Source organism: Shewanella sp. MBTL60-112-B2 (assembly GCF_019655055.1).
In the GTDB taxonomy this organism is placed as follows: Bacteria; Pseudomonadota; Gammaproteobacteria; order Enterobacterales; family Shewanellaceae; genus Shewanella.
Map to the genome: position 1 here is coordinate 1 of NZ_BPFA01000030.1, position 57671 is coordinate 57671.

At 43.5% G+C, this 57671-nt stretch carries 50 protein-coding genes and 1 tRNA gene (1 of these 51 running past the window's edge); 18 read left to right on the plus strand and 33 right to left on the minus strand.

Annotation, left to right across the window (positions count from 1 at the left end):
- Nucleotides 1–50: 50 nt before the first annotated feature.
- From K5Q73_RS16700 to K5Q73_RS16745, 10 genes are all read right to left on the minus strand, one after another.
- A tRNA-Lys gene (locus K5Q73_RS16700) sits at nucleotides 51–126 on the minus strand.
- A gap of 194 nt (nucleotides 127–320) precedes the next feature.
- Nucleotides 321–1046 (minus strand): tol-pal system protein YbgF, encoded by a 726-nt coding sequence (gene ybgF / locus K5Q73_RS16705; protein ID WP_220765432.1) that lies wholly within the window; start codon nucleotides 1044–1046, stop codon nucleotides 321–323.
- Nucleotides 1047–1070: 24 nt separating this feature from the next.
- The gene (gene pal / locus K5Q73_RS16710) at nucleotides 1071–1610 is read right to left on the minus strand and encodes a peptidoglycan-associated lipoprotein Pal (protein ID WP_220765433.1); all 540 of its coding nucleotides are present in this window, start codon (nucleotides 1608–1610) and stop codon (nucleotides 1071–1073) included.
- Nucleotides 1611–1634: 24 nt separating this feature from the next.
- Nucleotides 1635–2963, minus strand: a complete 1329-nt coding sequence (gene tolB, locus K5Q73_RS16715) for a Tol-Pal system beta propeller repeat protein TolB (protein WP_220765434.1) — start codon at nucleotides 2961–2963, stop codon at nucleotides 1635–1637.
- 9 nt (nucleotides 2964–2972) lie between these two features.
- Nucleotides 2973–3908 (minus strand): cell envelope integrity protein TolA, encoded by a 936-nt coding sequence (gene tolA, locus K5Q73_RS16720; RefSeq protein WP_220765435.1) that lies wholly within the window; start codon nucleotides 3906–3908, stop codon nucleotides 2973–2975.
- The gene (gene tolR / locus K5Q73_RS16725) at nucleotides 3909–4346 is read right to left on the minus strand and encodes a protein TolR (protein ID WP_220765436.1); all 438 of its coding nucleotides are present in this window, start codon (nucleotides 4344–4346) and stop codon (nucleotides 3909–3911) included.
- Nucleotides 4346–5035, minus strand: a complete 690-nt coding sequence (gene tolQ / locus K5Q73_RS16730) for a protein TolQ (RefSeq protein WP_220765437.1) — start codon at nucleotides 5033–5035, stop codon at nucleotides 4346–4348. The genes tolR and tolQ overlap by 1 nt, the downstream gene beginning before the upstream one ends.
- Nucleotides 5025–5423 (minus strand): tol-pal system-associated acyl-CoA thioesterase, encoded by a 399-nt coding sequence (gene ybgC / locus K5Q73_RS16735; RefSeq protein ID WP_220765438.1) that lies wholly within the window; start codon nucleotides 5421–5423, stop codon nucleotides 5025–5027. The genes tolQ and ybgC overlap by 11 nt, the downstream gene beginning before the upstream one ends.
- A 239-nt stretch (nucleotides 5424–5662) precedes the next feature.
- Nucleotides 5663–7819, minus strand: coding sequence for a prolyl oligopeptidase family protein (locus K5Q73_RS16740; RefSeq protein WP_220765439.1), 2157 nt, complete (start codon nucleotides 7817–7819; stop codon nucleotides 5663–5665).
- Between the two features lie 652 nt (nucleotides 7820–8471).
- Nucleotides 8472–9341, minus strand: a complete 870-nt coding sequence (locus K5Q73_RS16745; RefSeq protein ID WP_220765440.1) for an OmpA family protein — start codon at nucleotides 9339–9341, stop codon at nucleotides 8472–8474.
- A 140-nt stretch (nucleotides 9342–9481) separates the two neighbouring features.
- Between K5Q73_RS16745 and rnt the strand changes: the two genes are divergently transcribed.
- On the plus strand, nucleotides 9482–10168 hold the full coding sequence (gene rnt, locus K5Q73_RS16750) for a ribonuclease T (RefSeq protein ID WP_220765441.1): 687 nt from the start codon (nucleotides 9482–9484) through the stop codon (nucleotides 10166–10168).
- 201 nt (nucleotides 10169–10369) lie between these two features.
- Here rnt and K5Q73_RS16755 read toward each other — a convergent pair whose 3' ends face one another.
- Entirely contained in the window at nucleotides 10370–10975 is a 606-nt protein-coding gene (locus K5Q73_RS16755; protein ID WP_220765442.1) for a peroxiredoxin, read from the minus strand.
- Between the two features lie 316 nt (nucleotides 10976–11291).
- Between K5Q73_RS16755 and K5Q73_RS16760 the strand changes: the two genes are divergently transcribed.
- A complete protein-coding gene (locus tag K5Q73_RS16760; RefSeq protein WP_220765443.1) occupies nucleotides 11292–12611 on the plus strand; it encodes a Na+/H+ antiporter family protein in 1320 nt (439 codons plus the stop codon).
- 141 nt (nucleotides 12612–12752) lie between these two features.
- On the opposite strand, the gene upp is transcribed toward K5Q73_RS16760, so the two are convergent.
- Complete coding sequence (gene upp, locus K5Q73_RS16765) at nucleotides 12753–13379, minus strand: uracil phosphoribosyltransferase (protein WP_220765444.1); 627 nt, start codon at nucleotides 13377–13379, stop codon at nucleotides 12753–12755.
- 220 nt (nucleotides 13380–13599) lie between these two features.
- Here upp and purM point away from each other — a divergent pair, with 220 nt between their 5' ends.
- Nucleotides 13600–14640, plus strand: coding sequence for a phosphoribosylformylglycinamidine cyclo-ligase (gene purM / locus K5Q73_RS16770; RefSeq protein WP_220765445.1), 1041 nt, complete (start codon nucleotides 13600–13602; stop codon nucleotides 14638–14640).
- Nucleotides 14640–15284: a phosphoribosylglycinamide formyltransferase gene (gene purN, locus K5Q73_RS16775; RefSeq protein ID WP_220765446.1), complete on the plus strand. Its 645-nt coding sequence runs from the start codon at nucleotides 14640–14642 to the stop codon at nucleotides 15282–15284. The genes purM and purN overlap by 1 nt, the downstream gene beginning before the upstream one ends.
- Nucleotides 15285–15361: 77 nt before the next feature.
- Here purN and K5Q73_RS16780 read toward each other — a convergent pair whose 3' ends face one another.
- Together K5Q73_RS16780 and K5Q73_RS16785 are read right to left on the minus strand one after the other, a co-directional pair.
- On the minus strand, nucleotides 15362–16900 hold the full coding sequence (locus tag K5Q73_RS16780; RefSeq protein WP_259650836.1) for a DUF1254 domain-containing protein: 1539 nt from the start codon (nucleotides 16898–16900) through the stop codon (nucleotides 15362–15364).
- Nucleotides 16901–17154: 254 nt separating this feature from the next.
- Nucleotides 17155–19101: a tetratricopeptide repeat-containing diguanylate cyclase gene (locus tag K5Q73_RS16785; protein ID WP_220765447.1), complete on the minus strand. Its 1947-nt coding sequence runs from the start codon at nucleotides 19099–19101 to the stop codon at nucleotides 17155–17157.
- A gap of 462 nt (nucleotides 19102–19563) precedes the next feature.
- On the opposite strand from K5Q73_RS16785, the gene K5Q73_RS16790 reads away from it, so the two are divergent.
- The 3 genes from K5Q73_RS16790 (at nucleotide 19564) to asnB (ending at nucleotide 24347) form a co-directional block, all read left to right on the plus strand.
- Nucleotides 19564–20310, plus strand: coding sequence for an HAD-IIA family hydrolase (locus tag K5Q73_RS16790; RefSeq protein ID WP_220765448.1), 747 nt, complete (start codon nucleotides 19564–19566; stop codon nucleotides 20308–20310).
- A 266-nt stretch (nucleotides 20311–20576) separates the two neighbouring features.
- Nucleotides 20577–22235: a M28 family metallopeptidase gene (locus K5Q73_RS16795; protein ID WP_220765449.1), complete on the plus strand. Its 1659-nt coding sequence runs from the start codon at nucleotides 20577–20579 to the stop codon at nucleotides 22233–22235.
- A 447-nt stretch (nucleotides 22236–22682) separates the two neighbouring features.
- A complete protein-coding gene (gene asnB, locus K5Q73_RS16800; RefSeq protein ID WP_220765450.1) occupies nucleotides 22683–24347 on the plus strand; it encodes an asparagine synthase B in 1665 nt (554 codons plus the stop codon).
- Between the two features lie 131 nt (nucleotides 24348–24478).
- Here asnB and K5Q73_RS16805 read toward each other — a convergent pair whose 3' ends face one another.
- The 3 genes from K5Q73_RS16805 to K5Q73_RS16815 all read right to left on the minus strand — a co-directional run bounded on the left by K5Q73_RS16805 (nucleotide 24479) and on the right by K5Q73_RS16815 (nucleotide 26164).
- Nucleotides 24479–24823, minus strand: coding sequence for a 5-carboxymethyl-2-hydroxymuconate Delta-isomerase (locus K5Q73_RS16805; RefSeq protein WP_220765451.1), 345 nt, complete (start codon nucleotides 24821–24823; stop codon nucleotides 24479–24481).
- Nucleotides 24824–24922: 99 nt separating this feature from the next.
- A complete protein-coding gene (locus K5Q73_RS16810; protein WP_220765452.1) occupies nucleotides 24923–25285 on the minus strand; it encodes a VOC family protein in 363 nt (120 codons plus the stop codon).
- 171 nt (nucleotides 25286–25456) lie between these two features.
- Nucleotides 25457–26164: a DUF445 domain-containing protein gene (locus K5Q73_RS16815; protein ID WP_220765453.1), complete on the minus strand. Its 708-nt coding sequence runs from the start codon at nucleotides 26162–26164 to the stop codon at nucleotides 25457–25459.
- A 352-nt stretch (nucleotides 26165–26516) separates the two neighbouring features.
- Between K5Q73_RS16815 and K5Q73_RS16820 the strand changes: the two genes are divergently transcribed.
- The 3 genes from K5Q73_RS16820 to K5Q73_RS16830 all read left to right on the plus strand — a co-directional run bounded on the left by K5Q73_RS16820 (nucleotide 26517) and on the right by K5Q73_RS16830 (nucleotide 30973).
- Nucleotides 26517–29675 carry a DUF748 domain-containing protein gene (locus K5Q73_RS16820; RefSeq protein WP_220765454.1) on the plus strand — a complete coding sequence of 1053 codons (3159 nt, stop codon included), beginning with the start codon at nucleotides 26517–26519 and terminating at the stop codon, nucleotides 29673–29675.
- 178 nt (nucleotides 29676–29853) lie between these two features.
- A complete protein-coding gene (locus tag K5Q73_RS16825; protein ID WP_220765455.1) occupies nucleotides 29854–30528 on the plus strand; it encodes a Type 1 glutamine amidotransferase-like domain-containing protein in 675 nt (224 codons plus the stop codon).
- An 88-nt stretch (nucleotides 30529–30616) separates the two neighbouring features.
- Complete coding sequence (locus K5Q73_RS16830) at nucleotides 30617–30973, plus strand: glutathione S-transferase N-terminal domain-containing protein (protein WP_220765456.1); 357 nt, start codon at nucleotides 30617–30619, stop codon at nucleotides 30971–30973.
- 623 nt (nucleotides 30974–31596) lie between these two features.
- Here K5Q73_RS16830 and K5Q73_RS16835 read toward each other — a convergent pair.
- Nucleotides 31597–32148, minus strand: coding sequence for a YbhB/YbcL family Raf kinase inhibitor-like protein (locus K5Q73_RS16835; protein ID WP_220765457.1), 552 nt, complete (start codon nucleotides 32146–32148; stop codon nucleotides 31597–31599).
- A 262-nt stretch (nucleotides 32149–32410) separates the two neighbouring features.
- On the opposite strand from K5Q73_RS16835, the gene K5Q73_RS16840 reads away from it, so the two are divergent.
- Nucleotides 32411–33091 carry a hypothetical protein gene (locus tag K5Q73_RS16840; RefSeq protein WP_259650837.1) on the plus strand — a complete coding sequence of 227 codons (681 nt, stop codon included), beginning with the start codon at nucleotides 32411–32413 and terminating at the stop codon, nucleotides 33089–33091.
- 304 nt (nucleotides 33092–33395) lie between these two features.
- On the opposite strand, the gene K5Q73_RS16845 is transcribed toward K5Q73_RS16840, so the two are convergent.
- From K5Q73_RS16845 to K5Q73_RS16865, 5 genes are all read right to left on the minus strand, one after another.
- The gene (locus K5Q73_RS16845) at nucleotides 33396–34205 is read right to left on the minus strand and encodes a regulatory protein RecX (RefSeq protein WP_220765458.1); all 810 of its coding nucleotides are present in this window, start codon (nucleotides 34203–34205) and stop codon (nucleotides 33396–33398) included.
- A gap of 168 nt (nucleotides 34206–34373) precedes the next feature.
- The gene (locus K5Q73_RS16850) at nucleotides 34374–34781 is read right to left on the minus strand and encodes a CBS domain-containing protein (RefSeq protein WP_220765459.1); all 408 of its coding nucleotides are present in this window, start codon (nucleotides 34779–34781) and stop codon (nucleotides 34374–34376) included.
- Nucleotides 34778–35128 (minus strand): P-II family nitrogen regulator, encoded by a 351-nt coding sequence (locus K5Q73_RS16855; RefSeq protein WP_220765460.1) that lies wholly within the window; start codon nucleotides 35126–35128, stop codon nucleotides 34778–34780. Before K5Q73_RS16855 ends, K5Q73_RS16850 begins: the two co-directional genes overlap by 4 nt.
- A complete protein-coding gene (locus tag K5Q73_RS16860; RefSeq protein WP_220765461.1) occupies nucleotides 35118–35903 on the minus strand; it encodes a DUF1538 domain-containing protein in 786 nt (261 codons plus the stop codon). Before K5Q73_RS16860 ends, K5Q73_RS16855 begins: the two co-directional genes overlap by 11 nt.
- 56 nt (nucleotides 35904–35959) lie before the next feature.
- Nucleotides 35960–36694 (minus strand): DUF1538 domain-containing protein, encoded by a 735-nt coding sequence (locus K5Q73_RS16865; protein ID WP_220765462.1) that lies wholly within the window; start codon nucleotides 36692–36694, stop codon nucleotides 35960–35962.
- A 697-nt stretch (nucleotides 36695–37391) separates the two neighbouring features.
- Here K5Q73_RS16865 and K5Q73_RS16870 point away from each other — a divergent pair.
- From K5Q73_RS16870 to trpA, 6 genes are all read left to right on the plus strand, one after another.
- A complete protein-coding gene (locus tag K5Q73_RS16870; protein WP_220765463.1) occupies nucleotides 37392–38975 on the plus strand; it encodes an anthranilate synthase component 1 in 1584 nt (527 codons plus the stop codon).
- Nucleotides 38972–39586 carry an aminodeoxychorismate/anthranilate synthase component II gene (locus tag K5Q73_RS16875; RefSeq protein ID WP_220765464.1) on the plus strand — a complete coding sequence of 205 codons (615 nt, stop codon included), beginning with the start codon at nucleotides 38972–38974 and terminating at the stop codon, nucleotides 39584–39586. The genes K5Q73_RS16870 and K5Q73_RS16875 overlap by 4 nt, the downstream gene beginning before the upstream one ends.
- Before the next feature lie 4 nt (nucleotides 39587–39590).
- The gene (gene trpD, locus K5Q73_RS16880) at nucleotides 39591–40649 is read left to right on the plus strand and encodes an anthranilate phosphoribosyltransferase (RefSeq protein ID WP_220765465.1); all 1059 of its coding nucleotides are present in this window, start codon (nucleotides 39591–39593) and stop codon (nucleotides 40647–40649) included.
- A gap of 1 nt (nucleotide 40650) precedes the next feature.
- Nucleotides 40651–42078 carry a bifunctional indole-3-glycerol-phosphate synthase TrpC/phosphoribosylanthranilate isomerase TrpF gene (gene trpCF / locus K5Q73_RS16885; RefSeq protein WP_220765466.1) on the plus strand — a complete coding sequence of 476 codons (1428 nt, stop codon included), beginning with the start codon at nucleotides 40651–40653 and terminating at the stop codon, nucleotides 42076–42078.
- A gap of 95 nt (nucleotides 42079–42173) precedes the next feature.
- Nucleotides 42174–43418: a tryptophan synthase subunit beta gene (gene trpB, locus K5Q73_RS16890; protein ID WP_220765467.1), complete on the plus strand. Its 1245-nt coding sequence runs from the start codon at nucleotides 42174–42176 to the stop codon at nucleotides 43416–43418.
- Between the two features lie 10 nt (nucleotides 43419–43428).
- Nucleotides 43429–44238, plus strand: coding sequence for a tryptophan synthase subunit alpha (gene trpA / locus K5Q73_RS16895; RefSeq protein ID WP_220765468.1), 810 nt, complete (start codon nucleotides 43429–43431; stop codon nucleotides 44236–44238).
- 148 nt (nucleotides 44239–44386) lie between these two features.
- Here trpA and K5Q73_RS16900 read toward each other — a convergent pair whose 3' ends face one another.
- The 10 genes from K5Q73_RS16900 to K5Q73_RS16945 form a co-directional block, all read right to left on the minus strand.
- Nucleotides 44387–46192 carry an aryl-sulfate sulfotransferase gene (locus tag K5Q73_RS16900; RefSeq protein ID WP_220765469.1) on the minus strand — a complete coding sequence of 602 codons (1806 nt, stop codon included), beginning with the start codon at nucleotides 46190–46192 and terminating at the stop codon, nucleotides 44387–44389.
- A gap of 348 nt (nucleotides 46193–46540) precedes the next feature.
- Nucleotides 46541–46846 carry a hypothetical protein gene (locus K5Q73_RS16905; protein ID WP_259650838.1) on the minus strand — a complete coding sequence of 102 codons (306 nt, stop codon included), beginning with the start codon at nucleotides 46844–46846 and terminating at the stop codon, nucleotides 46541–46543.
- A 99-nt stretch (nucleotides 46847–46945) separates the two neighbouring features.
- Nucleotides 46946–50101, minus strand: a complete 3156-nt coding sequence (locus K5Q73_RS16910; protein ID WP_220765471.1) for an NAD(P)-binding protein — start codon at nucleotides 50099–50101, stop codon at nucleotides 46946–46948.
- 747 nt (nucleotides 50102–50848) lie between these two features.
- On the minus strand, nucleotides 50849–52066 hold the full coding sequence (nqrF, locus tag K5Q73_RS16915) for an NADH:ubiquinone reductase (Na(+)-transporting) subunit F (protein WP_220765782.1): 1218 nt from the start codon (nucleotides 52064–52066) through the stop codon (nucleotides 50849–50851).
- A gap of 55 nt (nucleotides 52067–52121) precedes the next feature.
- Nucleotides 52122–52730, minus strand: a complete 609-nt coding sequence (gene nqrE / locus K5Q73_RS16920) for an NADH:ubiquinone reductase (Na(+)-transporting) subunit E (protein ID WP_220765781.1) — start codon at nucleotides 52728–52730, stop codon at nucleotides 52122–52124.
- A gap of 8 nt (nucleotides 52731–52738) precedes the next feature.
- Nucleotides 52739–53362 (minus strand): NADH:ubiquinone reductase (Na(+)-transporting) subunit D, encoded by a 624-nt coding sequence (locus tag K5Q73_RS16925; protein ID WP_220765780.1) that lies wholly within the window; start codon nucleotides 53360–53362, stop codon nucleotides 52739–52741.
- A gap of 3 nt (nucleotides 53363–53365) precedes the next feature.
- The gene (locus K5Q73_RS16930) at nucleotides 53366–54139 is read right to left on the minus strand and encodes a Na(+)-translocating NADH-quinone reductase subunit C (protein ID WP_220765779.1); all 774 of its coding nucleotides are present in this window, start codon (nucleotides 54137–54139) and stop codon (nucleotides 53366–53368) included.
- Nucleotides 54139–54297 carry a hypothetical protein gene (locus K5Q73_RS16935; protein WP_220765778.1) on the minus strand — a complete coding sequence of 53 codons (159 nt, stop codon included), beginning with the start codon at nucleotides 54295–54297 and terminating at the stop codon, nucleotides 54139–54141. Before K5Q73_RS16935 ends, K5Q73_RS16930 begins: the two co-directional genes overlap by 1 nt.
- The gene (locus K5Q73_RS16940; RefSeq protein ID WP_220765777.1) at nucleotides 54290–55501 is read right to left on the minus strand and encodes an NADH:ubiquinone reductase (Na(+)-transporting) subunit B; all 1212 of its coding nucleotides are present in this window, start codon (nucleotides 55499–55501) and stop codon (nucleotides 54290–54292) included. Before K5Q73_RS16940 ends, K5Q73_RS16935 begins: the two co-directional genes overlap by 8 nt.
- Nucleotides 55501–56862: a Na(+)-translocating NADH-quinone reductase subunit A gene (locus K5Q73_RS16945; protein ID WP_220765776.1), complete on the minus strand. Its 1362-nt coding sequence runs from the start codon at nucleotides 56860–56862 to the stop codon at nucleotides 55501–55503. Before K5Q73_RS16945 ends, K5Q73_RS16940 begins: the two co-directional genes overlap by 1 nt.
- 684 nt (nucleotides 56863–57546) lie before the next feature.
- Between K5Q73_RS16945 and K5Q73_RS16950 the strand changes: the two genes are divergently transcribed.
- Nucleotides 57547–57671: the 5' portion of a nodulation protein NfeD gene (locus K5Q73_RS16950; RefSeq protein ID WP_220766157.1), read on the plus strand. Its footprint extends 1372 nt past the window's final position; 125 of the gene's 1497 nt are visible here — the first part of the coding sequence; it begins with the start codon at nucleotides 57547–57549; the stop codon falls past the right edge of the window.

The window sequence follows — 57671 nt, forward strand, 5'->3', positions numbered from 1 at the left end:
ACAGCCCCCTTGGGTATTGCTTTCTACTTCTTTAGCCACTTGTAGAAAAGTGGTGGGCTGTGAAGGATTCGAACCTTCGACCAATTGGTTAAAAGCCAACTGCTCTACCGACTGAGCTAACAGCCCCATCTGGTACTACTGGTGTCTTTCACCTAATTCATTAGAAGACTAATTTATTGGTTAAGACCCCCTCAAACGACTGTGTCGCTCTGAGGGCGCCTATAATACCTTTTTCATCTTCGCATGCAAGCGCAAATTTACCATTTCACTGCGTTTGTCTGAAAAACAATCTAAGAGATTGTTTTATGAATAAATCAGCATCAAAGTGATGAAAGTTGCTGCAACGCAATTCGGGCTGCTGCGCTGTTCGCATATTCCTGAGTAACTTTTTGATAATAAGCTTTAGCTTTAGCTTTATCTCCAGTCTTTTCTGCAATCATACCCAGCTTGACTAAACTTTCGCCACGCTTGCTTGAGTCGGTGTATTTTTCAACAACGGTAGTAAAAGCTTTAGACGCTCCGACAAACTCATTCTTATTATAAAGTAGCTGACCTAACCAATAATTAGCATTGGGTGCGTAGCTTGAGTTTGGATAACGTTCGATAAATTGCGCAAAAGCAGGAATAGCAGCTTCGTACTTTTTATCTTTTAACACTAAATTGACCGCTTGCTCATAGCTTGCAGTTTCACCTAGGCTTGAAGATGCTGTAGGTGTAGTGCTGCTCGTATCAACTGCGACCGCAACGGCAGGCTTTGAAGAAAGGTTAGCTATGTCTTCATATAATTGGCGCTGTCTTTGTAACATCTGCTCAATTTGATACGACTGCTGCTCACTTAGCCCACGTAAGTCTAGAACTTCTTGCTGCAGCGTCTCTAAACGCTGCTGCATTTGAAATTCGCTTTGTTGCTTAGCTTTAATAACTCGCTCTAAACGAGCAACTCTATCATCTGTAGAGCCACCAGCAATATCCTGAACAGGAGCAGGCGCTGCGTAAGCAGAACCTGCAACTAGGATGATTGCCGCTGATAAAACGGCGTATTTCATAAGGTAAACCTTTTATCAGTGCTATTAATAAACGAGTACTGCACGACGGTTTTTAGCAAAACCGTCATCTGAGCGAGAAAAATCCATTGGTTTCTCTTCACCATAACTCACGATGCTCATTTGGCTTGGTTGAACACCCATGCCTTGTAGGTATTTAGCAACGGCTTTAGCACGACGCTCACCTAGTGCGATGTTATATTCAGGTGTACCACGCTCATCGGCATGACCTTCGATCATCACTCGAACATTTGGGTGCTCAACAAGGTAGTCACCATGAGCACTCAAAACCTCTGCAAATTGCTGAGAAACCGAGCTGCGGTCAAAATCAAAATAGATAATGTGTTCTTTTCTCAACTCTTGATACTTAAGGCGTTGCTGCTCTTCAGGAGTTAAAACCGGTGCAACTCCACCTGTTTCAACACCATTGTTAGCATATTCACTCGATGAAGAAGACTCAGTAGAGCTCGTTGCATCCGTTTCAGACTCAGAAGTTGAGCTACAGGCGCTGATAGCCATAATAGGAAGTACGACTAGCATGGCTTTAAATAGCTTATTCAGATCCATTTTTTAAATCCTTAATCTTTATAGTTAGAGAAATGGTGACCAAGATGGTGATTTAACTTCACCCTGCCCTGCTGGCAGTCTTGCTTTAAAACGTCCATCCATAGAAACCGCAGCCAATACCTGCTTCCCTTGATATGTCGTTCCATAAATAACCATGGTGCCATTAGGCGCCACGCTTGGTGATTCATCTAATCGCGTACTGGTCAGGACTTGCATAAAACGCGTTTCAAGATCCATACGCGCAATATTAAACTTACCATTGGTACGATTAACAAAAATAATACTACGGCCATCCGGTGCAATAGAACCACCTAGATTCCATTCGCCTTCAAACGTTAAGCGAGAAATTTTACCTGAATCAAGGAAGACGCGATATAACTGTGGGCGTCCACCGCGCTCTGAAGTAATAAGAAGCGACTTACCATCAGGGAACCAAGACGGCTCAGTATCGATAGCATAGTGATTCGTCACTCGCTTAATCGCCTTAGTCGCAATATCAACTACATAGACTTCTGGCTGACCATCCTTCGAAAGTGTTACCGCTAGTTTCTTACCGTCTGGTGAAAATACTGGCGCACCATTAATACCGTCGAAGCTGGTTATCTTACTGCGTTGCTGAGTATAGATATTTTGTACAAACACCTCAGCTTTACGGTTCTCAAAGCTTACATAAGCTAGGCGCTGTCCGTCAGGAGACCAAGATGGTGACATCAGTGGCTCAGGGGAGCGTAGCAACATCTGCTCGTTATAACCATCATAATCAGCAATCATCAGTTTATATGGAGATTTTTCACCGTGATTAACAACCACATAAGCAATGCGAGTTAAAAATGCCCCACGAATACCGGTCAACTTCTCGTAGACAACATCACTGATCCGGTGACCGTACTGACGAAACTGCGCCGCACTAATTACGGTCTCGCGACTATCTATCACCAGATCTTTAGCAGACATAGAATCAGGTTGAAGTTGGGCTTTAACCAAGTCAATCAACTCAAAACTCACTAAATACTTATCGCCTCCACCTGCATAAGGCTTAATCGAGCCCATCACTACCGCTTCAGCAGGCTGCGCCATCCAGGCAGATGCATTAAACTGCGCCAAGGTGCTAATGCCACGCTGAGGTAAACTCAATTCGTCGGCAGGGCTAAACGTACCACTTCGTGCAAGATCTGACATCACCACATCAGAGATCTGTGATGGCATAGGTCCGGTGCCTTGCCAAACAAATGGTATAACCGCGATGGGTCTCGCTGCATCAACCCCTTCGGTAATAATAATATCTAATGCGGCCTTTACCGGCATGCTGCAGATAAGCAGACTTGTCAGCAACCATTTTCCCAAATTTTTCATGAGACTCCTTTAATCAAACTCAGGTTGAACTGTTAAGTTAATTTCTTTTAGCTTGTTATAAACGTCTGGTTCGCTCGATACCGGTAACCTGCCCGCTTTATTAATCGCAGCTTTAGTCGCACGACAAACAACGCTATCACCGTCGAGTGTTTGGCTCGCTGTGACAAATCCATCGTTAGCTAAACGAATGAATACCCGGCAACTCTTGCCACGCATCGATTCATCAACAACTAGGTTGCGCTGAATGGTTGCTCGGATCATTGAGGTATAACGTTGCACCTCTGTCATCACTTGTTTATTACGTGTTTGAGAAAGTGCCGCTTGTTCAGCAGCCAATGCATCTTGCATCATCTGCTCTTGCTCACGTCTTGCTTGTTCTTCAGCTTTGCGCTTACGTTCAGCCTCGGCTTTACGTTTACGCTCGTCTTCAGCCTTTTTAGCAGCCGCCTCTTCAGCTTTACGCTTCTCTGCCGCTTTTCTTGCCGCTTCTTCTGAGGCTTTACGCTCTTTCTCTTTTTGCTTACGCTCTGCTTCTGCTTTCGCTGCTTTTTCTTTTTCCTGTTTCTGCTTCAACTGTGCAGCCTTCGCCGCATCGGCTGCATTCTTTGTTTCAATCTCTTTTTGCTTACGCTCTTGCTCAAGTCGCTTTATTTGAGCCTGTTCGCGCTCACGCTCTTTGCGGGCTTCACGTACCCGTCTATCTGCCTCATCTTGGCGGGCCTTTTCTTTACGTTCAGCCTCTCGCTTTTCAGCTTTTAACTTTTCAACGTGCTCGGCAACCTTCTTTTGATCAACAACCACAGCTTGCACAGCAGGTGCACTCGCTTGTGGCTGCACTTTAGGTTTTTCTGAAAAGTCGACGCCTAAAGCAAGAATAACTATCACGCCAATATGAATCCCAGCTGAAATTGCAACGGGAAGAGTTAAATCAGATTTAGCCGCCACTTATCTATCCTCCGGCGAATCTGTCATTAATCCCACCGAAGGTACTCCAGCATTTTGAAGAGCCACCATCAGCTGAATCACTTTTTCATAGGGAATTGAGCGATCTGCCTTAACAACAACTGGACGTTCTGGTTCTAACTGAATAATTGCCCCAACACGTACAGCAACTTCATCTAAGTCTAAAACGTCTTTGCTACTTGAGCTGCCTACATCAAGGTAATACTCGCCCATTGCATCAATTGATGCGACAACTGGAGGCTTACTATCTGCAGGTAGAGATTCTGCTTGTCCTTGAGGTAAATCGACCTTAACGCCTTGGGTCACAATTGGTGCTGTCACCATAAAAATAATCAGCAGTACCAACATCACATCGATATAGGGCACCACGTTAATCTCAGCAACCGGACGACGGCGCTTCCTTTGGTAGCCTTGATGCATTATGCCTGTTCCTTCTCACTGTATGCTTGGCGATGCAAAATGCTAGAGAACTCTTCCATAAAATTGGCATAAGACATTTCAACTTTCTCGACTTGAGTTGAGAAACGGTTGTAGGCAATAACGGCAGGGATCGCTGCAAATAAGCCCATCGCAGTTGCAATCAAAGCTTCTGCAATACCCGGTGCAACCATTGCAAGTGTGGCGTTTTCTACTGCGCCCAATGCGATGAAGGAGTTCATAATTCCCCATACCGTACCAAACAGGCCAATATAAGGACTGGTTGAACCGATAGTTGCTAATAAAGGTAGATGAGTTTCAAGCTTTTCTAATTCACGAGACAGCGAGACGCGCATTGCACGGTAACTGCCATCCATCACTGCTTCAGGTACACGGCCATTTAACTTACTTAAACGCGCATACTCTTTAAAACCTGTAACAAATAAAGACGACAAGCCTGAGTTACTGTCTTGTCTCGCTGACAATTCCTGATAAAGCTTGTTCAAGTCGACACCTGACCAAAACTTATCTTCAAACTTTAGCGCTTCTTTCTTTGCTGCGTTTAATAACTTTCGACGCTGAATAATCACCGCCCACGAGGCGATAGACAAACCTAGCAATGTAAGCATGACCAATTTAACTAGTAGGCTTGCCTGTAAAAATAATCCAATAAAAGAAATATCAGCTTCCACCTTTAAACTCCTGCGCAATATGTTGGGGAATGGCTTTGGGTCTCATACGTGATAGTGCAACACAGGCAACAACAATGTCAGCCTCACAATACACCACACCTTGCTCATCAATTAAGCGTTGCTCGAATACCATTGAGGCTTTCTTAAGTTGTATGACCTTAGTTTCTACAATAAGGTTCTGCTCAAAGCGTGCAGCCTTACAAAATTCTAATTCTGCACGTTTAACAACAAATGCAGTGTCTTCTGCTAATAAGGCGGTTTGACTGACCTCCATAGCGCGTAGCCACTCGGTCCGTGCCCGCTCAAAAAACTTAAGGTAATTTGAGTGGTAAACAACACCACCAGCATCCGTATCTTCATAGTAAACCGAAATAGGCCAACGAAACATAAACGATAATCGCCAATCGATGAGATAAAATAGAGGCCTACTATACCTAGCCAGTATGCAATTGTGAATCGACATATGTGATATGCCATGCGCTTCTTCATAAAATTTTGTTAATCAACTAAATCCTTGTTGTAAAGGCGCCATAGCAATGAGTACACCGCACTAAAAGCAAACAGCACATTTTATTTCGCCCATAAAAAAGGAAGCCGAAGCTTCCTTTTCAAAAGTTATAAAGTGACTTACTTGGCTATTTTAGCTGGCACCTGTAATCCAAAGTTATGCCAAAGGAAGCTATAAATATCGGCAAACTCATCAATCTTCATTGAGGTTGGCTTACCCGCGCCGTGACCAGCCTTTGATTCAATACGCATAATCACCGGTGCATCGCCTTGCTGCTTCTCTTGCATCAAGGCCCCAAACTTAAAGCTGTGCAGTGGTACAACACGGTCGTCATGGTCCGCAGTCATCACCATGGTCGCTGGGTACGCTTGAGCTTTCAGGTTGTGGTATGGCGAATAAGCATAAAGTGCAGGGAATTGCTCGGCATTATCTGCGCTGCCATATTCACTGGTCCATGCCCAGCCAATAGTGAATTTTTGGAAACGTAACATATCCAGTACACCAACAGCTGGCAGTACCGCGGCAAATAGTTCTGGTCGTTGGGTCAAGGCGGCGCCCATCAACAGGCCACCATTACTGCGACCATAAGCACCTAACTTAGATGAGTTGGTATAATCTTCATCGATCAAGTACTCCGCTGCTGCGTAGTAGTCATCAAAAACGTTCTGTTTTTTATCGAACATCCCCGCCTGATGCCAGCTTTCACCATACTCGGCTCCACCACGAAGGTTAGGTACGGCATACACGCCGCCCATATCCATCCAAGCAATGTTGGCGGGGCTGAATCGAGGTGTTAGCGAAATCGCAAAGCCACCGTAAGCATACAGTAACGTCGGATTTTGTCCGTCTTTTTTCATGCCTTTCTTATAAGAGAGCATCATAGGTACTTTTGTACCATCTTTGCTGGTATAAAAAACCTGCTCAGAAATGTAATCGCTTGGATCGAAAGAAACTTCTGGTTTTGAATAAACGCTAGACTCACCCGTTTTGAAATCAAATTTATAGGTCGTCTGTGGCTGAGTGTAGCTATTGAAAACGTAATAGAAATAATCTTTACTGCGCTTGCCGTAAGGGCCTGCAATTTTTCCTTTACCCGGTAGAGTGACATCTTGGCGTTTGTCGCCATTCATGTTGTAGACCGTTAGTTTACCTAATACGTCATGCAGATAACTCACGACAAAATGGTCATTAACTATCTTTATGCTGCTAATAGGATCTTTTAGCTCTGGAATAATCGTTTTCCAATTATCTTTAGCGCTATTGTTTACATCGACCGCAATAACTTTACCATTCGGCGCGTTATAGTCGGTTTTAAAGTAGAATACTGAATCATCGTTGCCGATAAACTGATACTCAGCTTCAAGTTTGGCAATAAGCTCGACCACTTCAGCCTTTGGATCTTTAAGGGACTTATAAAAGAAGCGATTGCGGCTGTCTGTACCTTGTGAAATATAAAGCAGCAGATAGTCACCGTTCTCCGATACTTCAATGCCGAATCCCCAGTCTTTATTCTGCGGTCTTTCATAGACCAAAGCATCTTCACTTTGACTAGTACCAATTTTATGGAAGTATACTTTTTGGTTAAAGTTAACATCAGCAAGCGCATTGCCGCCCTCTGGTGCATCATAACGCGCATAATAGACACCGCTATTATCACTGTTCCAAACTGCACTTGAAAACTTAATCCAATCCAGCTCATCAGTCAGCTTAGTACCGGTCGCGACATCAATAAAGTGCCATGCCTGCCAGTCTGAACCCGATTTAGAAACACCATAAGCCAGTGTTTTTCCATCATCGCTTACAGATACACCAGATAAAGCAACCGTGCCATCATCAGAAAAACTATTAGGATCTAGCGCTATTTTAGACTGACCATCAGCACCTGTAACATACAGAACAGACTGTGCCTGTAATCCATCATTACGGTAATAAAAAGTATTAGTCCCCTTTTCAAACGGTGCAGAAATCTTCTCAAAGTTCCAAAGCTCAGTGATACGATCAACAATCGCCTGCTTATTTTCGATATTAGCGAGATATTCATGCCCCGCCTGCTGCTGCTCAGCTACCCATTTTTTAGTTTTATCTGATTCAACTTCTAAATATCGATAAGGGTCAGCAACCTGAACACCGTGTATCGTTTCAATAACACTGTCTTGACTTGCCGCAATTGTATTTGTTGTATTGTCTTGTGAAGGTTGTGACTGGCAACCCACGACAGCTATGCCTAAACCTATAGCTAACAAGTGCTTTTTAGTTAGTACCGAATGAATTCGCATTTTATATCCCTGATAAACTGACTCTATTTAATGAGCCTTCTGTTCATATAGTTAGGTTTTTGTAATTAGATAATCTTATTTTGTTCCTAACCCCTTCTTCACTGCGCACTATACAAACTAAAAAAATACATCGCAAAGTTTGTTTCACAATGAGTTTAAGGCTAAGCCACCAGAAATTATTAATAATTTAGCAACATAGATGAATTAAATATCATGCGAAACTCAGGGTGAAGTGTGACCGAAGCCACAGTATCCTTGGTATGCGGAGCTTTTATCGACAAGTTCATCTTTATTCAATATTAGAAAAACTAATGAACAAGTCTAATAATTCTAGTTTGTCAGCTTCAGTTGCTCACCCTATAATTCACCTCGTTTTCAGGAAGTGTCTGCCTAGCAGATTCGGAAACAAAGAACTCTTAAACTTTGGTGGTTATCCACGGAAGTTATATCCCTGGTTCTTATGCTTGACTTCCTTCCTTCAATTTGTTGATTGCAATGATTTATTTTTGCGGCCCGCTTACCATGTAAGCGGGCTCTTTTTTATCTGCAATCAGGCTAATTCGCTCTCCCCCTTATGTTTGTCCCATAAAAAAGCCCAGCAATTAAGCTAGGCTATTTAAATGTCTAAGTTCAGGTTCTAATCTAAGTTCAATTACAAGGGTTTACTAATCCTAATCACTACCCGGCGGTTTCGTGATCGCTCGTCAATCGTTTGATTCGAGGCGACATGCCTTTTCTCACCATGACCCATAGTATGAATTCGGTTTTGCCCAATGCCACTGGACACAAAAAAGTCCTTCACTGAATCAGCACGCTGTTCAGAAACTTTTTGATTGACGCTACGGCCACCATAACTATCTGTGTAAGCATCAATCAACACTAAATCGACGTTCTGATCATAGGCTAGATATTCTTGCACCCTGGCGATCTGCGATTTTGCATAACGTGTCAGTTCGGTTCCGCCAGATTCATAGGTTAGAACTGTAAATGCGATATCTTCAAACGAATAGGGTAATAACGAAGACAAACAAGACTTAAACTCGGCATATTGGCGTCTAAAGTTTACCGCTGATAATCCGACAGCTATTTTATTAGTCTCGTTATACCAATCGGCATAATAAAAAGTCGGCTGCATACCACTTTCTAACTCGGCAAGCATAGACCAAGCAGCATTACGAGGTACTTCTCCGCTAAAGTACTTTTGATAAGTCAGTTCAGTGATCTCTTTAGACAGGACTCCCGGACGCCAAGCTGGAGCCATGCTCATCAATTTAGCTTGTGTCACCTGATCCGGTTTAACCCACATATCTAAGGTGAAGTTTAAGTTGTGATCTTTACCTGCACGGCTTGTGAACACCGCTTTGCCATAAGCAGGAATGTCATGCTCTAAACGGCACATAACAGGGTTATTGCCACTCAAACGCCACTGTGACTCCTCTAAAGAAGCCACATATTGCCTCAATTCTGCATTAGCAAAAAATGGCAAGCACAATAATGATGCTAAAATTACCCTAAGCCGCATAGATCCACTCTCTGAATTTGTATCACTATCCTCTATCGGCAAAGATTTATCTTTCTTTAGCCTATAAATCAATCAAACGAACATGACAGTGATTATCAGTTGCAGCATAATAGTCGCTTGCACACTTTTGGGAAATTTTAATGACTGACACTTTCGACCCTAATTTAATGAAAAACCGCTTTAGAGGGTATTTCCCAGTGGTCATTGACGTTGAAACTGCCGGTTTCAACTCAAAAACAGACGCGCTTTTAGAGATTGCCGTCACTATGCTAAAAATGGATGAAGACGGTGTTCTAGCGCTCGATAAAACATTACATTTCCATATTGAACCGTTTGAAGGTGCGAACCTTGAACCTGAAGCTTTAGCTTTTACCGGCATCGACCCTACCAACCCGCTTCGCGGCGCGGTTAGCGAAAAGGAAGCTTTCTTAGAAATATTTAAAGAAGTGAAAAAAGCGCAAAAAGCCGTTGGTTGTCATCGTAGTATTATTGTGGCGCACAATGCTGCATTTGATCATGGATTTGTTACCCAAGCAATTGAACGTAATGGTCTTAAACGTACCCCTTTCCACCCATTTGCTACATTTGATACCGCAGCGCTTGCTGGTTTAGCCATTGGTCATACCGTACTAGCCAAAGCTTGCTCAATGGCAGGTATTGCTTTTGATAACCGCGAAGCCCACTCGGCGCTTTATGATACTGAACGTACGGCAGAATTATTCTGCTTAATCGTCAACCGCTGGAAAGCCCTAGGTGGTTGGCCATTTATTGCTGATGAAACAGAAGAGGTTGACATCAACTCTACTGAAGAAAAGGCTGAGAGCTAAGCAGAAATGAGTTATTCAGAGTGAATAGCTAACGAAAAGGCGAAGGATTAATGTCTTCGTCTTTTTTATACCCTTTGTCTCGTCCTGGATTGTATGTCTTATCGTAATGGGTATATTAATTTAGTCCTAATTTTAATAACAAAAAAGCTGCGATAAACGCAGCTTTTTTTATGCTTTAACAACTTACCATTTCGTTAGAAATTATAGTGAGTCTGCATTATCAGTTAGGTAAGAAGCAACGCCTGCTGGGCTTGCGTCCATACCTTTGTCACCTTTTTCCCAGCCAGCTGGGCAAACGTCACCGTGATCTTCGTGGAATTGAAGAGCATCAACCATACGGATCATTTCGTCAACGTTACGACCTAATGGAAGATCGTTAACCACTTGGTGGCGAACTTGACCTTCTTTGTCGATTAAGAATGAGCCACGGAATGCAACACCCGCTTCTGGATGCTCAACGTCATACGCTTTACAGATCTCATGCTTAACGTCAGCAACTAGTGTGTATTGAACTTGGCCAATACCACCCTTGTCTACTGGTGTGTTACGCCATGCGTTGTGAGTGAACTGAGAATCGATTGAAACACCGATTACTTCAACGCCACGCTTCTTGAATTCATCCATGCGGTGATCAAAAGCAATTAGCTCTGATGGACACACGAAAGTGAAATCTAGTGGGTAGAAGAATACTACGGCAGTCTTTCCTTTAATTGCTTCAGACAGGTTAAAGGTATCAACAATTTCACCATTACCTAGTACTGCAGCAGCAGTAAAATCAGGGGCCGGACGGCCGACTAATACGCTCATTTTATTTCTCCATCTATGGATTGCTAAAAACGCTGTTTCGTTTAAATCTAGAAGCATTATATGCAGTGTTTTGCTCTATACAAGCTATTTGCGAGCAATATCACTTTTTTAAATGATAATTCTGTTAACTGACCACTATCACGTCAAGTTAACCCTGTTTTCACTGCGACTATTTACACTTTCTTTGCATATTTAGGTACAGCTAATTCACAACTCTGTTCGAATTCAAGATATCCAGCATAGTTACTGGACATAATGCGTATTAACAGGCAAAAATGGACGCAACTTCAAATATAAGAAATAGATTAATCATATTATGAATGCTGTTGTCATCGCTGTATGCCTAATGTTAGGCCTCAGCTTAGCTAGAGTTAATATTGTCATTGCGCTCACCATATCAGCCTTAGTTGCCGGTCTTGTTGGTGGCATGGATCTGCATCAAACGGTCGCCGCTTTTAATACTGGTCTTGGTGGCGGTGCGCAAATAGCTTTAAGCTATGCCCTTCTGGGCGCTTTTGCTGTTGCTTTATCGCATTCAGGTTTAACTACATTGATTTCGAGCAAAGTTATTAGCTTATTAGGCAAAGAACAAAACAGTACCAACAATAACTTCGTGCGCTGGGTGTTACTCTTAACCATTCTTGCGATGGCTATTTCTTCACAAAATATCTTACCGATCCACATAGCATTCATTCCTATTTTAATCCCGCCATTACTGCATGTAATGTCAAAATTAAAAATGGATCGTCGTTTAGTTGCTTGTGTACTTACATTTGGTTTAGTGACTACCTATATGGTATTGCCTGTCGGCTTTGGCGGGATCTTTCTTTACGATATTTTATTAACCAACCTCAATAGTAATGATTTGCAAGCAGTTCAAGCACAAGTTGCGCCGGCTATGATTATTCCAGCTCTAGGCATGGTGTTTGGTTTATTAGTTGCTATCTTTATCAGCTACCGTAAACCTCGCGAATATAAAGAAGAGCAAATTCTAGCTGCCGAACCTGAAGAAGGCTTAAATAAGCGTAATATTGTTATTGCGGTTATTGCGGTTATTTCTACCTTAGTGGTGCAGCTCTATACCGGCTCAATGATTTTCGGTGCTTTGATTGGCTTTATTGTATTTAGTTTTTCTGGTGCACTTAAGCATGTTGCCGACCAAGACATCTTTAACCAAGGCGTTCGTATGATGGCCAACATTGGCTTTATCATGATTTCAGCCGCTGGTTTTGCTGCAGTGATTAAAGGCACTGGCGATGTCGGTAGCTTAGTTGAGATAATGAATACAGCAATTGGCGATAATAAAGCCTTGGCTGCGTTTTTGATGTTGTTAGTCGGTTTACTTATTACTATGGGTATTGGCTCATCGTTTTCAACAATTCCAATTATTGCCGCAATTTATGTACCTTTAGCCATGAGCTTTGGCTTCTCCGTTGAAGCTACCATCGCCCTAGTAGGCACAGCTGCTGCGCTAGGAGATGCGGGCTCACCGGCATCTGAATCGACCTTAGGCCCTACCGCAGGTCTAAATGCCGATGGCCAGCATGACCATATGAAAGACAGCGTTATTCCAACCTTTATTCACTACAACATTCCGTTGCTAGTATTTGGCTGGATTGCAGCTATGGTGCTCTAGGCCTAGGCTTGGGTATTTAAGGTCCTGGGTTCTGGGTCCTAAAAAATGAAAACAAAAAAGGAGCCATTTGGCTCCTTTTTAATGCTAGGTGACTTAATTAGCTAAAATTTAAACCACCTCAACTTATGGCAATATCAGTACTTATTTAGTACCAAAAATCTTGTCACCAGCATCACCTAGACCTGGCAGAATGTAACCTTGCTCGTTTAAGCAGTCATCAATAGAAGCTGTGTAAAGCTCGATATCTGGATGCGCTTTTTCTAGAGCTGCAACGCCTTCTGGCGCCGCTACAAGCACAAGTGCTTTAATCGCAGTACAGCCACGTTCTTTTAGTAGATCGATTGTTGAAATCATCGAACCACCGGTTGCAAGCATTGGATCAACAACAAGTGCAATACGTGATGGCATGTCGCTAGCTAGTTTTTCAAAATATGGTACAGGCTCAAGTGTCTCTTCGTCACGGTAGATACCTACAACAGAGATACGTGCACTAGGAACGTGCTCAAGAACGCCATCCATCATACCAAGACCGGCACGTAAGATTGGCACTACAGTTACCTTCTTACCTTTGATCTGTTCAATTTCAACAGGACCATTCCAACCATCAATCGTTACTTTTTCAGTTTCAAAATCAGCCGTTGCTTCATATGTAAGTAGACTGCCTACTTCTGCCGCTAATTCGCGAAAACGCTTCGTGCTAATGTCACCTTCGCGCATAAGTCCAATTTTATGACGGACTAAAGGGTGCTTAACTTCAACGACTTTCATGTTGTTCTCCTGATTTTCTAACGTATTTTTTACGGTAAATTTTAACGATTCTAGTAGATTTGTTCATATAGGAAAACTTAAAGTTTCAAAAAGGCGGCAAATCGTGACCTCTGTCGCTAAGTTAATTGAAAAACTTACCTTTCGACGCTACTCACAAGCTGATAGAATAGCGCCGCGTAAAATCCAATAATAATCGATACCCGTACCCGAGAGGATCTCCGTGAGCACTCCTACTACCCCACTAAGCTATAAAGATGCAGGCGTTGATATTGATGCCGGAAATGCACTAGTTAACAACATCAAGTCAGCAGTAAAACGTACCCGCCGTCCAGAAGTAATGGGCAATCTAGGTGGTTTTGGTGCACTTTGTGAGCTACCAACTAAGTATAAGCATCCAGTACTGGTTTCTGGTACTGATGGCGTTGGTACCAAGCTACGCCTTGCTATCGACTACAAGAAGCACGATAACGTTGGTGTTGATTTAGTTGCAATGTGTTCAAACGATTTAATCGTTGCCGGTGCAGAGCCACTGTTCTTCCTTGACTACTATGCAACAGGCAAACTTGATGTCGAAGTTGCAACTGCAGTAGTTAAAGGTATTGCTGAAGGCTGTGTACAATCAGGCTGTGCATTAATTGGCGGTGAGACTGCTGAAATGCCAGGCATGTACGAAGGCGAAGACTACGACCTAGCAGGTTTCTGCGTTGGTGTTGTAGAGAAAGAAGAAATCATCGACGGCACTAAAGTGCAAGACGGTGATGCGCTTATCGCATTAGCTTCAAGCGGCCCTCACTCAAATGGTTTCTCACTTATCCGTAAGGTATTAGAAGTGAGCAAAGCGGATCCTGAGCAAGAGCTTGCAGGTAAGCCACTTATCGACCATTTACTAGAACCTACAAAGATTTACGTTAAGTCTCTGCTTAAGTTGCTTGAACAGCATGATGTTCACGCAATGTCGCATATTACGGGTGGTGGTTTCTGGGAAAACATCCCACGAGTACTACCTGAAGATTGCAAAGCCGTGGTTAACAGCGACTCATGGCAGTGGCCTGTCGTATTTAACTGGTTGATGGAAAACGGCAACATTTCACAATTTGAAATGTACCGCACCTTCAACTGTGGTGTTGGTATGGTTGTCGCCCTACCAGCGGACAAAGTCGATTCAGCCTTAACACTGCTAAATGCAGAAGGCGAGAACGCATGGTTAATCGGTAACATTGCCAAGCGTAACGGCGAAGAAGAACAAGTGGAGATCCTGTAATGCCCCAGAGTTGTCGCGTTTTAGTATTAATTTCAGGTAATGGTAGTAATCTACAAGCCATTATCGACGGTTGCGATGATAACCTCCAAGCCGAAGTTGTTGGCGTGATCAGTAACAAGCCTGACGCCTATGGTTTGATCCGAGCTCACCAAAATGAGATTGATACCAGCTGCGTGATAGCTCATACCGGCGAAACAAGACAAGAGTATGACGCTAGACTGCTCAATGCGATAGAAAAGTACCAGCCAGATCTTGTGGTCTTAGCTGGCTTTATGCGCATTTTAAGTGATGAGTTTGTGCAGCGTTTTGAAGGTAAGATGGTAAACATCCACCCTTCTCTCTTGCCTAAATATACAGGTTTGAACACGCACCAACGTGCTATTGATGCAAAAGATACTGAGCATGGTGCAAGCGTACATTTTGTGACACCAGAGCTCGATGCAGGCCCGGTGATCTTACAAGCAAAAGTACCAGTTTATGGAGACGATACAGCAGATACATTAGCTGAACGTGTACATGAACAAGAACACGCAATTTACCCGTTAGTGGTTAAATGGTTCAGCCAGAATCGCTTAAGCATGGTAGATGGCGCTGCTCAATTAGATGGTCAGTTATTACCAGCTAATGGTTACGCTGCTGACTAAGCAAATATTTAAATAACAAAAATACAAAGGCACCTTAGGGTGCCTTTTTATCCATTTATAAAGCCGTGCTAAGTCATCTATTTAACTTCAACAATATCACCTGGCTGCCAACTTTTATCAAACCAAGATTCTAATGGTCCATAGAGACGCAGTAAGATAAACCAACCTTTGTTCGGTACTGTTTGGATCCAATTATTCTCTTTGCCTTCTGGCGCAGTTGGACCGAAGTAAATATCCACTGATCCATCGGCATTTTGAGCCAAATTATCACGCTGATTATTGCGACTTGGGAACTGCTGACCTGTCTGTAGCTCAGAGCGTGTTTGAGTATCGTAGGCGACTACTGACCAGAAATTTTTTGCAGGGACATCGGCTGGGATATTCAGTTTATAGGTGTTACTGCCATTTAAATAAACCGAATCTTTCGATTTATCTAGCATGGCATATTGTGACCCCTTACCAATCAGTTTAAAGGCCATAGCGGGAGTATTAACCGTCGCCATGTAGAAGAAGTAGCTACGAGCATCTAAATTGCGCCCTCCTTCGCCATCGTCAATTAACCAGCGATAATCCCCACCAATAAAGGCCGTTTTCCAAAGTCGACCAGGATAAACATAAGCGGCCTCATCTTGCGGCTGGAAAATTAACGCTCTTGCTGTTGCGTTACCAATAGCAACGCCATCAGTTAATAATCCTGTCATGTGCTCATTCGGCGTAAAAGGCTTTCCCTTTTGAATGCCGATACTCGCCATCAAGCCTCTAAGCTCAGGATCGATAAATGACACAGGCTCTTTTTCGAGTACAGGCTGGATCTCTTTAAAAAAGTGAAAGTCATTAGCATGTACAGTATTAAACTCTAACCCGCTGCCCGACTTAAAGACCATCTTTGGTGCTTGACTCTTTTTAGCAAGTGAATAGATCTTAAGGTGTTGCTCAAAAGCTTGCACTGCTGAATCTGTCTTGCCGTCTTTTAAAAAGCCCCGTGCAATAAACCAGTTGGTATAACTTGTAGACTCAGACACAAAGTAACCTTTAGGTACTTCACCTTCATAGCCTGGTGGTAAGATAAGATACTTTCCACCTTTGCCTTTATCTGGACCGACAATTCCCATATCTGTAACGAATCTAAAAAAGGCATCATTAACCGTCGTCGGTCCCATGCCAGCAGGAACTTCTACAACGGTCGGCCCATCGCGTTTAAGATCTAAAAAAGCAGAGGCATAGACTGTGTCTGTATTTCCCGTTAAGAACAATGGATTTGAATCCATCAATTTATTAAACAGTAACACTTGGTTTGATTGAGTGATCCCTAGGTTTTCATGTCCAATCCGCAATGCCTCAAGTGAAGCCATGGGAATAGCATTTAAAAACACCTCGGTAGCACGAATCGTATTGAGATGATCATAGAGTTTTTGGCTAGTTTCAACAGTAGGAGCCCCGTCATGAAACGCCAAGGTACCAATACTCGTTTCAACCTTATTGGGCGTCATAATACTTGCGGGGATGGGAGTGTTATAACCGGGTGTAACCTTCTCATCCGCAGCCAAGTGCCCAGATAGCCCAAACAATACCGCCATTAGAGTCGCTAGGGTGAATGTATTTTGCTTTCTTTCCATGTGCATATCTTCCTAATCTGAATATCAACAAGGCTTGCCTAAGCCACTTGATAAACTACGAAAGCAATCAACGTCGGTCAACCTAAAGCGTAATACTATCGCCATTTAAAGTCATAAGCATTTAGAATCATAGACATTCAGAATTATAGTCATATCACCTAATCATCACCTTTCGACGAGCAAGTAGCATAAAACATCACCCATCAAACCATGTTTCAAGCTAACTACACACTTACCAGCATGTCATGGCTGCATTATCCGTTCGCTAAAACAATACGATTTCTACCAGCAGCTTTCGCTTGATAGAGCGCTTTATCTGCCCCATCAAGTACCTGATGCCATAATTCAATCATAGCTAATGTTTCTACAGGCTTAGCGACTCCCATTGATATCGTAATTTTCAATTTATGCTCACCAACAACAATATCTGTATTCTCTATCGCCTGCCGAACGCGTTCAAAATGTTCAAACAAGGCAATGGCTGTTTGTGGGAATGAATGATTTGGCCAGCTCATTAGCAGAACAAACTCTTCTCCGCCCCATCGAATAATTAAATCATGCTTACGAATACTCTTGTTGATCACATTAGCAACTTGGATGAGCACCTCATCCCCAATATCATGACCATAACAGTCATTAACGCTTTTAAAGTGGTCTATATCGATAATGGCTAAACTCATCATGTTTTGATTTTGTGGCTGTTGACGCTGCAGTTCCAAAAAATCAGAGAAATAGCGCCGATTATATAAGCCGGTTAGCACGTCGATATGTGACTGTTTATACAACTCAAGATTAGAGGACTGCAGGCTCTTATTGTCATTTTCTAAACCGAAGCGTTTCTTTATCAGCAAAAAAATAGAGACGACTGCAACAAAGATAAAAAATAATAAAAACTTCTCCCGTAACTGCTGCTCTGCGAGTCTAGAGTCCTGTAGATCATTTTCAGCTTTTAATACAGCTAGTTCTTGTTTACGGTATTTTTCTTGGTAACTTTGACTAAGATCTAACGTCATCTTAGCTCTTCGATCAAACAATAATATCTTGTCTTCTTCATACGCTCTGCGCTGATAGTTCAATGCTGCTTTATAATCTCCCTTTGCCTCATAGGCTAATGCATAAGTATTAAAGGTATCGGCTAAGCCTGAGCGTTTTTCTATTTGTTTATACACAGATTCACTGTCGGCTAAAGATTGTAATGCTTCATTAATTTTACCAATCTTAATCATAGCCTTAGCCGATATTCGGTTGCAATCTCCTACAAACAATGGATATTGACGGGCTAAAGCAGTCGCCACACATTTTTGTCCTTCTTCAATGGCTAACTGATACTCGCCTGTCGAAAAGTAATACTGAATCCAAGAAGATTGAACATTGAGCTTTACACGCAAATCACCTGTAAAATCAGCACTTTTACGTGAGGCAATTAAGTAGGGTTTACTTTCGCGCCAACGCTGTAACTTCCCTAGAATAAATGCAGCATTATTATTAAATGCTGCTTTCTGGCCGTAACTTCCACCGAATTTCTCGACATGCTCCAGTGCCTTGTTGTTTGCCTCAAGTGCTTTACCCCAGTCTTCTAAATCAACATAAATTATTGATATATTTGATAATACTTTACTGACGTAGCTGTCTTCAGGTTTAGCCATAAAAATATCCAGTGCACTTAAGTAATACTCAAGTGCGCTGTAATATTGATCTTGAAAGAAATAGAGTGCAGCTTTGGTGTTATAGGCTCGTCCAGTAAGGTGATGAAAATTAGCCTGCTTTGACAAACTAATTGCTTCATTAATTAAGGCTAAACCATCATCAAACCGACTTTGTTTCGCAGCAAAAGTGGCTAACCACATCTTAGCTTCTGCGATGAGCCAGTCTACTTTTAGATTTTCAGCGACAGAGAGCATTTCAGACACGGCTAACTCTGCAGCCACTGGATCTGCAATAGACAATTCAATGTCATGTAAAGCTCGGTAGTATGCAAATGCATAATAAGCAGACTGATTAGCCTGCTCAGGTGAAATTAACAGCTGTAATTTTTGCCGCTTTAATTCTCCGTCTAAATCAGTTTGCTTAATCAAGGTTACAATTTGCTGACCCTTTTCCAACTTTTCGATGGTATTAAACGGTGAGAACTCAACTGAACCAGCAGAAAAAGAACAAATAAACGAGCCAAAAAAAATACAAAACACAATGATCTTTTGCATAAATATATCGACAAACTGGTTTGGAAAGCAGATTTAAACTTAGCTTCAGAAATGGCTAATATAAGCTTTAAAAACAGCCTGTTACACCAGAAATCTTTATTATCTATTAATGATTCATACAGTATCTTAAATATTAACTAGGTCAACATAATTGTTAGCTTTGAGCGGTTCATTGCCGACTAACTATCCGAAATACATATGAACTAGAAAAACCACATTATTGTGAATCTATACACAGATAAACAGGTTCACTATCCAAATTAAATCAGCACTTGGAAGCCAACCAAAAGCCCTAGCCTAAAATAACGTTTAGCTCTAAGTTATCGACTTGTCTGCAACACTTTTAGCTACTCGCTCCAATTTTTTATCTCAACACATGATGAAATGCATTGTTTTTCAACTCCAATTAGCATTAGATTAAGGTTAGTTATTCGGCAAACTAATGTGAAGTAAGAGAGTCTGATGAAAAATATTATTTGCGATATTGATGGAGTTTTACTGCATAACAACCAGCTTATTCCTGGCAGTGATAAGTTTATTCACCGCATACTCGAGCAAGGCAACCCACTGGTTGTGCTCACCAACTATCCCGTACAGACAGGTAAAGATCTGCAAAATCGCTTAGGTGCTGCAGGGCTAAATGTTCCTGAAGAGTGTTTTTACACTGCAGCAATGGCCACTGCTGACTTTCTTAAACATCAGGAAGGAACCAAGGCTTATGTGATTGGTGAAGGAGCATTAACTCATGAGCTATATAAAGCTGGCTTTACTATTACAGATATTAATCCTGACTTTGTCATCGTCGGCGAAACACGTTCATATAACTGGGACATGATCCATAAGGCAGCTAGATTTGTCAGTGAGGGGGCGCGCTTTATTGCCACCAACCCTGATACTCACGGGCCCTCTTTCAGCCCGGCTTGTGGCGCCTTATGTGCTCCTATTGAACGGATCAGCGGTAAGAAACCTTTCTATGTCGGTAAACCTAGCTCTTGGATAATTCGTTCTGCGTTAAACCATATTGGTGGCCACTCTGAGAATACAGTTATCATTGGCGATAACATGCGCACAGATATTTTGGCGGGTTTTCAAGCTGGCTTAGAAACTATTCTTGTTACCAGCGGTGTTAGCTCGTTAGCCGATATCGACAAAGAGCCCTTTAGGCCGAATCATATCTTTAACTGTGCAGGTGATATCGACATCCTCTAAAGCGAATTGAGATCCGCCACCAACTAATCGTCGCTCGCAAGTTCAGTTGTTTAAAGGCCTAAACTACAGATAGAGCAGCGTCGTTCTGTCGACTTAAAGCGAGTTTATAAATAGTGACTCTGCCGTAAGCGTCATCATTCACGCAATATTAAGTAACATTTTTAACAACAGATTACCAACCAGCCCCCTTGCTATAGGGGGCAACTTTCCTCCATCATGATCCTTCGCTTAAAAAGTCTAAAACAACAAAAATAATAGGACCAATCATGCGTTCAATTCTTCCCTTATGCGCACTCGTATTACTCAGTGCTTGCGGCCAGCAAGCCAGTAATCTTAACGACCCAAACAAGGTCAGTTTTGACGAGAGCCGTTTTCGCCAAGATATCAAAATACTCTCATCGGACGAATTTGAAGGACGAGCCCCAACCACCAAAGGCGAAGAACTCACCCTTGCCTATTTAAGTGAAGCGTTTGCTGCAATGGGACTCGAAAAGCCTAACGGTAAAGATTATTTGCAAGCTGTGCCAATGGTTAGCTATATCGCATCTGAGGAACAAACGATTCGCTTAGGCGATATCGAGCTTAAACATCGACAAAATATCGTGATGGGTAGTCGTCATGATGTGGCCAAAATTGCTATTAATAATGCACCACTGGTATTTGTTGGTTACGGGATTAATGCGCCAGAGTATCAATGGAACGATTATCAAGACTTAGATATGACAGGTAAAATTGCGATCATTTTAGTTAATGACCCTGGTTTTGCTCGACCCGATTCAGGCAAGTTTAACGGCAAGGCTATGACTTACTATGGCCGCTGGAGTTATAAGTTTGAAGAAGCCAGCCGTCAAGGAGCATTGGGCGCAATTATCATTCATGACACCAAGCCTGCTTCTTATCCTTGGTCTGTAGTCGAAAACAGTTGGACGGGGGCTCAACAAGATCTTGTTCATAATACCAAGGAGCAAAATCAGCGAGTCCAAGTCGAAGGTTGGATCAGTTACGACGCTGCAACGACATTATTTAACAAGGCTGGACTATCCTTAGCGACCGTGTCAGACCGCGCAGCAGCAAGTTCTGTAAACCTACCACTAAACCAGACTGCATCCATTGCCTTTGACAATAAAGCAGAGTATGCCAATAGTTATAACCTAGTTGCTACCTTACCCGGTAATAGCCGCGCAGATGAACATATTTTGTTTACCGCTCACTGGGACCATATAGGCATAGATGCTAACAAAACAGGCGATCAAATCTACAATGGTGCCCTAGATAACGCTTCTGGCACTGCTGGGATTTTAGAGATTGCACGCCAATTTGCGGACCAAGCTGACAAGGGTCACCCGCTTGCCCGCTCGCTCACCTTTATCGCGACAACAGGCGAAGAGCAAGGACTGTTGGGCTCTCGCTATTACGCTGCAAACCCAATTTATCCGCTGGATAAAAGCGTGGCCGTTTTTAACTTAGATAGCACTAATGTCTATGGCCGTACCACGGATTACACCATAGTAGGTAAAGGTAAGTCCGAGCTTGAGAACTACCTTATAGATGCCCTTAAAACCCAAAACCGCACCGCAAAACGCGAAAAATATCCTGAATCAGGCGGTTTTTTCCGTTCCGATCATTTTAGCTTCGCCAAAGAAGGCGTGCCTGCTGTATTTGCAGGCGGTGGTAGTGAGCCTATTGATGAGGCAACCGCCCAATATAAAGCTGCAATGAAACTGAAAATGAAAGGCTGTTACCACAATGTTTGCGATGAATATCGTGAAGACTGGGATCTATCCGGTGCACTTGAAGATTTAGCCATCTTCTATCATGCCGCTACGAGCTTAGGTAACAACCACGACTGGCCGGGTTATTTTAAAGGCACAGAGTTTAACGCTTTACGCCCTGCAAACGACAACATAGAGCAAGCGAGTAAATAGTATTAAAAATGGCAATAGCCATAAACCTTACCCATTTGACGTTTTCAACCAGCCGGCTTGCCACCCACTTGTCGGCTTTTTTTTACCTAAATTATAAGTGAGGTTAATCAAAGCCACGCCTCTCTCCTGTTGATGATGTTCAATAATGGTCAAAATTAGTCCAAAAACGTAACTGCTATCAATAAACTTAGTCAATTGGCTTTAATTGAAACTGCATTACGATATATCCAATCAAGCTTAACTATAACGCCATCGCAATTATCGATAAAACAAAAAAACAAACACCACAATGAACATTCATCATTTCAGCGATTTAAAAATCAACTTTTACATAGCTAAAGCAGCGCTTTTAACAGTGATTATTCAAAATCAGGTTTGTATTCTTAAATATTCGATGGCAGAGTAATACTCAATTGAGTTTAAAACAGAATTTTTTTGGAGTGACCTATGTGTTCAATTTTTGCAATTTTAGATATTCAATCGGACGCGACTCCACTGCGTCAAGTCGCTCTAGAGATGTCCAAACTTCTGCGTCACCGCGGTCCAGATTGGTCAGGAATTTACAGCAGTGAAAAAGCGATTTTAGCCCATGAGCGATTAGCGATTGTCGATATAGAACACGGCGCTCAGCCACTGCTTAGCCAAGATGAATCCATAGTGTTGGCCGTTAACGGTGAGATCTACAACCACAAAGAACTTAAAGCTGAACTTGGCGATAAATACAGCTACCAAACAAACTCAGACTGCGAAGTGATCTTGGCTCTTTATCAAGAGTACGGTACTGAATTCTTAGATAAACTAAACGGGATTTTTGCCTTTGTCCTTTACGATAAGTCCAAAGACACTTACCTGGTTGGCCGCGACCACATGGGTATTATTCCCCTCTATACCGGCCACGATGCAGAAGGTAACTTCTACGTTGCATCTGAGATGAAAGCTTTGATGCCTGTATGTAAAACGGTAGAAACCTTTACTCCAGGCCATTACCTTTCAAGTGAGAAAGGTGAGCTGACCCATTACTATCAACGTGACTGGCGTGAATTTTCAGCAGTGCAAGATAACCCTGCAAGCGCTGAAGATGTACGTGATGCATTAGAAGCAGCCGTTAAACGCCAACTAATGTCTGATGTGCCTTATGGCGTATTACTATCAGGTGGTTTAGATTCATCAGTGATTTCTGCCATCACCCAAACGTTCGCTAAACGTCGTATCGAAGATGACGGTGAAAGCAACGCATGGTGGCCACAACTTCACTCATTTGCCGTTGGGCTGGAAGGTGCACCAGACTTAATTGCCGCGCAAAAGGTAGCCGATGCGATTGGTACCATTCACCATGAAATCACCTTTACTTTCCAAGACGGTATCGATGCGATTAAAGATGTAATTTACCACTTAGAAACTTATGATGTAACCACTATTAGAGCGGCTACGCCTATGTACTTGATGGCACGTAAAATCAAGGCTATGGGCATTAAGATGGTATTATCAGGTGAAGGCGCCGATGAATTGTTTGGCGGTTACCTCTACTTCCACAAAGCGCCAAACGCACAAGCCTTCCATGAAGAGCTTGTACGCAAGCTTGATAAACTACACCTATTCGACTGCTTACGCGCTAACAAAGCAATGGCAGCATGGGGTCTTGAAGCTCGCGTACCTTTCCTAGACAAAGAGTTTATGGATGTTGCTATGCGCACTAACCCTGATGCAAAAATGTCGAAGAACGGTAAAATTGAGAAGCATATCTTGCGTGAAGCCTTTGAGCACAAGTTGCCTAAGGAAGTGGCTTGGCGCCAAAAGGAGCAGTTCAGTGACGGTGTAGGTTACTCATGGATCGATGGCCTTAAAGATCACGCTGCCGATAAAGTTGACGATTTAAAACTGGCGAATGCCAAGTTTAGATTCCCTTACAACACGCCTGAAACCAAAGAAGCCTACTTCTACCGTATCTTCTTTGAAGAGTTGTTCCCTCTTCCAAGCGCAGCAGAAACCGTACCGGGTGGTAAATCCGTCGCTTGTTCAACACCTGAAGCACTAGCATGGGACGAAAGCTTACAAGGCATTATCGACCCGTCAGGTCGAGCAGTACAATCAGTACACGACAGCGCCTACTAAGTTTCTACTCATGAGCCAGAGCTCATGGCAAAACAGCGTCATGTTCACGTCATAATTAAAAAACCACTCATTTGAGTGGTTTTTTGTTGTCGCAATTACACCGATAATGACAAGTTATTAACTGCTAACGGTTAATTTAGCGCGCTAAAATAGTGCTGCTGATTAATATCCACCACTTCTAACGTCACGCTATTTACCCTTGAAGTAATTAAGGCAATAGCATCATAGACACGCTCAAGTAGCATAGCTTTCTGCTCATCGCTTCGACCCGGCATAATAGCAATGTTAAGGTGAATAAATTGAGCGCCCTCTTCTTCGCCAACCTGAAAGAAGTCACAACGAAGGGCCCGTGTTTTTATCGTCTGAGGTTCAAATAACTCCGTTTCACTCAGGCCTCGGTGAGTTTCACTGACTAACGCTTCAATTGATAGCACTTCGGCTAGGGGGGCGGAATATTCAATCGTACAATGTGGCATATGCTGCTCTTCTCTTTGCTAGTATTGGTTTTTTAAAAATCAGTTGATAGAAGCTATATTAGTCAATGCTGCTAATCCATTATCTGCAGCAATGGCAGCTCACTCAGACCAGACCGCGTATTCATTGCCATTGACATCGAGAAAATGAAATCGACGTCCACCGGGAAACGAGAAGATTGCTTGAGAAATCTGACCTCCCCCTTGTACGACTTTGCTCTGTGACTCTTCTAAATCACGAGAGTAGATCACAATCAAGGGACAACCTGAACCAGTTGTAAAACACCTGTCACTGACGAAGAAACCACCCGTTATGCCCACATCAACAAAACAGCTATAATCCGCTCCATAATCAACAAATTCCCAAGCAAAAACTTGATTGAAAAAAACCTTGGTTTTATCAATGTCTTTTACCGGGATCTCTAGATAGTTAATACTATGATGTTGGTTTTTCTGTTGCTGCATCAGTCACTCCTGTGAACATGTGTTTTCCGCCATTGATTAAAACATATTCAGCTTTAGATAACAGCCCTAAGTTTGTCGTGAATACCAGAACAATGACAGCAACAAAAAAGAGAGCCGAAGCTCTCTTTGATTTAATCTCTCTTTAATTTATTCAGTGTTAATACTTTAACCTTAGCCCTGAATAAGCGCCGCTGCTAGGCCTATCAAACCACCAAAGACACCGCCCCACACCACTAACCAACCTAAGTGTTCACGGATCATCTCTTGTACTATTTCTTTAACAAGTTGCGGAGTTAATTCATTGAGCCTTTGGGTCACAATCTCTTCTACTTTTGCGCGCATATCCGCAATCATATTAGGTTGCTCAAGTTCAGCTTTTAGTAATTCATAAAAGTCGTCACCCTGAGCGATTTCACTCAACGAACTTTTCATTTTCTCAATAAAGGGTTCCCGTAGCGGCGTAATGGCATCAGAGCCACCAAACATAGCCAACATCCCACCGAATGAAGATTGCTCAACGGTCGTCACTAAGGCATCGAATGCAGGTGATAAATCAATATTATCGATAACAGGTTGTAAGTTTAATTTTTTTTCTATGCCATCTTCACCCGATAAAAAACGATCAATATTTTCTTCAGTAAAGAACTGCTTCATCATCAAGTTCGCAATAGCTTGTTTAAACTCTTCGAATCGAGATGGGATAACACCAGAGCCATATAAACCTGGTACCTTCTCAAACAGCATATGAATAGCTAACCAGTTGGTCACCGCACCAGAAAGTGCAAATAAGCCAACCGTTAGTACAATTGGTAAGGCAAACAGATAACCCACAGCAACAAGAATGGCTGCAAGCAGATTAGTGATAACACTCTTATTCAAGCTAATTCCCCAAAGCAAGATTGAAAACGCGCTATGGTACCAATCAAGAAAGACTGGAGGCAATAGCTCGTAACAGGCTTAATTCTAATAACTATGGTTAACGCGCCATTATCGCAAAATCTTTAGCCACTAGAGTGAATCATTCAGTCCAAAAAACATTCACCGCTGAAGACGACTTGCCACTCCACGTGCTGTAGTAACAAATATTTTCACTAAATACGCCAGAAAGAATATGATAGCAGCTTCATTTCTATGATAATGAACCTAAAATTAAAATAGGTGTATCAAGTTTTATCAGCCCTTTCTGTTAAAGCAAAAACACTCTGCCACATTTAATTCGACGAAGGTCAGTATGTCTTTTAACTCAAAATTACTTAATGCTGTTCTCAATGGCTATCGGCAGCGCCCAAGATCTCAGCGCCTGCTAATCATAGTTTCAGCCATTTACTTAAGCTTTACCGCCCTTTTAGGCCTATTGGTTCCCTACATTATTGTTAAGCAAGCACCGAAGCAATTATCACAATTACTGCAGCGACCAGTAACATTAGAAAGAGTGACAATTAATCCTTTCACTCTAGAAGTCGCCGTTGATAACTTCGAGCTTCACGAAACCAACAATCAGCCCTTTGTCGGCTTTAAACAACTCAGTTTTGAGTATCAATTCTGGAACTCTGTATTCAATACAGCGTTTAGTGTTGCAGACGTTACCTTAACGGCACCTTCGATAAACATTGAACGACTCGCGGCCCCTCAAACTTTACGCTTTAATTTTTCAGATATTCTCGACACATTGGCAAAACGTCCCAAAACTGAAGAAAATGAGCAGTCAACCGAGCCAGCTGGGATCCCACACTTTATTGTCAACGACTTGTCGATTGTGAACGCCGATTTGAGCTTTGTTGATCACGTGACTAACAGCCAGTTGAACTATCCAGCGCTTAACCTCAATGTTAAGTTTTTCGATTCCGCTCATGTCATCAAATCGGCATTGGAAAACTTAGGTGACAAGCAACAAACTAACCATTACGCAATACACGTTGTAGGACGTAAAGGCGGTGATATAGCCACACAAGGCTTAGTACAGCTTTCTCCGCTGAATATTGTCGGCGATGTGCAACTCACTAACATCCAGTTGCCACAATTTTGGTCGTTTATCTCTGGGCAGTTTACGCCAGTGTTAACCTCTGGCCGTTTAAGTCTATCAAGCAATTATCAGCTTCAGATCCAAAATGATAAATTAGAAGTCACCACTGACCTTGGCCTAGTCCAACTCGATGATCTTAACTTTGACTATCAGCAACAATCGATAATCAAATTACCTATGATTGCTCTTAAAGGAATAGCATTCGATTTACAGCAGCAAACGGTAACGGCAGCAAGCCTAGAGACTCAAGGTTTAGTGCTTAACGCAAAAGTGGACAAAGATGGCGTTGATCTTGCCAAAATCTTTACGCCAATAACTGAAAAGCCAGTAAGCACCAAGGTACAGGAAGCTGATTCTGAAGCCGATAATTCAGAAGTGACGGGCACGGAGTCAGCAAAAACGGCTAAACAGAATTGGACGGCTGTACTTAAGGCTATCGAGCTTGAAGGTTATCAAGTCAATCTTACTGAGCAATTAGTGACTAAAAACACTCTTTGGCAGATAGGTGATATCAATTTAACAACAGGCGCAATCGATGCAAGCCTTGCCAATCCTATTGACTATCAACTGTCGCTTAACGTCAACCAAGAAGGGATAGTTCAATCTAGCGGCAGCATAGATGCATTAAAGCAGTTGGTGGAAGCTAAGGTTTCAATCGCTGAGTTTGCCTTGCCGCAAATACAAAGTTATCTGCAGCCTTATGTCAATATCAAGCTTCAGCAAGGTGACTTCAATACCCAAGGCGAGCTGGTTGTCGATGCAAAGGCCGAGCAGTTAAGCTATATAGGTAACTTAAGCGTTACCGATCTACTGATTAAAGATACGGTACAGAAAAAAGAGTTGCTCAAGTGGAAAACACTCGAGATCAATCACCTTGCGTTCGATAAGCAGGAGAACCGCCTCGATATTGACCAAGTTAATCTGAACAAGCCCTATGGTCGTATCATTATCGCCAAAGATAAAAGCACCAACATTGGCGATCTCATCGTGGTACAGGCACCTTCAGACAACAGCACTCACAGTGACAGTAGTGCAAATGAAAATAATGCTAACAAACAGACCGACCAGAAAAAAGGACAGCAAGCCGCTGTCAAAGCAAAGATCTCGACTACACAAGCTAACAAAACCACGGCGAATGCTTTGGGGTTAACCATCAATCAAATTAGCTTTAAAGATGGCTCAACCTTCTTCGCTGATAACTCACTAACGCCTAACTTTGCTGCCAGTATTGAGCATTTAGACGGTAGTATAAGCAAGTTATCTTCAAGCAGTAAACAAACTGCATCGGTGGATCTTAAAGGTAAAATCGATCGCTACGCGCCGGTTACTTTAAAAGGGGATATCAATCCCTTGCTGGAACAACCCTACTTAGACTTAGCCCTTAGCTTTAAACATGTCGAACTAACATCAGTTAATCCCTACTCGGGTACCTACGCAGGTTATTACATTGATAAAGGGTTATTATCGCTAGATCTCAACTATAAGCTCGATAACAGCCAACTCGTCGGTGATAACCATTTAATTGTCGATCAGTTAAAGCTGGGGAAGCCTAGCGACAGCAGCCTAGCGACGACTCTTCCTGTTACCCTAGCGATTGCCCTACTGCAAGACCGACACGGCGTGATTGATTTAGGCCTACAGGTCTCTGGTGATGTTGATGACCCAAGCTTTAGCATCGGCAGCATAGTGATGACAGCCTTTAGCAACGTCATCACCAAGGCGGTCACCGCTCCGTTTACTCTACTGGCAAATTTACTTGGCGCCGATGAGGGCGAATTAGACAAGATACAATTTGCTCCCGGTATCGGCTCTTTAGATGCTAAAGAGCAACAAACCTTAGATAAATTAGCCAAGGGTCTGAATGACAGACCTATGCTGACCCTTAATGTCGAAGGCGGCGTGAATATGCTTGAAGACAGTCAGGCACTCAGTGAACAGCAACTCAAAACTAAGCTTGCTCAAACGGCTAAGCTTGATGTCGCATCGCTACCTAAGGATTTATCGCCAAGCAATTACCCTATAACTGGGCCGCTATCCGATGCCCTAGTTACGCTCTACGAAGCTGAACTTGGAAGCTCAGCTCAAGCGGTGAAAGAGAAGATAGAGACAGAGCATCAAGGCGAAAACAAGCTCACTGATGAGCAACTCTCCCAACGCTGGCACATTGCCCTTTATAACTTTACCTTAGGAGCACAACGTGTAGCCGAAGCGTCTCTTGGAGAGCTGGCACAAACACGTGCCACAGCAGTAAAAACCTATTTAATTGACAAGAAAAATATCGCACCGCAAAGAATTTTCTTACTCGATAGCCGAGTCGAACTCAATACTGGTGAAAGCCAAGCACTGCTAACCTTATCAGCTAAGTAATCCTAGGCACGCTAATCTGCGCTGAGCTCTAAGTTCAGCTTAGCGTGCTGTTTTTATTGCACATCTCACATCTGTTTCGCTTTTTTAAAGCGGATCCGTTAAGGTCTAAACACAAGCTTAAGCGTCACAGTCAATCACCACAGAAAGTATTGGCAGCAGCAATCAAAGGACTGAACATATGAAACTCGCCCTATTGAGCGATCCAAATACAACCAATGCCCAAATGGCAATTAAGTCGCTGCTTGCCACACTCATAGAGTCAAGCTCCTTAAATGGGCTGCAAACACTCACTCCAATCAAAGTCGGCTATATAGCATCACAACCCGACGCACAAAGAGAGTATTTTCAGCAAGCAAAAGTGCTATACCAAACATGTGGTGCAGAGCTCAGCGTCTACCTCGAATTAGAAGCTGGCTTTTCACAGCATGCGCTCGAACAATTGCTAAGCTGTGATGCTATTCACCTCTCTGGTGGCGACACCTTCCGCTTCTTAAAAGCACTAAAATCCAGAAAGCTTCTACCTGTTTTACGCCAATATGCCATCAATGGTGGCGCTCTTATTGGCGTGAGCGCTGGCGCGATGATAATGACCGCCTCTATTGCAAGTGCTCCGCTGTGCGGCGATACCAATAACTGCCAACTCGAAGACTTAAGCGCACTTAATTTAGTGGAATTTTTGTTTGCACCTCACATTGAATTACTCACTAGCCAAGAACAATCGCTAAGCGAGTCTTTTCAACAACAGCTCGCACAATTCACCCAGCAGATCTGTTTATGTCCAGACGGTGCAGCCCTTTTGTCGATTAACAACGAACTAAAACAGCTGGGTCAATGTCATTGGCATTTGTCGTGAAAATGAAACCCATTTTTTAATCATTGCTTTCAACCCTGTAACGCTTGAGTTAAAATCTGCGCGAGTATCAATACATCAGAGGTAGTTAATGTTTATCATTCGTTGGGTATTAGGCCGTATCATTTTGTTTTTAAATTTTGTTTTTTCGCCTAAAAAACTTAAGCGTCCGCAAGAAGAACAACAAAAAATCGACAACGCAACCAGCAACATGACTATTTACGAATATAAGGCTTGCCCATTTTGCGTAAAGGTTCGTCGTTCACTACGCCGTCAAGGCTTGAATATCGTCACTCTCGATGCCAAGCAAGAACCTCACAAGAGCACGCTTCTTAGTGAAGGCGGCAAATTACAAGTTCCATGCATGAAGATTGATGAAAATGGTCAATCAACTTGGATGTATGAGTCATCAGAGATCATCAATTTTCTCGATAAAAAATTTGCTTAAGCAGTAAACTTTTTCTCTACCCCTTGAGCTGTCAACGGTTCTCAAAAAAGGACAAAGAGTAAAAGAAAAGGCAGCATATATATGCTGCCTTTTTCATATCAATTCCCAATATCGCTAAGCCGGATACAGAGACTAGCAACCTTTATTAATGGCCGCAAAATCCTGTGCTATACGCAACTCTATATGCATAATACCAATCAGTATAAAGATTTGGTCGCTCAACAAGAATTTAGCGGTTCTGAAGCGAGGTCATTAAGTGCTCCTCGGTAACTGCTCCTGCGTTACTCTACCTCCTATATCCATATAGTCGTGCATTCATGACATTCACCACATCTGACCTCCAAGGATGGAGGAAATGTCTTATGTATGTCAGGAACATACAAGACCATGATGCTCGCAACGAGTGAAGTGCATAGTTGAACTAGGGTTAAGCTCCCTCTTGTTCCTTAAGAGCCAAAGCGTCAGAGTCGCTAAAACTCGCCATTCTTGAGCGTTTTTGGCTGCCTACTTCAGCGTTGAACAGCTTTACAAGGGAATAGCCATGCTTACAGCTATTCGCCTTGAATTAGTTTGCCAAAAAACGCTCTGAGTAGATCAACTTCTTATACTGATTAGTATAATACCTATCTGGCATTAGTCGGCGCAATTAGTGTGGCCTTACCAAGAAGGTGCTGATAGATATTGTATCCCGCTAATGCCGCTGTAGCGTTATCAGGTAGATCGATATGAGCGACATCCAGTGCATAGACAGTGATCTGATAATGGTGTGGTGCTGAACCCGCAGGCGGACAAGCACCGCCAAAGCCCTTAAAGCCAAAATCATTAGTAACCATGCTTGCTCCCTCAGGAAGATTGGCACCGCCCTTTGCCCCCGAGTTTGCTGGTAAACCTTTGGTGCTAGCAGGTATGTTCACAACTAACCAATGCCACCAGCCACTACCTGTTGGCGCATCAGGATCGTACATGGTCACAGCAAAACTTTTGGTTCCTTTAGGTATCTCACTCCAACTGAGCTCCGGAGAACTATTTTCTCCACTACAACCCCATTGATTAAATATCTGGGCTTTCTTAAGCGTCTTGCCTTCGTTGATATCAATACTGTTAAGTTCTAAGGCCTGGCTTGGAAATGCCAGTAAACAAAACAGTGCCAGTAACATAGTTTGATTTACTCTCATCGCTTTCTCTACCTCAACGTTATATGACTAAACCTGTCGCTCAATAAGCATAGTTGAAATATAACTATTCAAATTCTAACCTATCATTTAACGACTCAATTCAATTGACTTGGCGATTCACTTTCGATGTTCTGATGGAGGGAAAAACGGCTATTGAGACTTCAGTGACTAATTAGGCCGCCGCAATTATTTGACTGAAATAAATCTGTGTATTATAGCTTTAGGCAGGATAATTCTTGGTACTCATGGATGGAGTCGTCAATTGAAATGCTCTAAAAGTAGTTCATGCCCATTTCCTTGCGATAGCAAGATCCCTGAAAAGTTTCAGTCTTATATCGATGTAGGTATATGTAAAGTGATGGACGCTAACTCACTTCCTGACTCTATTGGTGACAAAATCACAGCGTCACTGATGGATAATTTAGATGCTGCCCTCTTTTGTAATAGAGTGACTGAGTACTTTGACAATATCTCCCCGCAAAGAGAACGGATCCTTGATCGGCTTATTGTTCACCAATTTGAAGAGTATTATGCGCAAGTCATTAGCATACTTTCCGTTAGAAAAAACAAAAGTCGCCAATTTGGTGATATTTTCGATGTGATCCCTCGAGGTAAATGTTTAGATCTCTTTCTATCTCTAATCAAAGAACATTGTATGGGGGCCGAACAAATAAAATTATTTTCTCAAAAGGTTGATGTATTAACGCAGAGCTTTGCCAATGAGAAAGGGATTGATTGGCAAAGGTTGTACGCCAGCCAAGAGTATAAAGCCTGCATGACGGAGGTGTTTTCTATCATCTTTCGTCACTTTGTAGATAGACCCGTCCCAATTCCGGCCTTGACTTTAAAACTTGATAATAAGCATCAAGCACAAAGAATTAACAAGCTATTAAGTTATATGGGTAAGTTATGGTTAAACCAACACATTGACTATTCAATATAGAAATATATTTAAAATAGATGAGTATCCAATAGCTTAGTTATACCAATCAGTATAAAGATTTGATCGCTCAGCGAGAGTTTAGCGGTTCTGATGCAAGGCTACGAGTGAAGAGCATAGTTGTTCTACGGTTTAGCTCGTTAACACAGCAGCTGAGCCGCTAAAACTCGCCATTCTGGAGCGTTTTTGGCTGCCTACTCCCGCGTTGAACATCTTCACAAGGGAGTAACCATTCTTTCAGCTATTCGCCTTGCATTAGTTTGCCAAAAAACGCTCTGAGCAGATCAACTTCTTATACTGATTGGTATCATTCATCATCCTGATTCATAGCCTCTTTGATTTCATCACTATCGAAACCTTTACGAGATAAATAAGCGTAAGCTTTCGACTTTTCTTTATAGTCCGACAAATCATATCGCTTCTTAGCAAGTTCATTTTTACAACTTTGATAAAAATCAACATCCCCAGCAAGGCTCAATTGGTACATAGTCTCTTCAAAGTCACTTAAATCGATCAAACGTTGCTTAAGCTCCTGCTGAATCAGAGTTTGGCCTTTCCCCTTTTTGTATAACTTAATTATTTCAGTGGTTAAGTCTGCTTTATCTGCTTTAACGGCTAATTTACTGCGAAGAGAGTCGCGCATCGGATGCTGCGCTAAAGCGTGATCGATCTCTACTCGAGAAAACCCTTTTGCCGTCATCTGGGCATAAACTTTCTCGCTGTTGGTACCATAGAAATTCTCATATCGACCGAGCAGCCTTGAGGTTGCCATCTCGAAACTATCAACATTTTGCTCATCCATCACCCGCTCGATGGCACAATCAATCTCAGTAATCGATACGCCACGCTGCTGAAGTTTGCGCCTTATGGCACCAGCGCCCAACTCATGGCTAAAAGCCAGCTCGCAATAACGCACTGCAAACTCAAAATCACTTTTGAGGTATCCGCCTTCTATCAATCTGGAGAGTACTGTATCAATCCACTGTTGATTTTCTGTTTTACGCTCAAGCTTGCTGCGAATTTCATTAATAGTGAAATCTTGCTGACTTAGATGCCAGTAAGCACTATTAAAAACGTTGTCGATGGTTTTGGCTTGACGTAATGGTGGGCGCTGCATAACGAATTGAACTTAAATTAAAATAACCAAAATCAGTGTAGCAGACCCCTGCATTATTGAGGAGTCCAACTTAGCTCCCATCCTAAACTCTTAGGCTAAAACAAGTAAACCGAGTGTGTCGTCGACTCGGTTTAACTCATTGATTGCTTAGTTAATTAATTAGTAAGCTTAACGACTCTTATTAATCATGCCCTTGAGCACAATTTCGTGATAACTCACCAATCCTGCAATGCTCCCCTCTTCAACCACTGGCGCCTTAGTAATACCGAAACGGTCAAACAAACGTGCACAGTAACGTACATCCATACTGCCCGGCACGCATAGCACAGGCTTGACCATGACTTCATACACATTGACTCGCTCAGGCGCTCTGTCTTGTGCCAACACTTTTTTAGCTATATCACTCATAAGCACCATGCCATACTCGTCATCATCATGCCGTTTATTGACAAATAGCACGTTCACCTTGTTTTTAACCGCGAGTTCAATGGCTTCAGCCACGGTTTGTAAACCATCGATCATGGCATAATCTTGACTCATGACATCATGATTTCTTACCAGGTTTTCATTCTTCATATTTGATCCTCAATGTCATGAGTTAACTTTTGTACCTGATGAGCGACCCCTACAGCGTCTTCTACATCAATTTGAATCGCAATGCCTTTACCTGAGCCACTATCAAACTCACCGACTTCACTAACCGTTTCTAAAATAGTTCGGCATAGATGCTCTTCAACCAACAGCAACACCACATCCCGCTGAATATCTAACGACAAGCCCATAAATGTCTTTTGCTGCTTAAGGCCTTCACCACGAGCATGGTTGATCACTGTAGCGCCTGTAGCGCCTTTACTCCGAGCCGCATCCAAAATCGCATCGGTACAGGCATCATCAATAAACACCAGAATAAGTTTAAAGCGCATTATCTCGCTCCTTTTGGGTTCTGTTCTTAAATTCCACCAACTGGGCATAGCCCATTACAGTGATCATTGGAAACAAACTAGCAAAGGCGATGAGCCCAAAGCCATCAATAAGCGGATTACGTCCCTCGACATTGGTCGCTAAGCCTAAGCCTAATGCTGCGACTAACGGCACGGTGACGGTGGAGGTAGTCACACCGCCCGAGTCATAGGCAAGCGGAACGATCATTTTGGGAGCATAGAAGGTTTGAATGACCACCAGCACATAGCCGACCATAATGTAGTAGTGAATAGGATCCCCCACCACAATACGAAAACACCCTAGCGCAATACCAAAGGCAACACCGATAGCCACCGAAATACGCAAACCTTGAATGCCTATGGTGCCACCAGATACTTGGTTTGCCTTTATCGCAACCGCGATAAGTGATGGTTCAGCAATCGTGGTACTAAAGCCTATCGCCGCTGCGAAGATATAAACCCAATAGTAGTCCTGCCAACCATTAACAGTATTTTGCAAGTCGTCTTCATGGATAAACTCATGGGAGGTCAGCTGTTCGGCCATACTCTCACCGATTGGGAACAAAGCCATCTCAAGGCCGACTAAGAAAAAGCTTAGCCCTAAAATCACATACACAAAACCTGCAACTACTCGCCGCCAATTAGCAACCGGCCTTTTTAATACTCCTAACTGAAAACCAAAGAGGATAATCGCAATAGGCACCACATCACGTATGGTAACCAGCAAGGTATCAAGCACTTGCTCAAGTAGTTCCATTAGATCACTCCCATTTAAAGTACTAGTATCAACGCTCTGGCATTAAAGCACCTGCATTAAAGCACCAGCATTCCGTAGATAAGCACAAAAATCATCGGCATTAAGCTGGCAAAGGCAATCAAACCAAAGCCATCAAGCATGGGGTTGCGTCCCTTAATCACAGTCGCTAAACCGACACCTAAGGCGGTCACTAAGGGGACGGTAATCGTAGATGTCGTCACCCCTCCCGAGTCATAGGCAATACCGATAATATTTTCAGGGGCGAATGAAGTCAGTATCATGACGATGATATAACCCGAAATAATCAGGTAATGGATTGGCCAGCCTTTTAAAATTCTAACCACGCCAAGCAAGATAGCTAAACCAACCGATAACGCCACTGTTAATCTTAATCCCATGGCGTAACTATCCATCGCCTCCTCAGAGGCTTTAATTGCACCGGCTTCTGCAGCCACCTCTGCAGCTTCGTTTGCCACTGCGGTTAATGCAGGTTCGGCTAATGTGGTCCCAAAACCCAGTGAAAATGAAAAAACCACCAGCCAAAATACACTTCCTTTACGAGCCAAAGCTTGTGCAAGCGACTCACCAATAGGAAACAGGCCCATTTCTAGACCGAAAACAAAAAAGGTTAAACCAACCACGATGAAAACGAGGCCTATAAGAATGGAAAACAGATTATCGGGTGCCTGTTGTAGAACAAATACCTCAAAGAAACAAACCACTAATATAATAGGGATCAGATCCTTGAAACTATTTAATAGTGCTTTTAACAACTGCTTGATTGAAGCCATACTCACTCCTTTGGGGCCACATTTTTAGTGTGCCAAAACCAGCAAAGATAACAACAAACAACTAACAAACTTTGCAACAACTTTGAGTAAGATCAAATATCAGCCATTTATTAACCACGGCTAAACTGTTAGGCAGTAAAAACATACAAATCGCTTATATTAAAATCAGTAACTCATCGGCTTGAAGCCTGCCTGTATTCACTAAAGTGCCGACTTAACGCTCAAGTCTCTCAATTAACCATCAATCACACACAAACAACCACCCCCCTCAAAGTCAATTTTTAGCAAATTTCACTCAAAAAACACCAAAACAGCCCCGTAAAGATAAAATCTTAGAAAAATATTCACCCAATTAATGAAAATCCGTCAAAAACAGTAATATTCAATTGACAGCTTTCACCTGCAAATGTTTTTATATAGCCATTGAAACAAACAAGATGAATTTTAGATGACACAGTTTACAACTTTCCAAAACATTAATTGGTGGTGGCACTTCCCAACTTAGCGGGTGGTGTGAAACTGTGTGCTCAAATAACTGAGCCAAGATTCAACAAGAAAGCCCGCACACTCTGCGGGCTTTCTTGTATCTAAGCGAAAATAAATCGGTAAGAAGAGAGAATACCCAGAGCAGCAGGCTTAAGATAAAGTGAGATAAAACAATGAATAATGCGTTACCCTACAAGGCAGGAGCATAAGCATGACAACCGACACAATCGCTAAAGTCGTCACTCAAAAAGAGGCGCTGGCGTATCATGAAGATCCGCTTAGCTTATACCAGCATGTGACTCAAAACGCCCCTCACACTATGCTGCTAGAGTCTGCTGAAATAGATAGCAAGGACCACTTAAAAAGTATCGTGCTGACTCACGCAGCCATGCAAATTCGCTGCGACGGTTATCAACTTAAGTTTAACGCGCTTACTGATAACGGTAAGACTCTACTTTCACCAATAAAGTCATTCTTCGAAAAAGACTTTCCAAGCACCAAAATAAACCATTGCGATGAATTAAGCTTAAGCCTGACTCTTCAAAAAGACTCTCACCAACTCGACGAAGATGCACGTTTAAAATCAATCTCCCCGCTTGATGGCTTAAGAATGTTGGTTAAGCACATCCGCTGCGATGAAAGCCCTGAGTTTGAAGATCTGTTTTTAGGTGGCGTGCTTGCTTATGACTTGATTGATACGGTTGAACCACTGCCAAGCGTGCCAGAAGGTAACAACACCTGCCCTGACTACCTATTTTATCTCGCTGAGACCTTAATCCTTGTGGATCATCAGCAGCAAAGTGCTGAAATCGTCACTCACCAGTTTGTTCAGCCAGCACAAAGCCCTGTCGATAGCATTAGCGCCTCACTCGCTCAACGTATGACAGAGTTACAACAAGCTTGTCACTCATTAACGCCCATTGCCGAGTTACAAGCCGTTGAAGCCCAAACCCAAGTTAACATCTCAGATGACGACTTTAAAAACACAGTTAACGACCTTAAAGAGCACATCATTGCTGGCGATATTTTCCAAGTCGTACCATCGCGCAGCTTTAGCTTACCTTGCCCGAACACCTTAGGTGCCTACCGTGCATTAAGACTGACTAACCCAAGCCCATACATGTTCTACTTTCGCGGCGACGACTTCACCCTATTTGGCGCGTCACCTGAAAGCGCACTTAAATATGAAGCCGCAACCAATCAGGTCGAGATCTACCCCATTGCTGGTACACGTAAACGCGGTAAAACGGCTAACGGTGAAATCGATTTTGATCTCGATAGCCGTAATGAGCTTGAGCTGCGCCTAGATAAAAAAGAGCTATCCGAGCACATCATGCTAGTCGATTTAGCCCGTAACGATATCGCTCGTATTAGCCAAAGCGGCACCCGCAAAGTACCTGAACTATTAAAAGTCGATAGATACAGCCATGTGATGCACCTAGTCAGCCGCGTTACAGGTCAACTACGCACAGATCTAGATGCACTGCATGCCTACCAAGCTTGTATGAATATGGGCACCTTAACCGGAGCGCCTAAAGTCAGTGCTGCGCAGCTTATTCGCGGCGCAGAGAAAACCCGTCGTGGCAGCTACGGCGGCGCAGTGGGTTACTTAAATGGTTTGGGAGATATGGATACCTGTATTGTTATCCGCTCCGCTTTTGTCAAAGAGGGTACCGCCTTTATTCAAGCCGGTGCAGGCGTCGTGTTCGACTCAGATCCACAGGCCGAAGCCGATGAAACTCGTCAAAAGGCCCAAGCCGTTATTTCAGCGATTAAGATGGGAGGTGGACTATGAAAATCTATCTACTCGATAACTTCGACTCGTTCACCTACAACCTAGTTGATCAGTTTAGAAGCCTAGGCTATGAAGTGGTGATCTACCGCAACGATGTAGACGCAGACTTTATTGCCAGCAAACTATTAAACGAAACCGTACCTGCAGCCCTAGTGTTATCACCAGGTCCAGGCGCCCCCCATGAAGCGGGTTCATTAATGGCCTTAATTGAGCGTGTGGCCGGTAAAGTGCCTATGCTAGGTATTTGCCTTGGCCACCAAGCTTTAGTTGAGCATTACGGCGGTAAAGTTGAGCGAGCAAACCAAGTGGTGCATGGTAAAGCCAGCCCGACATTTCATAACGGTGAGGATATTTTTGCCAACCTGCCCTCGCCGCTTCCTGTAGCCCGCTATCACAGCTTAGTCGCAACCCAAGTGCCAGATTGTTTAGACGTTATCGCCACGACAGAAGAGATGCCAATGGCGATTATTCACCGCCAAGATAAAGCCGTTGGGTTTCAATTTCACCCAGAGTCGATATTAACCACGCTTGGTAGCCAATTATTAGTGCAAAGCTTAGATTATTTGTCTCGCGCACTGAATGAAAACAGCCAGAATAACGACAAAGGATAAGATGATGACTCAAATAGAAATCAAACCTACAGCAGCCCTTATCGAAACACTTTATCAAGGTGAAAGCTTAACGCGAGCAGAAGCTAAAGCGCTATTTAGCCAGATCATTCAAGGCGAAATGAATGAAGTCACCATGGCAGGCATGCTAGTCTCCATGAAAATGCGTGGCGAAACCATTGATGAAATATCCGGAGCAGCCGATGCCCTGCGCGCGGCCGCAAAAGCCTTTCCAACGCCGAGTGAATCGACCGTAAATCAGGGTATTGTCGATATTGTTGGTACTGGCGGCGATGGTCACAACACCATTAATATCTCAACCACTGCAGCCTTTGTTGCTGCGGCCGCGGGTGCCAAAGTCGCTAAACACGGTAACCGCAGCGTATCGAGCAAATCAGGTTCATCAGATTTACTGGCACAATTTGGTATCGATTTAACCATGGCACCAGAAACGGCGCGTGACTGCTTAGATGAACTAGGACTGTGCTTCTTGTTTGCACCGCACTATCACGGTGGCGTAGCCCACGCAGTGCCTGTACGCCAAGCACTTAAAACTCGCACGCTATTTAATGTATTAGGGCCGTTGATTAATCCATCACACCCTGACTTTATGCTACTAGGTGTTTATAGCCCAGAACTAGTTGCCCCTATCGCTCAGGTCGTAAAAGCCCTTGGTATTAAGCGCGCCATGGTGGTTCACGGTAGTGGCCTTGATGAAGTTGCACTTCACGGTGACACCTTAGTCAATGAGCTTAAAGATGGCGTTATCACCGAGTACCGCATTACTCCAGCCATGCTTGGTGTCATTCAAGCAGAACTGACTGATTTAGAAGGCGGCGCACCAGAAGAAAATGCTGAGTACACCCGCGCCATATTACAAGGCACAGGTAAAAGCGCCCATATGAACGCAGTTGCTATTAATGCGGGTTGCGCCCTCTATGTGGCAGGCGTTTGCGAAGACATCAAGTCAGGCACGGCGCTAGCATTAGACACCATTAACAGCGGCAAAGCCTACCAATTATTAACCCAGCTTAGCGACGCTAGCCAAGCTGGTAAAGGAGCTTAATGTGAGCACGGATTTAAGAGACGCACCCGCAGTAAAAGAAAGCAATGTACTGACTAAAATTGTCGATACTAAAGCGGCGCATATTGCCTCACTCAAGCAGCGCTTTGCTGAAGATGACTTATCGCCAAAAGTGTCTGACAGAAGTTTATTTGATGCCCTTAAAGCGCCAAATGCAGGCTTTATTTTAGAATGTAAGAAAGCCAGCCCATCGAAAGGGCTTATCCGTGATGTGTTTGATGTCGACGCTATCGCAGATGTCTACAACCACTACGCAGCGGGTATTTCGGTATTAACCGACGAGCAGTTCTTCCAAGGTGATATGGATTATATCCCGCGTGTACGTGCTCGCGTCACTCAGCCAATTTTATGCAAAGACTTTTTTGTTGATGAGTACCAGGTCAAATTGGCTGCACATCAAGGCGCTGATGCCATTTTATTAATGCTATCTGTACTTGATGACAATCGCTATCAAGCCTTAGCCGCCGAAGCGGCCAAGTATCAACTTGATATCTTGACTGAGGTGAGTAATGAAGCCGAGCTAACTCGCGCCATTGCGCTTAATGCCAAGATCATCGGGATTAATAATCGTAACCTGCGCGACCTGTCTACTGATCTTGCGACCACAGAGGAACTTGCGCCGCATATTCCGGCCGACAGAGTAGTGATCAGCGAATCTGGCATTTATAACCAAGCCCAAGTTCGCCGTCTAGCACCGCTTGTTGACGGCTTCTTGGTTGGTAGTTCATTAATGGCTGAAGATGATTTAGATCTAGCTTGCCGCACGCTAACTTTTGGCCACAACAAGGTATGCGGCTTAACTCGCATCGAAGACATGCTAGCTGCCGCAAAAGCAGGCGCCATTTATGGCGGCCTTATTTTTGCGCAAAAATCACCACGCGCGGTAACCGCTGAGCAGGCCAAAGAGCTAGTACAAGAGTTAACGCAAAGCGGCACTAAACTCAATTTAGTTGGCGTGTTTGTTAATGAAGCGGCCGATGTGATTGCCAAGCTCGCGCTTGAATTAAACCTGTTTGCCGTACAACTTCACGGTAAAGAAACCGCACTCGAAATTGATACATTGAAAGCAATCTTAGCCACAAACAATAGCTCAACTCAGATTTGGAAGGCGGTTGCGGTAGATGTGGCAAGTGAGCATGAGTTAGACATTCCAGCAGGCATTGATCGCGTGGTATTTGACAGCAAATCTGATGGCCAATTTGGTGGCACAGGCCAAAGCTTTGACTGGCAAAAGATACTTCCGAATAAAGAGCTGGCGTTACTTGCCGGTGGACTCAGCCCTGACAATGCGGCGCGAGCCGCTAGCCAAGGCTTTTACGGCTTAGATTTTAACTCAGGCCTTGAGCAAAGCCCTGGCATTAAAGATCCAAGTAAAATTAGCGCAGCGTTTAAGCTTTTACGTCAGTACTGAACTGAGCAGAACTGAAACAAACTAAACCAAACAAAATTATCGTCATATGCCCCAAGCGCCTGTGACCACAAATTGAAAAGAAATAGGATAAGATTATGAGCAAGTTAAACCCATACTTTGGGGAATATGGTGGTATGTACGTACCGCAAATTTTAATGCCAGCACTTAAGCAACTTGAAACCGCTTTTATTGAAGCCCAAGAAGATGAAAGCTTTCAAAAAGAGTTTACCGAGCTATTAAAGAACTATGCAGGTCGTCCAACCGCATTAACCTTAACCCGCAACTTAAGCCCTAATCCGCTGACTAAGATCTATCTAAAACGTGAAGACTTGCTACACGGCGGCGCTCACAAGACTAACCAGGTACTAGGTCAGGCATTACTGGCTAAACGCATGGGTAAAAAAGAGATCATCGCCGAAACCGGCGCGGGTCAACATGGCGTGGCGACAGCACTTGCCTGTGCATTACTGGGCCTAAAATGCAAAGTATACATGGGCGCTAAAGACGTCGAGCGTCAATCACCAAACGTATTTAGAATGAAGCTAATGGGCGCAGAAGTTATTCCGGTAACATCGGGCTCTGCCACCTTAAAAGATGCGTGTAATGAAGCGATGCGCGACTGGTCAGGTAGCTATGATAAAGCTCACTACCTGCTTGGTACGGCAGCTGGCCCGCACCCGTTCCCAACAATTGTACGTGAGTTCCAACGTATGATTGGTGAAGAAACTAAGCGTCAAATCCTTGAGCGTGAAGGCCGTTTGCCTGATGCGGTTATCGCCTGTGTTGGTGGTGGTTCTAACGCTATTGGTATGTTTGCTGACTTTATTGATGAGAAAGACGTGGCACTGATTGGCGTTGAACCTGCGGGTAAAGGCATTGACACACCTATGCATGGCGCGCCGCTAAAACATGGTAAAACGGGTATTTTCTTTGGTATGAAAGCGCCACTAATGCAAGACAGTGAAGGCCAAATCGAAGAATCTTACTCAGTTTCGGCAGGCCTTGATTTCCCATCTGTTGGGCCGCAGCACGCGCACCTTGCCGCAACTGGCCGCGCGACTTACGAGTCGGCAACCGATGATGAAGCGCTTGAAGCTTTCCAGTTACTGGCACGCTCTGAGGGTATTATCCCGGCGCTTGAGTCTGCTCACGCTCTTGCTTATGCAGTAAAGCTTGCAAAACAAGCCACCAAAGAAACCATTTTAGTGGTAAACCTGTCTGGCCGCGGCGACAAAGATATCTTCACGGTTGCGGACATTCTTGAGAAACAAGAAGTTGAAGAGCAAAAGGCTGAGAAACAAGAAGTTGAAGCACAACAAACTGAAACCCCAAACAACTAGGAGAGTGGCAATGAGTCAACGTTATCAGGCAGCCTTTGCCGCCCTTAATGAAAAAAACCAAGGTGCATTTGTGCCATTCGTGACCTTAGGCGATCCGTCACCTGAGCTATCGCTAAAAATCATCGACACCTTAGTGGAAAACGGCGCAGACGCTTTAGAGCTAGGTTTCCCGTTTTCCGACCCATTAGCCGATGGCCCCGTTATTCAAGGCGCAAACCTGCGTGCCTTAGCAGCTGGCACGACGCCATCTCAATGCTTTGAGATGCTAGCTAGCATTCGTGCTAAGTATCCAGACTTACCGATTGGTTTACTGCTGTACGCCAACCTCGTGTTTGCTAATGGTGTCGATACTTTCTACGCCAAGTGCCAAGCAGCTGGAGTTGACTCAGTGCTGATCGCCGACGTACCCGTTGAGGAAGCGGCGCCGTTTATCGAGTCAGCCAAAAAGCATGGCGTGTGCCCTATCTTTATCGCACCGCCAAATGCTGACAGCGATACCTTAAAGTTGGTTAGCGAAAAAGGCGAAGGTTATACTTACCTGTTATCGCGTGCAGGCGTGACGGGCACAGAGTCAAAAGCTGGTATGCCTATCGGTGATATTCTAAATCGTCTAAAAGAGTTTAATGGCGCGCCGCCACTACTCGGTTTTGGTATTGCCGAACCTGCTCAAGTAAAAGCTGCTATTGATGCGGGCGCTGCAGGTGCTATTTCAGGTTCTGCGGTAGTAAAAATCATTGAAGCGAATAAAGATAACGAGTCTGCGCTGTTGAGCGCCCTTGCTGAATTTACTCGCAATATGAAAGCGGCAACAGCTCGTTAATTTATAGTCGAACAATCCCTAGCTAAGAGTTACAGATATAAAAATAGCGCCTTAATGGCGCTATTTTTATTTGTCAGCTCGATTCTGTAGCCGATTAATTCAGCACTGAATCACTTTAGCATTTCACTGTTATTTTAACATCTCACAGTTATTTCAGCATCTCATTAGCCCGAATAACCTGAGCGCGGTAACCCGTCGCAAACATATCATGGCTGTCGATATTGATGCGAACAGCAGGCTTAGTTTCGCCATATCTGTGCTCAACCAAGATAGATTGCACCTTACCTGTGGTGTCATCCATCTTTAAGTTACCGTAACCACCGCCTAAACCAAACAGGCCAGCAGAAGCGAAATAGCTCATCATGCTATCTTTATCCGCTTGGTATTTAACGATAGACGTCACCGGTGAGTAGCCTTCATAACCCAGCTCATCTTTACCGTATTCCCAGACTTGCTGAACCGTCATGTTTTGCTCATCAATCTTATACTCTACCGAGCGAGAGTACTTTTCATTAGCAAACATCGGCTGACCTAAATCACGACCATCACCGTTATCAAACACGGTTAAGGTACCCTTTTCTGGCACCAAATACGCTGTGTGTGATGTCCAGCTAAAGTCAAAATCTTTATCCTGACAAGCGCCTTTCTCGTTACACCAGATTGGCTCACCGTCAGCAGTGATTGGCTTAAGTAGCTTGTCTTGGAACTTGTCGCTCCAGCCCTTACTAGCACTTAAAATCCACTTAACTTGCTTATCACGGCCAATCTTAATCACCGCTGATTGATGGCGTGAGCTGATAATAATACTGTCGTCGGTTGGATCATATTCAATCGAGTTTACATGGGCCCAGTTACGACCTGTCGCAACGCCGTGAATATCGCCATATGGCGCCTTGGCTAAGTCTTCTTCAGTGGTTTGATGACCCGCATCGTCAAGGTTAATGTTCAAACAAACCGCACCAGCATCAAGCGATAACAGCGCTGCATCACGCATAGGATCTAAAATGGTATTTAAGTCCCAGTAATCAACTAACTTACCTGTGTTATCTACTTCTATAATCTGATCACGCACAGTATTAACTAGGCGGCCATCAGCGGTACGGTAATCTTTGGCTGCTGCACGGATAAACACGTTACCGTTAGCGCCTTCGATGCCTTCATGAGAGGCATCGATAAAATTACCCGGCAGACTGTGCTCAGAGATCATCCGCCCCATGATCGACATTTTCTTCCAGCCTTGGCCCTGCACCCACACCATGTTGCCGTCTTTAGTGACGTTCATGCCCATAGCGTAACCTGCGTTATCGTAGGTTTTAGCGTCATGAGTGGTATACGGGTTCATATACCAGCGAATATCGCCTGCTGTATCGATAATAAAAAAGCCCGGCTTGCCATCCCAAGAAAAAGCGCCTGGTGCATCAGAGTTATTGTGCATCAAAGGGGCGGCTTTACCGTCGGCATTGGTCCAGTTTACAAAGTACAGTCGGTCTTTAAAGTCGGCATCAACATGCTCTACTTCAACAAGTGGTGCTTTCGCCCACTGGCTTTCAGAAAACCCCATGTCGATATCAGGTGTTAGCATCTTATAATCATGAGACTTTTGCTCACCGTTCTCGGTCCATTTAACGGTAAAGGTGTTCATAAAGGCTGGGTAAAGACCAAAGATGGGTACCCCGCCCTCATCCATCACGCGCATATCATCTACTTGATAGCTCAAGCTCACACCGTCAGCATCATTAGCATGCACAGTGACTTCTACGCCTGAAATGGTATGGCCCGCTAAGGTTACTAAGGCGGTAAGCGGCGCGTTTTCATAGGGGTTATGAATGATATAACCTAAAGGCGCCCCTTCAACAGGCTTAGGTTTCATGCCATCAATAGAAGCAAAAACTTGGCTACTACAAAGGCTAAGAGATAGGGCTATTGCCGATAGAATTAACGAGGGTTTAGACATTTAATTGATATTCTCAGCGAGTCAAAAACTGAGGCCGATTATAAGCAGCAAATACAATAAAAACTGCCGTCTGATTAACACTATAGCGAGTATATTTCGAGTTTGGATTAGCGATCACGGTTTATCATTTTAGTTTGCTCTAGATGCAACTTTTACGATATTTAAGCATCATCAAAAAGCCCCGAATTTATCATTATCAAAAATCGTTTTCACAGCTTATAAACGCGGTGTTAGCCATGATGTTCAATATGTTTAGTAAATGGCGATTTTATCCTAAAAACGCCATTAGAGTATCTGCAAACCAAGCTCAAAGTTACCGTTAAGACCTTGCTTTATACGCGTTGTGGCTTACTTTTTAATGTCTATAACAACAGCGTGCTTCTTGAAATACCAAACCGCAATTGGCACTTCTATTACCGCGTACACAATAAAGGTAAACCAGAACCAATTGGCACTAAAGAAGAGTAAACTGAAATCATATCCAGAACCCCAATACTTAAGCCCAACCAGTATCATCACAAAGCTTGAGCTGGCGATATCACACAGTGATATTTTGTTGAAATCATTGCCAGCAAGCTTGGGGTAAATAGAAAAATACCCAAGTACGACAACCGCCAGCACTAAGCCGATTATCGATAATTCTGCCATTCCCATCACTCACTCCAAATTGATGTAGTGATAGCAGCTAAGCCTGCTATCACTACGTTTATAATTACCGCACATGCTTAAGCATTGCATGGTCGATAACTGTTATTAAAAGTCCTTTTCACCTTTTATGATCTCTGGGTAACCGCAAATCGCTTTTGAAGTCTGCATTCCCGCCATAGTCGCAGCTTCAACACAGCCAGCGTTAATTCCGGTTTTAATCCAATCACCAGTCACAAACAAGTTATCTATACCTGTGCCATCAGTGTCAATACGATACTGAGTACTGCCCTTCACCGACATCACATAACGCTCAGACGGGTCAACATTGGCGCGCCAATATTGGCTATCAAATCTGGCCTTACCTTCTGCCTCACTGTCGTCATGTAACCAGTGCCATGGAAACTCAGAGCCTGAATCGCCATCTTTAGCAGGTACATTATCCCACAACTTATGGATTTCATTCTCTAGCTGAGAAATCGCCCCCAGCTTAGCTGCTAATGTTTTTTGCGCCTGAAATCCAAGTTCAGTAATAGGCGGATAACTGTCTACAGGCAAAGCAGAGCAGAAGTAACTAGCATTTTTAGGCTGCACGCCTTGCCAGTCTTCTTTATCGATCAAATGAGTCAGCGACGCCCATGTATCGAAAGGCTCAGTAAAGCCTGACAATACTGGCTCCTCTCCATTATCAGGACGCAGAGGCCAGCCTATGCCTGCTAAATCTTGATCCATCCATAATTGATACGCCTGAGTGGCAACCGTTTTGACCTTATCGACGCTTTGCGATAGCGCCTGACTTTGTTCCATCACTTCACTGGCAACATGGGGCACTGAGCCTATCGACAAGCCAAAAATTACCTTGTCGAAATCTTGCCCTTTCACTAGACGCTTCTTTGGCAGTGGCTTATTAAATTTCTGCTGGTAAACATCGTCCCAATTACACCAAAAATGCTCCAGGTTAATGTTATTGGCTTGCAGCAATTGGGCTTGCTCAGTGTCAATCTGCTCATAATTAGGCTCACTCGGCCAGCAAGCTAAACCTTTAACATCAACAAAAGGGTTATATTCCTGATATTCTGGTTTTAAGGCGACTTGCTCTGTTATTTCAATCGCTTGAACGCTTGAATTATTGCAAACTAAGTTATCGACTTTATTAAAGAAGTGGAAATTAACGCCACGGCGTTTCAGCACCTCATAATAAGGGGTAAATACCGTATCGCCCATGCCAGCCTGCATCTCCCACATCACCCCGCCTTGGTAACAAAAAGCGATACGTAACATAGAACGGATAATGGTGCCCGCCTCTAAATTAGGCTTATCAAAGTTGCCCTGCTCGTAAGCAAAAACTAAGTCATAAAAGCCACGCACCGGCGCAGAGTCAACAGTAAACGTCTGATTTGCCCCATGCTTAGTTAACCATTCGCGGTAATCATAGTCATTGATCACATCAAACCCATGCTTAAACACATCATCAGCAAACATACCTTTGAGTATGGTTAAACCAAGATCGGCGGCAATATAAAGCCGTCTTAGCTCATCGTTAGTTTCCAGCCTATCGACAAAGCGCTCCTCTAGACGAGCTCTAAACGCATCAACTGCAGATTCAACAAAGCCACCTTCATCTTCTGTATCATGATGATGCTCTATACAATCTCGGCCAATCATCTGATTAAAATGGCACTCTAACTTATCTGCCAATGAGCTGATGCTTTCTTTAGCATCATCAATCGAATCTTCAATTTTTTCATTAAGCTCAGCGAACCACTCCTTACTAAACCAATGCACAGGTCGAGCCGATTCTTTGGCATCGCTATCAAGCGTATCAAGCAGGTCATCCATTTCGGTTAGCCAATGACGGATCCAGCTAAATGCAGCTTTCACCACTTTCCACAGCGTCAAGACTTGAGTGCTATCTCCCGGCAAACCACTGCGTTCAGGAAATTGGATTGGCCAACTATCGGAGTCACCGCCAATATCTTCTTGCAGCACAATAAAGTTATGCGGTTTAAACGCATCAAGGAAGGTGGCTAAAGGCGCACCTTTTGGCCGGTCGAGTTCCTCATAGGCTTGGCGCATCAAGCTAAAGGCATTTTGATAGAACCCGAACCAAATATGCAGCCCATGCTCTTCGATCCGTTGACTCTTGGCAGCATTACGGCCGCTGGCACCTTTACCACCAATGCGCCAGCCCATCTGATATATGTCGATTTGGTAGCGGTTTTGCCAACCTGGCTGCTCAGTCAAACACATTGCAGAAGTGATGGCAGCGACGCCGCCGCCCAATATGGCAATTTTCTCTTTCTTTACTATCGTGTTATCGACCAGCACCTCGCCTTGAGGCACCTCAAAATCAAAATTCACATGGTAAGGTAATAATACATTTTGCTCGCCTAACTCAACCCCTAGTGACTCTTTGAAAGGGAAAGAGTCATTATCAAAAATGGTTGCCAACAGATCATTTTCAAGCAAAGACACCGAGTGTACTTTATTAATTTTGGCAGGTGCCGCCGTAATGGCTTGATACACTGCTTTGTCGCCTGCGCTGTCTGGAAGCTGTTTTAAAAATATCTGATCGATTGCAGGTTTAAATAGCAAGCTATAAAGCTGCTCTTCACCTAGCTTGTCTAGTTCTGGAATAAAATCAGTTTGCTCTTTAAACAGTTGCCATGTCTGAGTCATCGCCTCAATCGTCGATAATTGCTGCTCTTCTTTGGCGTTACAATCCACGCTTAATAGCGGATGCATAGCAAGCTCTGTTTCAGGGGAAAAATGCTTAAAGCTTTTAGCCGATAGGCTTAATTTCGTCAGCGGCTGTCCAGCCTCTGGCATCTCATACTCACACATGTATTTAGGGTAACCGAACAGCTCTCGACCGTTGATTAATGCCATGGCGTCATTAACGAAGATGTGCAGCGGATGAAAGTACACATGGCTAATATCATCACTATCGCTGCTATTTTGCTGCCCTACCATCACCCAGGTAACAATATCCGTTTCCTGGATCCAGCCTTTGGCTCTATCTTGTGGGTTCTCGGAGTATGCCTTATCAACCCGGGTAAAACTGGTCAGCACATAAGGTGATAGCACCTTGAAATACATAGCTGTTCCAGCGACTTGGTTAAGACAGGTATCTATGGACCTTTGCAAGTTTTCAAGTTTGCCTTTTAAGAAAAAGCCATACATATCGGCTTTACTGAGCACTAACGGTGAGTGCATTAACATAGAGCCTGGTGGGTAAATAAAATTGGGGTGTTGTGCTTCCATTGCTTACTTCCTGTAATTCCCAGAGTTAAACACATATAAAACATGTATTAGACGAATAGTAAGCAATTAAAACATGGATAAAGAGTCAACACAGCATCGTGGGATTTTTTAGCAGAAAAATTGTTCAAAACAAATGAAAACAGAAAGCTAATTTAAAGAAACTGCCTGTTGTAAATCTGAATCACTAGAAGGACCTTTTCCTTCAAACACAAGTTCGTGTACCTATAAATCGTTAAACATAGCCTTCCCCTTTAATTCCTTTAATTCCTTTAATTCAATTTCAAGCAAAGCCTATTTGGTGATAACGGACCTAACTGAAGTAGGTAGTTTAGGACTGAAAAAAACGCAGCCAAATGGCTGCGTTTTTATGGGTTCAATCATTCAAATTTAGGGCTAGTCATCTAGTCATCTAGTCATCTAGTCATCTAGTCATCTAGTCATCTAGTCATCTAGTCATCTAGTCATCTAGTCGAATATTCTCTGGCTCAACACCTAGACTTTCAAGCATCGCGATAACCGATGAGTTCATCATTGATGTAGGGCTACATTGCTTTAGCCCTTCCCTACTATCGGTTAATAATGCTTAGATTTAGCTGTGCGCTTAGTCACCAAAATCATCTAGTAGAATATTCTCTGGCTCAACACCTAGGCTTTCAAGCATCGCGATAACTGATGAGTTCATCATTGATGTAGGACCACACATTGCTTTGGCCCAGCTAAAGCCTCTCCAATCATTGAAACTTAGGGCTAGTCGCCAAAGTCATCTAATAGGATGTTCTCTGGCTCAACACCTAAGCTTTCTAGCATCGCGATAACTGATGAGTTCATGATCGGAGGTCCACACATGTAGAACTCACAATCTTCTGGCGCCTTGTGATTTTTAAGATAATTCTCATAAAGCACGTTATGGATAAATCCTGTGTAACCGGTCCAGTTATCTTCTGGTAGTGGATCAGACAGTGCCACATGCCAAACAAAGTTATCATTTTCAGCTGCTAAGGTATCAAAGTCTTCTTGATAGAATACTTCGCGAGTTGAACGCGCGCCGTACCAGAAGCTCATCTTACGCTTAGTTTTAACACCTTTAAGCTGGTTGAAGATATGTGAACGCATTGGTGCCATACCAGCACCACCACCAATAAACACCATTTCAGCATCCGTTTCTTTAACGAAGAACTCACCGAATGGGCCAGAGATAGTGACTTTATCACCCGCTTTTAGGTTAAAGATGTACGATGACATTTTACCAGGAGCGATATTGTCGCTTGGCGGCGTAGCAATACGCACGTTAAGCATGATACGGCCTTTCTCATCTGGATAGTTAGCCATTGAGTATGCACGCAACACGTCTTCATCAACTTTAGACACAAGCTTAAATAGGTCGTACTTTTCCCAATCATCACGGTACTCGGCAGGAATATCAAAATCCGCATACTTCACTTCGTGAGCCGGTGCTTCAATCTGGATGTAACCACCCGCTTTGAATAGTACGTCTTCGCCCTCAGGCAATTTAAGTAAAAGCTCTTTAATAAAGGTCGCTTGGTTATTGTTAGAAATAACCTCACATTGCCATTTTTTAACGCCGAAGATCTCTTCTTCAACTTCCAGTTCCATATCGGTTTTAACCGATACCTGACAAGCTAAGCGACAACCTTCTTTGGCTTCTTTCTTATTAATATGGTCACGCTCTGTTGCTAAGATCTCACCGCCGCCAGATTTTACTTTTACACGGCATTGACCACATGTACCACCGCCACCACAGGCAGATGGAATAAAGATATTTTTGCCCGCTAACGCGCCTAATAACTTATCACCCGCTTGGGTCGAAATACTCTTATCAGGATCGTCGTTAATACGGATATTAACGTCACCTGTAGAAACCAGTTTGCTCTTGGCGAATAAAATCACCATAACCAATATGCTAACCACGAAGGTGAACATACCGATACCAATTGCCATTTCCATCGAATCTACCTTTTGTTTAATTCGTTTTCATTAAGGGGTTAATGTGAAATCGCCCTTAAATAGAAATTCCGGAGAAAGCCATAAAGCCTAACGCCATCAGACCTGTGGTAATAAACACAATACCTATGCCTTGCAACCCTTGAGGAATTGCGTGGAACTTCATACGCTCACGCAGACCCGCTAGCATCACAATCGCCATTGCCCAGCCAAAGCCTGATCCCATAGCAAATACAGCTGACTCTGCTAGGTTATAGTCACGGTTTGCCATAAAGATAACACCGGCAAAAATCGCGCAGTTAACGGTTAACAGGGGTAGGAAAATACCCAATGAGTCATATAGTGCAGGGATGTACTTATCTAAAAACATTTCCAAGATCTGCACTAATGCTGCAATCACACCAATAAAGGTAATTAGCTGCAAATAGCTTAAGTCCAGTGCAGGGTAACCTGCCCAAGCAAGTGCACCCGGCGCAAGAATATTGGCGTAGATCAATTGGTTAAGTGGCACAGCAAGTGTCATCACTACGATGACGGCAATACCTAAGCCAAAAGAGGTCGACACCTTTTTCGATACCGCTAAGAAGGTACACATACCCATAAAGAACGACAGCGCCATGTTGTCGATAAACGCAGCTTGTATAAACAGATTAATATAATGTTCCATAAAGCCTCTTAACCTCGCTTGCGTTGAATGACGTTAATTGACCAGATCATCAAGCCAATTAAGAAGAACGCACTCGGTGGTAGCTTGAACATTTCATTCGCTAAGTACCAACCGCCGTTTTCCACAGTTTGAAAGATCTCATGGCCAAACAGTGTGCCGCTGCCAAGTAGCTCACGTACAAATGCCACACCAAGTAAGATCACGCCATAACCTAACGCGTTACCCACTGCATCAACCACAGCTAAGTGAGGCGGGTTCTTCATGGCAAACGCTTCAGCGCGGCCCATGATGATACAGTTGGTAATAATCAAGCCGACAAATACTGATAGCTGACGCGAAAGCTCATAGGCCACGTCTTGCAGCACCATGTCTACCACAATGACCAATGAAGCAATGACCGTCATCTGCGCAATAATACGCACGCTGTTTGGAATAAGTGACCGTATGCTTGAAATAATCAAGTTTGAGAACACCAATACAAAGGTCACGGCTAACGTCATAACCAGTGCCGTTTGCATCGAGTTACTAACCGCTAACGCCGAACAAACACCCAAAACCTGCATTGCGACTGGGTTATTAGCAAAAATAGGCCCAGTTAGCATTTCACGAGTCGAAATAGATTGAGTACTCATCCTTTATACCTCCGACGCTTTTAATTTTTTAAAGAAGGCTTCGAAACCTTCAGTGCCAAACCAGAACTGAATCGAGCGTTGTACACCGCGGCCTGTCATAGTTGCGCCGCTCACTGCATCAATAGCGTGAACATCGCCTTCTTTAGCACCACCTTTAACCACTTTGAAAGAGACCTTGCCCTTCTCGTCAAAGATCTGCTTGTTATGCCATTGATTGGTCCACTCAGGATCGTTAAGGAAGTCACCGATACCCGGGGTTTCACCGTGCTCATAAAACACCACATTTTCGATGGTATTTAAATCAGGTTTCACCGCGATAAAGCCATAAACCATTGACCACAAGCCTTTGCCGTAGATCGGTAGAACCACGCTGGTGAGCTTGCCGCTATCGTCAAAGACTTTAAACACGCGCACTTGATTAGCACGGGTTTTGATCTTGGCTTTATCTTGCTTTTTCTCAAGCTTGATTGAAGTTTCAGGGTTAATCGACGCCATGCGTGGATCAAAGTCCATCACAGTTGCGTCACTCTGTGCTTCACCGCTATCGAGTGAAACCAAAAATGGCTTAACGTCTTTAGCAAATAAGGCTCTGAAATCTTGACCACTTAGGTCTACATCCGCCGCTATCAGAACGTTACGCATCAGTTCATCACGCTTCTTAACTAACTTGCGCTCTTTAAGGACTTCTGCGGTACCTGTGATCATAAATGAACACAATAAACATAGGGTCACGGTAAAAATCATGGTGCCCATAAAAGAATCTTTCTTAAGTGCCATTACGCTTTCTTCTCCGTATTGACCTGACGACTCGCACACTTTGGCGTCCGATAGATGACGTATTCAAATATCGTTTCCCAAATATTGGCAATTAACATCACTGGCAATGCTGAAAATGAAGCGCTGCCTCTATGCATAGAATTAGCTCTATTATCCATGACGTTTAAGCCTCCGCTTGATGTTAGCCTTGGCTACCAGATAGTCGAAAATCGGTGCCCATAGGTTAGCGAACAAGATGGCAAGCATGATGCCTTCAGGCATTTTCGGGTTAACTACACGGATAAGTACGGTCATAAAACCAATTAGTAATCCGTAAGCGACTTTACCTTTACGGGTATATGAGGTGGTTACCGGATCGGTTGCCATAAACATCATACCCAAAGCAAAACCACCGGTGACCAAATGCCATGTCCAAGGCATTGCGAACATATCGTTTTTGCTTGAACCAATCACATTGAACATTGTGGCGGTTAAGATCATGCCAAACAGTACGCCAGCAACAATGCGCCAGTCAGCTAAACGAGTCAGAATTAAGAAACCGCCACCTATCAATAAGGCTAAAGTACTGGTTTCACCAATTGCACCAAGGGTAAAGCCGAAGAAAGCGTTCCACCAGTTAGGGTCGCTAAAGGCGTTAAACCAAGCGTAATCAGCAAAGCTCACTTTGCCCGCAGCGGTTTGCATTAAGGTGGTTGCGCCAGAGAAACCGTCAACCGCGACTAGCTGACTTACCGCTGTCACTTGTGATGGGTAGGCAAAATAGATAAATGCCAAACCAGCTAAAGCTGGGTTTAAGAAGTTGTAGCCCATGCCACCAAAGACTTCTTTTGCCATGATCACACCAAAGGTAATACCCATGGCAACCAACCAAAGCGGAGTCGAAACAGGTAAAATCAAGGTGAACAATAATGCGGTAACAAAGAAGCCTTCATGAAGCTCCTGCCCACGCACTTTGGCAAACACCATTTCCCAAAATAAACTAACAGCTAAAGCCGTTAGATAAATAGGTGCATAAAAGCTCAGACCATAAGCAAATAAACCTGCAATACCGGTTTGCTCGCTAAGGCCGCCAAAGACAAAGTTAAAAATCGCTAGTTGCCACACATCAGCTGTTGCTAGGCCTGACGCCACAGCAATCTGCGCTTGCAAACCTATGTTGTACATACCAAACAAAATGGCAGGCAATAAACATAAGCCAACAATTGTCATAGTACGTTTTACATCAATCGCATCACGAATGTGCACCTTACCCTGCGTGCTACGACCGTGTGCAATCAGCAGTGAGCTTAAATAGCCCTTAACTGAGCTGCCCGGCGCATAATAATCCTCTTGGATATCAGGCTTTTTATCTTGCTGACTCATTACCCTTCCCTCTCAATAATCTCTAAACAAGCACGTAGTTCTTTACCGAAGTCGTACTTGCCTGGGCACACAAATGTACACAATGCTAAATCTTCTTCATCAAGCTCTAACGCACCGAGCTGCTGCGCTTCATCAGTGTCACGTACCACTAAATCTCTGACTAAGAGAGTCGGTAAGATATCCAGTGGCATCACGCGGTCAAGCTGACCAAACGCCATCATAGCGCGGGCAGAGCCGCCTGTATGAGTGGTGAAATCAAATAGTTGCTTAGCGCCTTTTAAACGAGACGTTACCGCGCGGGTAATGGAGAATTTCTTTGAACCGCCACGTACCCAAGGGAGTACTTGGTGCTTAGCATCTTCTTGCAATACGCTAACTTGGTTATGGAAACGGCCAAGGAAATCAAGTGGTCCAGTCGCTGTATGACCAGATAGCAAAGAGCCTGAAACCACGCGAGAGAAGCCTTCTTTGAGCTCTCCCGCAGTTACTTCAGATAGCTTTGACCCTGCTTGTATACGTACTAGACGCGGATTAATCACATCAGGACCTGCCAATGCCACGATGCGGTCGCTATAAATCTCACCCGTTAGGAATAGCTTACCGTAGACGATTACGTCTTGATAACCAAGGTGCCACACTGGGCGCTCAAGGCTTGCAGGTAAAATGAAATGGATATGGGTGCCCACATTGCCAGCAGGGTGCACACCAGCAAAGTAGTGATTGCTGACTTTAGGTAAGTCATGACCAGGTAGTGGCTCGCCTTGCTCCTGGCATAAGTGAACCTTACCATCGGTAAGCTGACTCAATACCTGTAAACCCGCCGCAAAGGCCTCGGTCTGCTCAGCAATCACCAGTCTTGGTTCTGCGGCCAATGGATTGGTGTCCATTGCGCTAACGAAAATACCGGCTGGGCTACTGTCTAATTGAGGAACTTTAGAAAAAGGACGAGTACGTAGCGCGGTCCACAAACCACTCTCTACGAGTTTATCTTGTACGGCTTGACGGCTTAAAGAAGCGATATCTTTGCATGGAGTGAAATGCTTTGCTTCGGCGCCATCACATTCAATAACGATTGATTGGAAAAGTCTGCGTTCGCCTCGGTTAATGGCAATGACTTTACCGCTAGCGGGCGCGGTATAAATAACGCCAGGCGTTTTCTTATCTTCAAAAAGCGCTTGCCCCTTTTGAACACTATCACCCACCTCAACTAGCATTGTTGGTTTTAAACCAACATATTCCTCTCCGAGCAAGGCAACATGAGACGTTTTAGGTCCATCATGGATCACTTGAGAAGGCTCACCAGCTATGGGTACATCTAAGCCTTTTTTTATCGTTATCACTTGGTTTGAGTAACCTGCCATCACTAAAATCAACCGTTAAAATTTTGGATACCCAATAGTAAATGTTTGTTAACTAATATTCCAAGTTAGACTTCACACTTTCCTGCCAAAGTTGTAAGTTACCAACAAAAAATACCTACATACGACTAAATTTCGTGACGCAGATTCAAAATCATAGCGTTAATAAGTATTTATGTAGTTTTACCACGAACATAAGTTCCAACGTGCACACCCACCCGCAACATCAAGGAAGCAATCACCCAAAAACAAAACCCAAAATAATTAAAGACTTGCAACCAAATAACGCCAAATGCGCGGCGAAAATACATTTAAAACAACTCAGCAACCAAATCAACAGCTTGTAATATTACACAAATTAAAAAAACACCAACAAAAATGTGAACCATCGCCATTATCAAGATTAATATTCATGCTCCTGTCGCTATCAAATGAAACAAATATCTGCCTTGCTTCAGAGTCACTAAATTCATCCATACGGTTAGCTTCAACCGATGAGTCTGTCAGCCAATAAACTGCACTGTTAAAATAAGCACTAGCTGCTTGGTTTTCTCTATTTAATCGCGATAAAACGGCCAACTGGTCGCAACACTGCAATCTAAACTGTAATCTAAACTGTAATCTCAGCATCAATACCGCTAAAGCTGCACTAAACTTAACCATAAGGCTGAATATTGGTTATTTATTTTGCTATTAAACAAACTGCCCACCTTTGGATCATTGCTACTGGTTACAGTTTTACTGCAACTGTGTTTTTGTTGCGCCGCAAGCTACGCCAATACAGCTCAACAGCCAAATATTAAGCCTCGGCC

Coding starts and splice junctions, on each gene's coding strand:
- ybgF (WP_220765432.1), bottom strand. CDS start 1,046: ATGAAATACGCCGTTTTATCAGCGGCAATCATCCTAGTTGCAGGTTCT.
- pal (WP_220765433.1), bottom strand. CDS start 1,610: ATGGATCTGAATAAGCTATTTAAAGCCATGCTAGTCGTACTTCCTATT.
- tolB (WP_220765434.1), bottom strand. CDS start 2,963: ATGAAAAATTTGGGAAAATGGTTGCTGACAAGTCTGCTTATCTGCAGC.
- tolR (WP_220765436.1), bottom strand. CDS start 4,346: ATGCATCAAGGCTACCAAAGGAAGCGCCGTCGTCCGGTTGCTGAGATT.
- ybgC (WP_220765438.1), bottom strand. CDS start 5,423: ATGTTTCGTTGGCCTATTTCGGTTTACTATGAAGATACGGATGCTGGT.
- K5Q73_RS16740 (WP_220765439.1), bottom strand. CDS start 7,819: ATGCGAATTCATTCGGTACTAACTAAAAAGCACTTGTTAGCTATAGGT.
- K5Q73_RS16745 (WP_220765440.1), bottom strand. CDS start 9,341: ATGCGGCTTAGGGTAATTTTAGCATCATTATTGTGCTTGCCATTTTTT.
- rnt (WP_220765441.1), top strand. CDS start 9,482: ATGACTGACACTTTCGACCCTAATTTAATGAAAAACCGCTTTAGAGGG.
- K5Q73_RS16755 (WP_220765442.1), bottom strand. CDS start 10,975: ATGAGCGTATTAGTCGGCCGTCCGGCCCCTGATTTTACTGCTGCTGCA.
- K5Q73_RS16760 (WP_220765443.1), top strand. CDS start 11,292: ATGAATGCTGTTGTCATCGCTGTATGCCTAATGTTAGGCCTCAGCTTA.
- upp (WP_220765444.1), bottom strand. CDS start 13,379: ATGAAAGTCGTTGAAGTTAAGCACCCTTTAGTCCGTCATAAAATTGGA.
- purN (WP_220765446.1), top strand. CDS start 14,640: ATGCCCCAGAGTTGTCGCGTTTTAGTATTAATTTCAGGTAATGGTAGT.
- K5Q73_RS16780 (WP_259650836.1), bottom strand. CDS start 16,900: ATGGAAAGAAAGCAAAATACATTCACCCTAGCGACTCTAATGGCGGTA.
- K5Q73_RS16785 (WP_220765447.1), bottom strand. CDS start 19,101: ATGCAAAAGATCATTGTGTTTTGTATTTTTTTTGGCTCGTTTATTTGT.
- K5Q73_RS16790 (WP_220765448.1), top strand. CDS start 19,564: ATGAAAAATATTATTTGCGATATTGATGGAGTTTTACTGCATAACAAC.
- K5Q73_RS16795 (WP_220765449.1), top strand. CDS start 20,577: ATGCGTTCAATTCTTCCCTTATGCGCACTCGTATTACTCAGTGCTTGC.
- asnB (WP_220765450.1), top strand. CDS start 22,683: ATGTGTTCAATTTTTGCAATTTTAGATATTCAATCGGACGCGACTCCA.
- K5Q73_RS16805 (WP_220765451.1), bottom strand. CDS start 24,823: ATGCCACATTGTACGATTGAATATTCCGCCCCCCTAGCCGAAGTGCTA.
- K5Q73_RS16810 (WP_220765452.1), bottom strand. CDS start 25,285: ATGCAGCAACAGAAAAACCAACATCATAGTATTAACTATCTAGAGATC.
- K5Q73_RS16820 (WP_220765454.1), top strand. CDS start 26,517: ATGTCTTTTAACTCAAAATTACTTAATGCTGTTCTCAATGGCTATCGG.
- K5Q73_RS16825 (WP_220765455.1), top strand. CDS start 29,854: ATGAAACTCGCCCTATTGAGCGATCCAAATACAACCAATGCCCAAATG.
- K5Q73_RS16830 (WP_220765456.1), top strand. CDS start 30,617: ATGTTTATCATTCGTTGGGTATTAGGCCGTATCATTTTGTTTTTAAAT.
- K5Q73_RS16835 (WP_220765457.1), bottom strand. CDS start 32,148: ATGAGAGTAAATCAAACTATGTTACTGGCACTGTTTTGTTTACTGGCA.
- K5Q73_RS16845 (WP_220765458.1), bottom strand. CDS start 34,205: ATGCAGCGCCCACCATTACGTCAAGCCAAAACCATCGACAACGTTTTT.
- K5Q73_RS16850 (WP_220765459.1), bottom strand. CDS start 34,781: ATGAAGAATGAAAACCTGGTAAGAAATCATGATGTCATGAGTCAAGAT.
- K5Q73_RS16855 (WP_220765460.1), bottom strand. CDS start 35,128: ATGCGCTTTAAACTTATTCTGGTGTTTATTGATGATGCCTGTACCGAT.
- K5Q73_RS16860 (WP_220765461.1), bottom strand. CDS start 35,903: ATGGAACTACTTGAGCAAGTGCTTGATACCTTGCTGGTTACCATACGT.
- K5Q73_RS16865 (WP_220765462.1), bottom strand. CDS start 36,694: ATGGCTTCAATCAAGCAGTTGTTAAAAGCACTATTAAATAGTTTCAAG.
- K5Q73_RS16870 (WP_220765463.1), top strand. CDS start 37,392: ATGACAACCGACACAATCGCTAAAGTCGTCACTCAAAAAGAGGCGCTG.
- K5Q73_RS16875 (WP_220765464.1), top strand. CDS start 38,972: ATGAAAATCTATCTACTCGATAACTTCGACTCGTTCACCTACAACCTA.
- trpD (WP_220765465.1), top strand. CDS start 39,591: ATGACTCAAATAGAAATCAAACCTACAGCAGCCCTTATCGAAACACTT.
- trpB (WP_220765467.1), top strand. CDS start 42,174: ATGAGCAAGTTAAACCCATACTTTGGGGAATATGGTGGTATGTACGTA.
- trpA (WP_220765468.1), top strand. CDS start 43,429: ATGAGTCAACGTTATCAGGCAGCCTTTGCCGCCCTTAATGAAAAAAAC.
- K5Q73_RS16900 (WP_220765469.1), bottom strand. CDS start 46,192: ATGTCTAAACCCTCGTTAATTCTATCGGCAATAGCCCTATCTCTTAGC.
- K5Q73_RS16905 (WP_259650838.1), bottom strand. CDS start 46,846: ATGGGAATGGCAGAATTATCGATAATCGGCTTAGTGCTGGCGGTTGTC.
- K5Q73_RS16910 (WP_220765471.1), bottom strand. CDS start 50,101: ATGGAAGCACAACACCCCAATTTTATTTACCCACCAGGCTCTATGTTA.
- nqrF (WP_220765782.1), bottom strand. CDS start 52,066: ATGGAAATGGCAATTGGTATCGGTATGTTCACCTTCGTGGTTAGCATA.
- nqrE (WP_220765781.1), bottom strand. CDS start 52,730: ATGGAACATTATATTAATCTGTTTATACAAGCTGCGTTTATCGACAAC.
- K5Q73_RS16925 (WP_220765780.1), bottom strand. CDS start 53,362: ATGAGTACTCAATCTATTTCGACTCGTGAAATGCTAACTGGGCCTATT.
- K5Q73_RS16930 (WP_220765779.1), bottom strand. CDS start 54,139: ATGGCACTTAAGAAAGATTCTTTTATGGGCACCATGATTTTTACCGTG.
- K5Q73_RS16935 (WP_220765778.1), bottom strand. CDS start 54,297: ATGGATAATAGAGCTAATTCTATGCATAGAGGCAGCGCTTCATTTTCA.
- K5Q73_RS16940 (WP_220765777.1), bottom strand. CDS start 55,501: ATGAGTCAGCAAGATAAAAAGCCTGATATCCAAGAGGATTATTATGCG.
- K5Q73_RS16945 (WP_220765776.1), bottom strand. CDS start 56,862: ATGGCAGGTTACTCAAACCAAGTGATAACGATAAAAAAAGGCTTAGAT.